This window comes from Achromobacter sp. 46006, from assembly GCF_059761975.1.
Genome location: NZ_JCBANN010000028.1, coordinates 1 through 57,326, shown reverse-complemented (window position 1 = coordinate 57,326; position 57,326 = coordinate 1). Strand labels below are relative to the sequence as shown.

48 protein-coding genes (1 of these 48 running past the window's edge) are annotated in these 57,326 nt (G+C 67.1%); 27 read left to right on the top strand and 21 right to left on the bottom strand.

Annotated elements, in window-relative coordinates:
- Both AC6LKG_RS15110 and pmbA read right to left on the bottom strand, forming a co-directional pair.
- Positions 1-812, bottom strand: partial view of a TRAP transporter substrate-binding protein gene (locus AC6LKG_RS15110; protein ID WP_498165514.1) — the 5' portion only. It extends 307 nt beyond the left edge of the window; the window shows 812 of its 1,119 coding nt (coding positions 1-812); it begins with the start codon at positions 810-812; the stop codon falls past the left edge of the window.
- Positions 813-1,050: 238 nt separating this feature from the next.
- On the bottom strand, positions 1,051-2,415 hold the full coding sequence (pmbA, locus tag AC6LKG_RS15105; protein WP_498165512.1) for a metalloprotease PmbA: 1,365 nt from the start codon (positions 2,413-2,415) through the stop codon (positions 1,051-1,053).
- Positions 2,416-2,473: 58 nt separating this feature from the next.
- On the opposite strand from pmbA, the gene yjgA reads away from it, so the two are divergent.
- From yjgA to AC6LKG_RS15075, 6 genes are all read left to right on the top strand, one after another.
- Positions 2,474-3,022, top strand: a complete 549-nt coding sequence (gene yjgA / locus AC6LKG_RS15100) for a ribosome biogenesis factor YjgA (protein ID WP_498165510.1) — start codon at positions 2,474-2,476, stop codon at positions 3,020-3,022.
- A gap of 11 nt (positions 3,023-3,033) precedes the next feature.
- On the top strand, positions 3,034-3,711 hold the full coding sequence (locus tag AC6LKG_RS15095) for an alpha/beta hydrolase (protein ID WP_498165508.1): 678 nt from the start codon (positions 3,034-3,036) through the stop codon (positions 3,709-3,711).
- Between the two features lie 302 nt (positions 3,712-4,013).
- A complete protein-coding gene (locus tag AC6LKG_RS15090) occupies positions 4,014-5,033 on the top strand; it encodes an ABC transporter substrate-binding protein (protein WP_498165506.1) in 1,020 nt (339 codons plus the stop codon).
- The gene (locus AC6LKG_RS15085) at positions 5,030-5,842 is read left to right on the top strand and encodes an ABC transporter ATP-binding protein (RefSeq protein WP_498165504.1); all 813 of its coding nucleotides are present in this window, start codon (positions 5,030-5,032) and stop codon (positions 5,840-5,842) included. The genes AC6LKG_RS15090 and AC6LKG_RS15085 overlap by 4 nt, the downstream gene beginning before the upstream one ends.
- A gap of 3 nt (positions 5,843-5,845) precedes the next feature.
- Entirely contained in the window at positions 5,846-6,682 is an 837-nt protein-coding gene (locus tag AC6LKG_RS15080) for an ABC transporter permease (RefSeq protein ID WP_498165502.1), read from the top strand.
- A gap of 9 nt (positions 6,683-6,691) precedes the next feature.
- Positions 6,692-7,384, top strand: coding sequence for an isochorismatase family protein (locus AC6LKG_RS15075; RefSeq protein ID WP_498165500.1), 693 nt, complete (start codon positions 6,692-6,694; stop codon positions 7,382-7,384).
- Positions 7,385-7,431: 47 nt separating this feature from the next.
- Here AC6LKG_RS15075 and AC6LKG_RS15070 read toward each other — a convergent pair whose 3' ends face one another.
- Entirely contained in the window at positions 7,432-9,873 is a 2,442-nt protein-coding gene (locus AC6LKG_RS15070) for a bifunctional acetate--CoA ligase family protein/GNAT family N-acetyltransferase (RefSeq protein ID WP_498165498.1), read from the bottom strand.
- Between the two features lie 120 nt (positions 9,874-9,993).
- Between AC6LKG_RS15070 and gltX the strand changes: the two genes are divergently transcribed.
- Positions 9,994-11,400, top strand: a complete 1,407-nt coding sequence (gltX, locus tag AC6LKG_RS15065; protein WP_498165496.1) for a glutamate--tRNA ligase — start codon at positions 9,994-9,996, stop codon at positions 11,398-11,400.
- A 105-nt stretch (positions 11,401-11,505) separates the two neighbouring features.
- On the opposite strand, the gene AC6LKG_RS15060 is transcribed toward gltX, so the two are convergent.
- From AC6LKG_RS15060 to AC6LKG_RS15050, 3 genes are all read right to left on the bottom strand, one after another.
- Positions 11,506-12,699, bottom strand: a complete 1,194-nt coding sequence (locus AC6LKG_RS15060) for an MFS transporter (RefSeq protein WP_498165494.1) — start codon at positions 12,697-12,699, stop codon at positions 11,506-11,508.
- Positions 12,700-12,828: 129 nt separating this feature from the next.
- Entirely contained in the window at positions 12,829-13,335 is a 507-nt protein-coding gene (locus AC6LKG_RS15055) for a hypothetical protein (RefSeq protein ID WP_498165493.1), read from the bottom strand.
- Positions 13,336-13,524: 189 nt separating this feature from the next.
- Positions 13,525-14,424 carry a LysR family transcriptional regulator gene (locus AC6LKG_RS15050; protein WP_498165491.1) on the bottom strand — a complete coding sequence of 300 codons (900 nt, stop codon included), beginning with the start codon at positions 14,422-14,424 and terminating at the stop codon, positions 13,525-13,527.
- A gap of 74 nt (positions 14,425-14,498) precedes the next feature.
- On the opposite strand from AC6LKG_RS15050, the gene AC6LKG_RS15045 reads away from it, so the two are divergent.
- Together AC6LKG_RS15045 and AC6LKG_RS15040 are read left to right on the top strand one after the other, a co-directional pair.
- Positions 14,499-15,347, top strand: coding sequence for an alpha/beta fold hydrolase (locus AC6LKG_RS15045; RefSeq protein ID WP_498165490.1), 849 nt, complete (start codon positions 14,499-14,501; stop codon positions 15,345-15,347).
- A gap of 155 nt (positions 15,348-15,502) precedes the next feature.
- Positions 15,503-16,483, top strand: a complete 981-nt coding sequence (locus AC6LKG_RS15040; protein ID WP_498165488.1) for a Bug family tripartite tricarboxylate transporter substrate binding protein — start codon at positions 15,503-15,505, stop codon at positions 16,481-16,483.
- 264 nt (positions 16,484-16,747) lie between these two features.
- On the opposite strand, the gene AC6LKG_RS15035 is transcribed toward AC6LKG_RS15040, so the two are convergent.
- Complete coding sequence (locus tag AC6LKG_RS15035; RefSeq protein ID WP_049071146.1) at positions 16,748-17,197, bottom strand: Lrp/AsnC family transcriptional regulator; 450 nt, start codon at positions 17,195-17,197, stop codon at positions 16,748-16,750.
- 138 nt (positions 17,198-17,335) lie between these two features.
- Here AC6LKG_RS15035 and AC6LKG_RS15030 point away from each other — a divergent pair, with 138 nt between their 5' ends.
- The 5 genes from AC6LKG_RS15030 to AC6LKG_RS15010 all read left to right on the top strand — a co-directional run bounded on the left by AC6LKG_RS15030 (position 17,336) and on the right by AC6LKG_RS15010 (position 27,035).
- Positions 17,336-20,842, top strand: a complete 3,507-nt coding sequence (locus AC6LKG_RS15030) for an indolepyruvate ferredoxin oxidoreductase family protein (protein ID WP_498165532.1) — start codon at positions 17,336-17,338, stop codon at positions 20,840-20,842.
- 305 nt (positions 20,843-21,147) lie between these two features.
- Positions 21,148-24,078, top strand: a complete 2,931-nt coding sequence (locus AC6LKG_RS15025; protein ID WP_498165487.1) for a ribonucleoside-diphosphate reductase subunit alpha — start codon at positions 21,148-21,150, stop codon at positions 24,076-24,078.
- A gap of 20 nt (positions 24,079-24,098) precedes the next feature.
- On the top strand, positions 24,099-25,298 hold the full coding sequence (locus tag AC6LKG_RS15020; RefSeq protein WP_498165486.1) for a ribonucleotide-diphosphate reductase subunit beta: 1,200 nt from the start codon (positions 24,099-24,101) through the stop codon (positions 25,296-25,298).
- Between the two features lie 346 nt (positions 25,299-25,644).
- The gene (locus AC6LKG_RS15015) at positions 25,645-26,307 is read left to right on the top strand and encodes a histone H1-like DNA-binding protein (RefSeq protein ID WP_498165485.1); all 663 of its coding nucleotides are present in this window, start codon (positions 25,645-25,647) and stop codon (positions 26,305-26,307) included.
- 167 nt (positions 26,308-26,474) lie between these two features.
- Positions 26,475-27,035: a YggT family protein gene (locus AC6LKG_RS15010; RefSeq protein WP_498165483.1), complete on the top strand. Its 561-nt coding sequence runs from the start codon at positions 26,475-26,477 to the stop codon at positions 27,033-27,035.
- Between the two features lie 70 nt (positions 27,036-27,105).
- Here the strand turns inward: AC6LKG_RS15010 and AC6LKG_RS15005 are convergent, their stop codons facing one another.
- The 13 genes from AC6LKG_RS15005 to AC6LKG_RS14945 form a co-directional block, all read right to left on the bottom strand.
- Positions 27,106-28,548 carry a D-alanine--poly(phosphoribitol) ligase gene (locus AC6LKG_RS15005; protein ID WP_498165482.1) on the bottom strand — a complete coding sequence of 481 codons (1,443 nt, stop codon included), beginning with the start codon at positions 28,546-28,548 and terminating at the stop codon, positions 27,106-27,108.
- Between the two features lie 16 nt (positions 28,549-28,564).
- Positions 28,565-29,692, bottom strand: a complete 1,128-nt coding sequence (locus AC6LKG_RS15000; protein WP_498165481.1) for an MBOAT family O-acyltransferase — start codon at positions 29,690-29,692, stop codon at positions 28,565-28,567.
- Positions 29,693-29,699: 7 nt separating this feature from the next.
- Complete coding sequence (locus tag AC6LKG_RS14995) at positions 29,700-29,900, bottom strand: hypothetical protein (RefSeq protein WP_498165533.1); 201 nt, start codon at positions 29,898-29,900, stop codon at positions 29,700-29,702.
- On the bottom strand, positions 29,897-31,075 hold the full coding sequence (locus AC6LKG_RS14990; RefSeq protein ID WP_498165479.1) for a D-alanyl-lipoteichoic acid biosynthesis protein DltD: 1,179 nt from the start codon (positions 31,073-31,075) through the stop codon (positions 29,897-29,899). The genes AC6LKG_RS14995 and AC6LKG_RS14990 overlap by 4 nt, the downstream gene beginning before the upstream one ends.
- Positions 31,053-31,292, bottom strand: coding sequence for an acyl carrier protein (locus AC6LKG_RS14985; protein ID WP_326339829.1), 240 nt, complete (start codon positions 31,290-31,292; stop codon positions 31,053-31,055). Before AC6LKG_RS14985 ends, AC6LKG_RS14990 begins: the two co-directional genes overlap by 23 nt.
- Positions 31,293-31,699: 407 nt before the next feature.
- Positions 31,700-32,203, bottom strand: a complete 504-nt coding sequence (locus tag AC6LKG_RS14980; RefSeq protein WP_006388608.1) for an outer membrane lipoprotein — start codon at positions 32,201-32,203, stop codon at positions 31,700-31,702.
- A gap of 205 nt (positions 32,204-32,408) precedes the next feature.
- Entirely contained in the window at positions 32,409-33,350 is a 942-nt protein-coding gene (locus AC6LKG_RS14975) for a carbohydrate kinase family protein (RefSeq protein ID WP_498165477.1), read from the bottom strand.
- A gap of 12 nt (positions 33,351-33,362) precedes the next feature.
- Positions 33,363-34,715: a DUF3426 domain-containing protein gene (locus AC6LKG_RS14970; protein WP_498165475.1), complete on the bottom strand. Its 1,353-nt coding sequence runs from the start codon at positions 34,713-34,715 to the stop codon at positions 33,363-33,365.
- A gap of 23 nt (positions 34,716-34,738) precedes the next feature.
- Positions 34,739-35,665: a 50S ribosomal protein L11 methyltransferase gene (prmA, locus tag AC6LKG_RS14965; protein WP_049071128.1), complete on the bottom strand. Its 927-nt coding sequence runs from the start codon at positions 35,663-35,665 to the stop codon at positions 34,739-34,741.
- Between the two features lie 101 nt (positions 35,666-35,766).
- Positions 35,767-37,113: an acetyl-CoA carboxylase biotin carboxylase subunit gene (gene accC, locus AC6LKG_RS14960; protein WP_006388604.1), complete on the bottom strand. Its 1,347-nt coding sequence runs from the start codon at positions 37,111-37,113 to the stop codon at positions 35,767-35,769.
- Positions 37,114-37,122: 9 nt separating this feature from the next.
- Positions 37,123-37,584, bottom strand: a complete 462-nt coding sequence (accB, locus tag AC6LKG_RS14955; protein ID WP_498165474.1) for an acetyl-CoA carboxylase biotin carboxyl carrier protein — start codon at positions 37,582-37,584, stop codon at positions 37,123-37,125.
- A gap of 88 nt (positions 37,585-37,672) precedes the next feature.
- Positions 37,673-38,107 carry a type II 3-dehydroquinate dehydratase gene (aroQ, locus tag AC6LKG_RS14950; protein ID WP_049071124.1) on the bottom strand — a complete coding sequence of 145 codons (435 nt, stop codon included), beginning with the start codon at positions 38,105-38,107 and terminating at the stop codon, positions 37,673-37,675.
- Between the two features lie 89 nt (positions 38,108-38,196).
- Positions 38,197-38,733: a TlpA family protein disulfide reductase gene (locus tag AC6LKG_RS14945; RefSeq protein WP_498165473.1), complete on the bottom strand. Its 537-nt coding sequence runs from the start codon at positions 38,731-38,733 to the stop codon at positions 38,197-38,199.
- Between the two features lie 98 nt (positions 38,734-38,831).
- Here AC6LKG_RS14945 and mpl point away from each other — a divergent pair, with 98 nt between their 5' ends.
- From mpl to AC6LKG_RS14880, 13 genes are all read left to right on the top strand, one after another.
- Entirely contained in the window at positions 38,832-40,202 is a 1,371-nt protein-coding gene (mpl, locus tag AC6LKG_RS14940) for a UDP-N-acetylmuramate:L-alanyl-gamma-D-glutamyl-meso-diaminopimelate ligase (RefSeq protein WP_498165471.1), read from the top strand.
- Positions 40,203-40,247: 45 nt separating this feature from the next.
- Positions 40,248-40,850, top strand: coding sequence for a YqiA/YcfP family alpha/beta fold hydrolase (locus AC6LKG_RS14935; protein ID WP_498165469.1), 603 nt, complete (start codon positions 40,248-40,250; stop codon positions 40,848-40,850).
- 68 nt (positions 40,851-40,918) lie between these two features.
- A complete protein-coding gene (locus AC6LKG_RS14930; protein ID WP_498165468.1) occupies positions 40,919-42,826 on the top strand; it encodes a ribonuclease catalytic domain-containing protein in 1,908 nt (635 codons plus the stop codon).
- A gap of 1,108 nt (positions 42,827-43,934) precedes the next feature.
- A complete protein-coding gene (locus AC6LKG_RS14925) occupies positions 43,935-44,606 on the top strand; it encodes a response regulator transcription factor (protein ID WP_498165466.1) in 672 nt (223 codons plus the stop codon).
- On the top strand, positions 44,593-47,079 hold the full coding sequence (locus AC6LKG_RS14920; protein ID WP_498165464.1) for a sensor histidine kinase: 2,487 nt from the start codon (positions 44,593-44,595) through the stop codon (positions 47,077-47,079). Before AC6LKG_RS14925 ends, AC6LKG_RS14920 begins: the two co-directional genes overlap by 14 nt.
- A gap of 187 nt (positions 47,080-47,266) precedes the next feature.
- Positions 47,267-48,364: an ABC transporter substrate-binding protein gene (locus tag AC6LKG_RS14915; RefSeq protein ID WP_498165462.1), complete on the top strand. Its 1,098-nt coding sequence runs from the start codon at positions 47,267-47,269 to the stop codon at positions 48,362-48,364.
- 137 nt (positions 48,365-48,501) lie between these two features.
- Positions 48,502-50,280, top strand: a complete 1,779-nt coding sequence (locus tag AC6LKG_RS14910) for an ABC transporter permease (protein WP_498165461.1) — start codon at positions 48,502-48,504, stop codon at positions 50,278-50,280.
- Positions 50,273-51,361, top strand: a complete 1,089-nt coding sequence (locus tag AC6LKG_RS14905) for an ABC transporter ATP-binding protein (protein ID WP_498165459.1) — start codon at positions 50,273-50,275, stop codon at positions 51,359-51,361. Before AC6LKG_RS14910 ends, AC6LKG_RS14905 begins: the two co-directional genes overlap by 8 nt.
- 38 nt (positions 51,362-51,399) lie before the next feature.
- Positions 51,400-52,299, top strand: coding sequence for a TonB family protein (locus AC6LKG_RS14900; protein ID WP_498165458.1), 900 nt, complete (start codon positions 51,400-51,402; stop codon positions 52,297-52,299).
- Positions 52,296-53,159, top strand: a complete 864-nt coding sequence (gene aroE, locus AC6LKG_RS14895) for a shikimate dehydrogenase (protein ID WP_498165456.1) — start codon at positions 52,296-52,298, stop codon at positions 53,157-53,159. The genes AC6LKG_RS14900 and aroE overlap by 4 nt, the downstream gene beginning before the upstream one ends.
- Positions 53,160-53,163: 4 nt before the next feature.
- Complete coding sequence (gene mtgA, locus AC6LKG_RS14890) at positions 53,164-53,898, top strand: monofunctional biosynthetic peptidoglycan transglycosylase (protein ID WP_498165455.1); 735 nt, start codon at positions 53,164-53,166, stop codon at positions 53,896-53,898.
- Positions 53,899-53,990: 92 nt separating this feature from the next.
- Entirely contained in the window at positions 53,991-55,169 is a 1,179-nt protein-coding gene (lptG, locus tag AC6LKG_RS14885) for an LPS export ABC transporter permease LptG (RefSeq protein ID WP_498165454.1), read from the top strand.
- Positions 55,166-55,999 (top strand): symmetrical bis(5'-nucleosyl)-tetraphosphatase, encoded by an 834-nt coding sequence (locus tag AC6LKG_RS14880; RefSeq protein ID WP_498165452.1) that lies wholly within the window; start codon positions 55,166-55,168, stop codon positions 55,997-55,999. Before lptG ends, AC6LKG_RS14880 begins: the two co-directional genes overlap by 4 nt.
- Before the next feature lie 215 nt (positions 56,000-56,214).
- Here AC6LKG_RS14880 and AC6LKG_RS14875 read toward each other — a convergent pair whose 3' ends face one another.
- Complete coding sequence (locus tag AC6LKG_RS14875) at positions 56,215-56,961, bottom strand: transposase (protein WP_498165530.1); 747 nt, start codon at positions 56,959-56,961, stop codon at positions 56,215-56,217.
- Positions 56,962-57,326: the final 365 nt, after the last annotated feature.

Genomic DNA, 57,326 nt, shown 5'->3' with positions numbered 1-57,326 from the left:
GCCTGATAGTGCTTGGGCAGTTGGCTCCATGCCGCTTCATTGATATAGAGCGACAGTTGTTCGCTGGCGGCCCACCAACTCGGGCCGTAATAGAACCTGGCGGCCTTGTTCAGACCCAGCTTGGCATCGTCGTAGGCGCCTGCCCCGATCACCGCATCCGGCCCCGCATTGTCCGCGCCCTCTGCGGGTTTGGCGTTCTTGGCTGCCGGCTCGTCCGTTGCGGGCGGCGGCGCCACCACGCCCAGCCGCGCCAGGACCAGGCCCGCCAGGCCATCGACGCGCATCTTCAAGTCTTTCAGATCGGTAGCGCGCTTGATTTCGCGGTTGGACCACAGCCCCATCTGCGGCCCGGTGTTGCCCAACGGGAAGTTGAGGATCTTCTGCGCCTTGAACAGTTCGCGCGTCAGGCGCAGGCCGTCGCCCTCGAGCATCCAGGCATCCATTGATCCGGCCTCGAGTCCGAACGGCACGGCGGCATCGAAGCAGAAGGCGGGATTCCTGGCGAAGTAGATGGCCGAGGAGACGTGGGCGCATTCGACCTTGGCGGCGCCGACGGCATCCATCAATTCGGCCGTGGGCGCGATTTCCCCCTCGGTCTGCGGGCGGATGCTGAACTTGCCGCCGGTGGCATCGGCGACGAATTTGCAGAACGTCTCGGCGGCGCCGGCCCGCAGATCCAGCGCGGCGGGAAAGCCGGACGCCAGGCGCCAGTTGATCGAAGGCGAGTCCTGTGCCAGGGCGGGTGCGCTGACCGCTGCCCCCGCCGCCACGGCCCCCAGGCCAGCCTGCTTCAAGAATGAACGTCGTTGCATCTCTTTGCTCCTCTACAGCGATACGAGTTTGAGCAATACCCGCCGGATATTACACGTTGCAATTGACACTGGCGGCTAGAGGAATTCCCAAGCGATAAAGGATTGCAAAGACGGGCGAGGATGCCGCGGCTGGCGCGAGCCGCCCGCGGCCCGCCCTCCCGGCGACGCCAATGAAAACGCCCGCCCCCGGGCCCCGAAGGCCCCGCCTGGGCGGGCGAGGTGGCGCGGGCGCGGACGATCAGGTCCCGGCGATCGCCATTTGCTCGATCAGGATCGAGCCGGTGGTCTTGGTGCCGCGCGAGATGGTGTCGGCGCCCACCGCGACGATCTGGCGGAACATGTCCGACAGGTTGCCGGCGATGGTGACTTCCTGCACCGCGTGCTGGATCTGGCCGTTTTCGACCCAGTAGCCGAACGCGCCGCGCGAGTAGTCGCCGGTGACGTAGTTCACGCCCTGGCCGATCAGCTCGGTGACCAGGAAGCCCGTGCCCATCTTCTTGAGCATCGCCTCGAAATCGTCGCCGCGGCGCGTCAGCGTGGAACTGAAGACCAGGTTGTGCGAACCGCCGGCGTTGCCGGTGGTCTGCATGCCGAGCTTGCGCGCGGTGTAGGAAGACAGGAAATAGCCTTCCAGCACGCCGGCCGACACCACGTTGCGCTTGCGGGTGCGCACGCCTTCGTCGTCGAACGGCGAGCTGCCCATGGCGCCGCGGATGTGCGGGTCTTCGGTCAGGTTGATGTGTTCCGGGAAGATCGGCTTGCCCAGGGCGTCGAGCAGGAAGCTGGCCTTGCGGTACAGCGCGCCGCCGTTGGCGGCCTGCGTCAGGGCGCCGACCAGGCCGAGCGCCAGCGGCGCCTCGAACAGCACCGGAAACTTGCCGGTGCGGATGCGGCGCGCCGACAGGCGCGACAGGGTGCGCTCGGCGGCGTAGCGACCGACGGCCTCGGGCGTGGCCAGCTTGGCCGGATCGCGCTCGGAGGTGTACCAGTAGTCGCGCTGCATGCCGTTGCCGCGTCCGGCGATGGGCGCCACCGACAGGCTGTGGCGCGAATATGGATAGCCGCCCAGGAAGCCACGGGTGTTGCCCATGACGAATTGGCCTTCGTAGGTGCCGACCGTGGCGCCATCGGTGTTGGTGATGCGGGCATCGACTTCGCGCGCGGCGCGCTCGGCGCGCAGGGCCAGCTCGGCGGCTTCCTCGGTGGAAACCGGCCAGGCGCGGTGCAGGTCGAGGTCGGGGAATTCGGTGGCCAACTGGTCGGCGTCGGGCAGGCCGGCGGCCGGGTCGGCGGCGGTGTGGCGGGCGATGTGCCAGGCGGCTTCGACCGTCTGGCGCAGCGCGGCCTCGGAGAAGTCGGAGGTCGAGGCGGAGCCGCGGCTCTGGCCGGCGTAGACCGTAAGGTCGAGCGAGCGGTCGCGGGTCTGTTCGACGGTCTCGATGTCGTTCTTGCGCACCGACACCGACAGGCCCAGGCTTTCGGAGACTTCGGCCGCGGCGTCCGAGGCGCCGATCTGGCGCGCGTAGGCCAGGGTTTGCTCGACGAGTTCGGAAAAACGCGCGTGATTGGCCGCCAGCGGCAAGGAGGAGGAGGATTTGACCATTGCTGTCCAATTTGCAGAGACGGTTATCATAGCCAAGTCTGTCATTGCGCAGTTTTCCATGAATTCCCAAATCGAAGAAGAATCCACCGACGGCTACGACGAGAACGGCTACGATCGTCCCAGCAAGTCCCAGGTCAAGCGCGAAATGCACGCGCTGCTGGACCTGGGCAAGCAACTGATCGAACTGTCCCCCGAACGCCTCAAGCAGTTGCCCCTGGCCGAACGCCTCTACGAGGCGATTCGCGAGGCGCAGCGCACCACCAGCCGCGAAGGGCGGCGCCGCCAGACCCACTTCGTGGGCAAGCTGATGCGCGACGCCCCCGCCGACGAGATCCGCGCCCAGCTCGATGTATGGGAAAACGGCTCGCGCGAGGAAACCGCGGCCATGCACCGCCTGGAAACCCTGCGCGACCGCCTGCTCGACGACGACGACGCGTTGACCAGGCTGCTGAACGACAACCCGCAGGCCGATGTGCAGCAACTGCGCGCGGTGATCCGCGCCGCGCGCAAGGAAAAGGCGGCCAACGCCGCCCTGCTGCAGGGCCAGGAGCCGCAAAAAAAGCACTACCGCGCCCTGTTCCAGGCGCTCAAGACCCTCACCCACTGATTCCGCCGTCCATGAACGCCCCGACCGACCTGCTCGATAGCATCGAGATCGAAACCGCCCCCAACCCCACGCACGCCGTGATCTGGCTGCACGGCCTGGGCGCCGACGGCAACGACTTCGCGCCCATCGTGCCGGAACTGGACCTGCCGGCCGGCCTGGGCGTGCGCTTCGTCTTCCCCAATGCGCCGGTGCAGCGCGTCACCATCAACAACGGCATGGCGATGCGCTCCTGGTACGACATCCTGGTGATGGACCTGGTGCGGGTGGAAGACGCCAAGGGCATCCGCGCCTCGGAAGCCGCGATCCACAAGCTGATCGCGCGCGAGAACGCGCGCGGCGTCCCGACCTCGAACATCGTGCTGGCGGGCTTCTCGCAGGGCTGCGCCATGACCCTGCACACGGGCCTGCGGCTGCAGGACAAGCTGGCCGGCATGATGGGCCTGTCGGGCTACCTGCCGCTGCTGGACAGCGCCGAGGCCGAGCGCGCCCCGGCCAACCAGCGCACCCCGATCTTCCTGGCCCACGGCCTGTATGACCCGGTGGTATCGCTGCCGCGCGCCGAGGCCTCGCGGGCCGAGCTGGAGCGCCTGGGCTACGACGTGCGCTGGCACACCTACCCCATGCCGCACTCGGTCTGCGCCGAGGAAGTGGCCGATATCTCGCGCTTCCTGAATCAGGTCCTGGCCTGAAGCCGGCGGTACCCGCCGCGCTGCCCGCCCGCCGACATCTTCTGGCGGGCTGACTCCCCCTTTTGTATACCAAGTAGTATCCCAGCCTCGGATTTTCCGCGGCGGGGATGCACTCGTTCATAGAGAAAACACCAATCCCCAAAAGTCTTGTCGCCCGTTTGTATTGAATATAGTATTCGATCCAAGCCGTATCGGCCCGGGCCACCCAAGTTCGGGCTTCCCTGTTGTTGTAGTCGCTCCATCCCCATTTGGCCGTGTCGCGCCGGGTCCCGGCGAGGCATACAGACGCAGGAGAAAGTCCCGTGAAACCCTTGTCATTGCCCCGCCGGGCAGCCATCGCGCTGCTCGCCACGTTCAGTGCCGCGCTCGCCCCTCTCGCCAGCCACGGCGAGGCCCTGAATCCCCCCGTCAAAGTGCGCTACGAAGAAGTAGTGCGTTCCATCCTCTACGTGCCCAAGTATGTCGCCCTGTCGCAGGGCTACTTCAAGGACGCCGGCCTGGACGTGTCCATGAAAACCTCGCAGGGCACGGACAAGGGCATGACCGCCCTGCTCTCTGGCAGCGCCGACATCGTGCTGATCGGCCCGGAGGCCTCGATCTATGTGCAGAACAGCGAATCGCCGGTCAAGCCGAAGATCTTCGCCGGCCTGACCGCCACCGATGGTTTTTTCCTGCTGGCGCGCAAACCGATCGACAAATTCGACTGGAACATGCTCAAGGGCAAGGCGGTGATCGGCTTCCGCCCCGGCTCGAATCCCGTCGTATTCCTGGAAACGGCATTGCGCAAGCACGGTCTGGACCCGCAAAAGGACGTCAAGCTACTCAACAACATCGGCATTCCAGCGCGCGCCGGGGCCTGGATGGCCGGCCAGGGCGATTACGGTATCTTCCTGGAGCCCGAGGCCGGTGAACTGGTGCGCAACGGCAAGGGCTACATCGTGGCTTCGGTCGGCCACGAGGTCGGCCAGGTGGACTACACGGTGTTCACCGCCACCGACAAATACATCCACGACAACCCCAAGGTGATCCAGGCCTGGACCGATGTGGTGGCGCGCGCAGAAAAGTACGTGCAGGACACGCCGGCCGCCACGCTGGCGCCGCAGATCATGGCCTATTTCCCCGGCATGGATGGCGCAGCGGTGACCGAAGCCATCGAACGCTACAAGCAATACCAGATCTGGAAGACGTCGCCGCTGGTGACCGCCGATGCCATGAACCGGCTGCAGGACATGCTGGTGGCCAGCGCGGTCATGAAGGACAGCGCCCGCGTCAAGTACGAGGACGTGGTGGTGACGGACTTCGCCAGGAAGGTGCCGCAATGAACGCCGTTGTCCACAACCTGAAACCGGAAGCGGCCACCGCCAAGATCGAGCTGCGCGATGTCTGTCTGAGCTACTTTACGCCCGAGGGCGAGACCGAGGCCCTGTCCAAGGTGTCGTTCACGCTGGCGCCGGGCGAGTTCGTCAGCCTGATCGGCCAGAGCGGCTGTGGCAAGAGCACGCTGCTGTCGCTGATCGCCGGCCTGCACGCGCCGACATCGGGCTCGGTGATGGTCGACGGCCAGGCGGTCACCGAGCCCAATCCGCGCATCGGCTACATGCTGCAGCAGGACTATCTGTTCGAGTGGCGCAGCATCCTCGACAACGTCATGCTGGGCGCCGAGATCCAGGGCCGGCGCGATGCGCGCAGCGAGGCCCGCGCGGTGCACCTGCTGGAGAAATGCGGGCTGGGCGCGTTCCTGTCGCACACGCCCCGCCAGTTGTCGGGCGGCATGCGCCAGCGCGCCGCGCTGGCACGCACGCTGGTCACCGAGCCCGACGTGATCCTGCTGGACGAACCGTTCTCGGCGCTCGATTCGCAGACCCGGCTGGCGATTTCCGACGAGGTGGTCGACATCCTGCGTCGCGAGGGCAAGACGGTGGTCCTGGTGACGCACGACATCGGCGAAGCCATTGCCATGACCGACCGCGTCATCGTGCTGTCGCGACGTCCCGGCCGCCTGAAGAGCCAATATCGCATCCATTACGGGGAAGGCCCGCGCCCGACCCCGTTCCAGGCCCGTTCCCGGCCGGAATTCAATGCTTATTTCAAACAGCTCTGGGACGAGCTGGATGTCCACGTGGAGGGTTGAGCCGTGAACGCACCCGTCGCCAACACCGTGCCGCTGCGCGCCGTGCCCGCGCCCAGCCAGAAGTACCTGGACTACCTGCGGCGCGACCGCGCCCGCCGCCGCCACATCCGCATCGCCCAGGCGCTGCTGCTGGTGGTGTTCCTGTGCGCCTGGGAAATCCTGCCGCGCATGCACATCCTCAATCCGCTGCTGACCAGCTATCCGAGCGCGCTGTGGCCGACCTTCCTGGAGTTGTGGAACCAGGGCAACCTGGCGCACCATATCGCCACCACGCTGTCGGCCACGCTGGTCGGCTTCACGCTCAGCATGGCGATCGGCATCGTCGTCGCCGCCGCGCTGTGGTGGTCGGACTTCCTGTACAAGGTGCTGGACCCCTTCCTGGTGGTGGCCAATGCCATGCCCAAGATCGCCTTCGTGCCGATCTTCTACCTGTGGCTGGGCTCGGACTACGCCGTCTACGGCATGGCCGTGGCGATCGCGGTGTTCGTGACCATCATGGTGGTGTACGCCGGCTTTCGCGCTATCGACCTGAACAAGGTCAAGCTGGCCCGCACCTTCGGCGCCAGCCGCTGGCAGGTGCTGACCAAGGTGGTGCTGCCGGGCAGCGTGCCGACGCTGATTGCCGCCGTGAAAATGAACATCGGCCTGGCGCTGGTGGGCGTCATCGTCGGTGAGTTCCAGTCGGCCGACTCGGGCCTGGGCTTTCTCATCATGAACGGCAGCCAGGTATTCAAGCTGAACATCGTCATGACCGCCATCGCCATGCTGGCGCTGATCTCCAGCGTCATGTACCTGGTGGTGTACCGCATCGAAGCCGCCGTGGCGCGGCGCTACGGATAAGGAACCGCCATGCAGATTCCGCAATGGGTCCAGGACCGCGTCATCGCCCGCCAGGGCTGCCTGCATCCCTATGACACCCTGCCCGGTGCCCGCACCGCGGTAGTGGTGATCGACATGCAGCAGTACTTCACTCTTCCGGGCTACCAGGGCGAATGCGCCGCGGCGCGCGGCATCATCGCGCCGGTCAATCGCCTGTGCGACGCGGTGCGCGCGGCCGGCGGCACGGTGGTCTGGGTGCAGACCGCCTCGGACAACGCCGACGCCTTCTGGTCGCACCACCACGGCGTGATGCTGACGCCCGAGCGCAGCGCGCGGCGCCTGGAAACCCTGCGCCGCGATGCGCCGGGCTTCGCCCTGCATCCGGACCTGCGGCCGGCCGACAGCGACCTGCGCGTGACCAAGCGCTTCTACAGCGCCATGGCCACGGGTTCGTCGGAACTGGAGCCGCTGCTGCGCGGACGCGGCGTGGACACGCTGCTGATCGCCGGCACGGTCACCAACGTCTGCTGCGAATCGACCGCGCGCGACGCCATGATGCGCGACTTCCGCACCATCATGGTGGACGACGCGCTGGCGGCGGTGACGCCGGCCGAACACGAAAACGCCCTGCATGGCTGGCTGCTGTTCTTTGGCGACGTGCTATCGGTGGATGAAGTAGCGACGCGGCTGCGGCCGGCGCAGGCCGCGCGCAAGACGGCCTGAAGCCGGCATGGCCCCGGCCGGGCGCGGGCACGCGCCGGCCGCGGCGCTCAGCGCAGGTTGAGCCAGACCCGCCGCATGGTCGGATCTTCCGGATCCGGATCGTTGGTGAAGCCCAGGCTGGTCATCAGCGACAGCATCGGCCGGTTGGTCGACAGCACCAGGCCGTCGATGTATTCCAGCCCCTGCTCGCGCGCCGCGTCGATCAGCGCGGTCATCAGCTGGCGGCCCAGGCCGCGCCGCTGCCAGTCGTCGCCGATCACCAGCGCGTATTCCGCGCCGCGCCCGTCCGGGTTGCGCAGGTAGTGCGCAAACCCCACCAGCACTTCGTGCGGATGGCCGCGGTTGGCCGGGTTGGGCACCTGGGTGGCGGCCACCAGCGCCAGCTCGCGGTGGTAGTCCACCTGGGTGTAGCGCGACACCATGCGCGGCGTCAGCTCGCGCATCATCGACACGAATCGCATGTAGCGCGAGCGTTCGGACAGGCCGCGGATGAAGTCCTGCAGCGGCTGGCCGTCCTCGGGGCGGATGGGCCGCAGCACCCACGGGATGCCGTCGGCGAAACGGCGCACCTGCACCAGGCGCGCCGGGTACGGGTGGATCGCCATGTGCGGATAGCCGGCAGTCTGTGGTGTTGCGCAGCCCGGCTTCTCGGCCAGCGTCATGCGCAGGCCGCCGGCCCGCAGATGGGTCTCGCCGGCATACAGCGGATCGATGTCGAGCGTTTCGATGTCCGGCAGCTCCGACACCATCTCCGAGACAAGCACCAGCGACTGCTGCAAGGCCTCGGCGGCCAGGTGGCCGACGCGCGGCGCCAGCACCCGACGCCACAGCCGGCTGCGCTCGATCATCTGGCGCGCCAGGAAGCCGTTGAGCGGCGGCAGGTCGATGCCGCGATCCGATTGCGACAGCACCGCGTCCGGGCCGCCGGCGCCGAAGCGGATGACCGGCCCGAACTGCGGATCGCGCCGCACCCGGATGGCCATGGGGCGGGATTCGGGCTCGGCCGCCGCCACGTCCAGCGGCATGTCGCGCAGCGGCACGTAGAACAAGGACAGCAGCGCGCGGACCTCGGACGTATTCAACTCGCGCCGGCAATCGGCCCGCACCCGCGCCAGGATCTCGCGGGCGGCGCCCAGGTCGGGCACATGGGTGGCTGGCTCGGGCGGCTGGGTCTGCAGCAGCAGTTGCTGGTTGTAATGATGCGTGGCCAGCACGCCGAAGGCGTCGGCCGCCGACTCCGGCGTACGGAAGGCCGAGGTGCCGGCATCATCCAGCATGCGCCGCAGCGGCCGCATGCCGGCATCGCCCATGAAGCAGGTGACCACGGGCTTTCTGGCCTTGGGCGCGATCTGCGCCAGCTCGCGCGCCACCGCCGGCATGTCGGCCAGCGCGTCGGGCGCCAGCAGCACCAGCACGCCGTCCACGCCAGTGTCGTCCAGCACCACGTCGAGAATGGCGCGGATGCGTTCCGGCGTCAGCGGCACGTAGGTGATGACGGGGTTGGCGCTGGCCGCGTCCGGCTCCAGCATCGCCGCCAGCGCGCGCTGCGTGGCCGGCGCCAGTTCGGCGCGCAGCACCGCCGCGTCGGGCCCGATCAGGTCCATGGCCAGTTGCGGCGGCCCGCTGCCGTTGGAGATCAGCGCCACGCGCCGGCCCTTGGGACGGCGGGTGTAGCCCAGCACCTTGACCGCCGAGAACAATTGCACGAAGTAGCGCACCCGCACCGCGCCGGCGCGGCGCAGGGCGGCGTCGAAGATGGCGTCGGCGCTGTCGGTGTCGGCGCGGCCGGCCTTGAGCACAATGACCGGCTTGACGCTGGCCGCGGCCCGCAGCGTGCTCATGAATTCCCGTGCCGAGCCCACATCTTCCAGGTACAGCACGATGCTGTCGGTGCGCGGGTCGCTGGCCAGGTAGTCCAGCACCTGGGACAGGCGCACCACCGCCTCGTCGCCCAGCGACACCGCGGTGGAAAAGCCGATATGCACGTCCTCGGCCCAGTCCATGACGGCGGCCATGATGGAGCGCGACTGCGCCAGCAGCGCCACGCGGCCGGCGCGCGCCAGCACCGGATGCTGGCTCAGGTTCAGACCGGCGTGCGGGCGCTGCGCGCCGAACGAGCGCGGCCCCAGCAATTCGCAGCGGTTTTCCTCGGCCCAGGCGCGGCACAACGCCAGCGTGCCGCGCGGGTACGGGTCGGGTAGCTCGTGCGGCAACAGGATGACCGAGCGCGGGGCCAGCGGGGACAGCCGGCGCAGGGTCTCGGGCAGCACGGCGGGCGAAACGCAAACCAGGGCCAGATCGGGCCGCTCGCCAGCGGCCAGCCCCTGAAGCGTCTCCGGCAGTTCGGGCGCGGCGCCAGGGTCGCAGGCCACCACCGTGGTTTTCGCCTTGAGCGCGGGCGACAGCGAATTCGCCGCCGGCAGCGGCCGATCGGCGACGATCACCAGCGAACCGGGTTCGAACATCGGGGCAAGAGCATGTCGCAGCATGGCGGGAACAGGCACTAATCTAAAATAGCGTTCATCGTAACAAGACAACCCCGCCGTCCGCTTGATCCAGGCCCAGTCCGGCGCCGCTTCGTGGCGCGGCAGCCGCTATCATTGCCACCTATGACCTCCAACGCCTCCTCCCCCATCCGCACCCGCTTCGCGCCTTCGCCCACCGGCTTCCTGCACCTGGGCGGCGCCCGCACCGCGCTGTTCTCCTGGGCCTTCGCGCGCCACCACAAGGGCACCTTCGTGCTGCGCATCGAAGACACGGACGTCGAACGCTCCACGCCGGAAGCGGTGCAGGCCATCCTGGACAGCATGGACTGGCTCGGCATGCAGCCGGACGAAGGCCCGTTCTACCAGATGCAGCGCACGGACCGCTACCGCGAAGTGGTCGCCCAGATGCTGGCCGCCGGCACCGCCTACCACTGCTACAGCTCGCCCGAGGAAGTCGAGGCCATGCGCGAGGCCGCCCGCGCCCGCGGCGACAAGCCGCGCTACGACGGCACCTGGCGCCCCGAGCCCGGCAAGACCCTGCCGCCGGTGCCCGAAGGCCGCAAGCCGGTGGTGCGCTTCAAGAACCCCCAGGACGGCGCCACCGCCTGGAACGACATGGTCAAGGGCCCCATCAGCTTCGACAACACCGAGCTGGACGACCTGATCATCGCGCGCCCGGACGGCACCCCCACCTACAACTTCTGCGTGGTCGTGGACGACTGGGACATGGGCATCACCCACGTGCTGCGCGGCGATGACCACGTCAACAACACGCCGCGCCAGATCAACATCCTGCGCGCGCTGGGCGCGACCCTGCCCGAATACGGCCACGTGCCCATGATCCTCGGCCCGGATGGCGAAAAGCTGTCCAAGCGGCACGGCGCGGTCAACGTCATGGAGTACGACAACGAGGGCTACCTGCCCGAGGCCATGATCAACTACCTGGCGCGCCTGGGCTGGAGCCACGGCGACGACGAACTCTTCAGCCGCGACCAGCTGGTGGAATGGTTCGACACCCGCCACCTGTCCAAGTCGGCCTCGCAGTGGGACCCGAAGAAGCTGAACTGGGTCAACGCCCACTACATCAAGCAGATGGACAACGCCGAACTGGCCGAACGCGTGGCGCCGCGCGTCGCCCATCGCGGCGGCTACCCGGAAAAGATCGACCTGCCGGGCGTGATGGGCCTGCTCAAGGACCGCGCCGAGACCCTGGAACAACTGGCCGACGGCGCCATGCTGTTCTGCGGCGAATTCAAGCCGGCCGCGCCGGAACTGGTCGAACAGCACCTGACCCCCGCCGCGCGCGAGGCGCTGGCCGATTTCGCCCAGCGCGCCGAGGGCGCCGACTGGACCCGCGAGGCCGTCTCGGCGCTGATCAAGGCCGTGCTGGCCGACCGCGGCCTGAAGATGCCGCAACTGGCGATCCCGCTGCGCGTGGCCGTCACCGGCCAGACCCAGACGCCCGCGGTGGACGCGGTGCTGGCCCTGCTGGGCAAGGACGTCGTGATCAAGCGCCTGGCCGCCATCTGATCGGACGCCCGTCCACGAAAAAGCCCCGTCCGGCCTGGCCGTTCGGGGCTTTTCTTTGGCCTCGCGGGCCGGTTACCGCACCGGCGCCAGGTGGCGGCAGGCATCCTAGGCGGCCTTGGGCCGCGCCTTCAAGGCCCGCGAGAAGAACGCGCCCAGCAGCGGCAACAGGACGGCCGAACCGCCGAACAGCACCGCCGCGCCGGCCTCGTCCACCACCGAGCCGGCCAGCGCCACGCCCGCCGCCTGGCCCATGAACAGGCAGGAGGCGAACCAGGCCACCGCCGTGCCGCGCGCCGACGGCACCATCTGGGTGGCGTTGGTCTGCAAGGTCGCGTGCAGCAGGTAGTAGCCGAAGCCCGCCAGCACGCTGGCCAGCAGGCTCCATGCCCAGACCGGCCCCAACAGGTAGGACAGGAAGGCCACGCCCAGCACCAGCCCGCCCGCCACCGCCAGGCCACGTTCGCCCAGCCGCTTGAGGATGCGGCCCGCCACCACCGTGTAGAGCAACCCGCCCACCGCGTACACCGCCACCAGCGCGCCGGCCGCGGTCAGCGAAATATCGAAGCGCTCGTGCAGGTAGGACGGCGCGAACGCCAGGGCGCCGAACACCAGCAGGCCCTCGATGAACACCGTGGCCAGCACCACGCGCGCCCACGGCGTGCCCAGCACCAGCCGCGCTTGCGCCAGGAAGCCCTGGCGTACCGCGCCGGGATCGACCACGCCCAGCCCCAGCGCGCGCTGGCGCCGCACTTCCCGCAGCAGCAACGTGCCGACCACCAGATAGCCGCATACCAGCGCCGCGAAGGCCCAGCGCCAGCCCAGGGTGTCGGCGAACAGGCCGCCGGCCAACTGGCCCGCCGCCATGCCCAGGATGGTGCCGGTCAGGAACCGCGCCAGCGTTGCCTGCCGCCGTTCGTAGGGCACGGTGTCGCCGATCCAGGCCATCGACAGCGGCACGATGCCGGCCCCGGCGGCCCCGGACAGCGCACGGCACCACACCAGCACGTCCAGCGTCTCGGCCATGAACGCGCCCGCGCTGCCCAGCGCGCAGGCGAAGGTCGCCACGCTGACGACCCGGTACTTGCCGTAGCGGTCGCCGACCGGGCCGAAGAACATCTGCAACACGCCGTAGGCCACCGCGAACGCGGTCACGGCGCGCGCGGCCTGGCCGGTGGAGGCGCCGAATTCGGCGGCCAACTGCGGCAGCATGGGATCGCAGATACGGAAAGCGCTGGCGCTGACGAAAGCGGCCAGGGCAAGCAGCGCAATGGCGCGCGCTTCGGAAGAGAGGGCGGGCATGACGGGCCGGCGGCGGGATGGAGGACGAAGTCCGCACCTTACCGCAGCCCGGACCGCTTGGCGACGCCGGACGCCGGGTTCCGTCCGCGCGGCGCAACGCGGCGCGCGGACCCAAGCCCCTCGGGTCAATCAATATGGCAGGCGGTAACCCTGCGGCATGCGGCGCGCGGTGACCACCTGACCGCCGCTCTTGAGCTCGCGCAGCGTCAATTTGGCCTGCTCGACCCTCTCGATGCGATATCGATTGATATAGATCGGATCGGCGGCGTCGACGACCTCGCCGTTCGATTGCGTGGTCTGCATCGTATAGATGCCATCCACCACGCTCCAGCAGCCCGTCTCGCGCAGCGCCGGGCGCGTCTTGCGGCCGATCTTCAACTGAGTTTCATAGGCCATGCGGCCGTCGGCATACAGCACCGTGAGCGTCTGGAAGTCACCGCTGACGCCCTTCGGCCTGGAATTCGAATACCAGGTGCCGATCATGGGATCGCCACCCTTGGCGGGCACGCAGGCGACCGGCTTGGGCGGCGCTTCCGGCTGGGCCTCGGTGATGGCGGCGGGTTTCCTGGTGGCGCAGCCGGCCACGACCAGAAGGGCGCAGGCCACGCCCGCCGAACGCAAATACACACTGCTCATGACTTCCTCAACACGTCTGTCGACGCGCCGCGCCGCTCAACCCGGCACGCCTTTCGCGCGGCAAACATCACGCACTCTAAAGAGGCGCGCATGAAGAATCAACGACGATCCGCGCCATGTGCAATTGCGCAACAATCCTTGCCGGAAAGCCCGTGTTTCAAGGCCTCGACGCGCAAAAATGCGTTGGATTCAAGCGACATCGCGCACGCCACGCGCGGCCTTGGCGCGCAGCATTTCCTCCATGCGCGCCGCGGCTGGCGACAGGCTGCGGCCGGCCAGGCGGGTGATGCCCAGCTCGCGCTCGATGCGGGGCCGGGCCAGCGGCACGAAAACCAGACCAGGCGAATCCGGCGGCACCCCCAGCCGCGCCAGCACCGTCACCCCCACCCCGCGCTCCAGCATGGCCAGCAGCGACATCATGTTGGACACGAACACCTGGCGTTCCATCATGAACGCGGCCTGCGGATAATCCGCCAGTTGGCGGTGCGCCACCGTGCCCACCAGCGGCAACCCGGCGATCTCGCGCCAGGTCACGGACTTGCGGCCCGCCAGCGGATGGCCACGATGGCACACCAGGCCGAAGGCGTCGCGCAGCAGCGGCTCGAATCCCAACCGCCGGTCGCGCAGCACCGGGCTGCATACGCCCAGCTCGACCTCGCCAGCCAGGACCATGCGTTCCACCCCCTCCGAGTTGTCATCGAACAGGCGCAGCGCCACCGCAGGAAAGCGCTCGCGGTAGGCAGCCACCAGCTCTGGCAGCCAATGCGTCGCCACGGTCGCCACTGAAGCCATGGTCAAGGTGCCGGCCTCGTTGCTGGCCAGCCCCGCCAGCGTTCCGGCCACCCGGTCATGGTGTTCCACCAGTTCGCGCGCCAGCGGCAGGCAATCCTGGCCAAAGCGCGTCAGCGCATTGCCATTGCCACGCTCGAACAGCGGCTGACCCAGGCGCTGCTCCATTTCGCGGATCGACAACGACAGGGCCGGTTGCGAGCGGAAGGCGCGCGCCGCGGCGGCGCGGAAGCTGCGCAATTCGGCCACCAGCAGGAAATGGCGATAGTGCGCAATCGAGAGTTCGGGCAAGGCGGGCATCGGCATCCTTGATTTAACAGACTTATCAAATCATAGGAAAAATAAAGTTTTCTCATCATAGGCCGGCCCTTAACATGGCCGCAATGACTACCGCCACCCTTTCCCCCGCCGCCCACGCCGTCGATCCACTGGACTTCAGCCTGGCCGACCGGCTGCCCGCCCGCCCCGCCGGCCAGGGGCGGCTGCTGACCGCCGCCGCGCCGAATGGGCGGCCCGGCCTGCTGTTCGTGCCGGGCGCTTATCACGGCGCCTGGTGCTATGCGCATTACCTGGATTACTTCGCCCGCGCCGGCCTGGCCTGCGCCGCCGTCGATCTGCGCGGTCACGGTCCTTTGCCGCAGGACGCCGGCTTTGTCGACGCCGGCATCGCCGACCTGGCCGCCGACGTGGTCAGCGCGCTCGACCTGCTGGACGCGCACACCGTGGTGGTGGGCCACAGCATGGGCGCCCTGCCCGCGCTGCTGGCTGCCAGCCAACGCGCCGTTGCCGGCGTGGTGCTGATGGCGCCGTCGCCGCCGGCCAACCTGCCCGGCGCGCTGGGCCTGCCCCCGGTGCCCGCCGGCATCGCGCGCGCCGCGCCGGCCGCCGGCGAAATCCGCGCCCGCTTCCTGGCCACTGCGCCAACCCGCGACGTCGGCAGCGTGCTGCGACGCCTCAATCCCGAAAGCCCGCGCGTACTCAACGACCGCTACCTGCTGCGCGTCCCGGTCGATCCCGCCGCCATCACCGTGCCCGGCCTGTGCCTGGAGGCCGGCCTGGACACACACGACCGCCATCCGCCTGGCCAGGACCGCGCCATTGCCCGCCTGTTCGGCTTTTCCCATGCCGTTCTCGCCGGACAACCGCATTGCATGATGTACGGCGACCCGTGGCGAGCCAGCGCCGACGCGATCCTGGATTGGTACCGCCAGCAATTCGGCTGACAGGCCGCGCCCCCTTCCGCCATTCCGCCAGCCCCACGAGCCCAGCACCCAGACCCACGCAACCAGACCGACCCGCGCAGCGCCTGCGCGGCGCCGGGAATCACGGCGCAAGCCACAGAACATGACGGCGCCCCCGCCGCCCCAAGGAGACAACCATGAACCGACCCGCCCGCGCGCCCCGCCCTATGGTGCGCCACCTGCTCGCCGCCACCAGCCTGCTGCTGGCCGGCGCGGCCCATGCCGCCGGCTGGCCTGAGAAACCCATCACGCTGATCGTCCCGTCGGCCTCCGGCGGCGCCGCCGACCTGACCGCGCGCACCTTCGCCCAATTCCTGGGCCAGCGGACCGGCCAGACCGTGATCGTCGAAGACCGGCCCGGCGCCGGCGGCATCGTGGGCACCAACGCCGCCAAGAACGCCCCCGCCGACGGCTACACGTTCCTGCTATCCACCAACTCCACCCATGCCGCCAATCAGTTCCTCTACAAGCGCCTGCCCTACGACGCGCAAAAGGACTTCGTGCAGGTCGGCATGCTCGGCACCTTCGGCACCGTCGGCATCGTTTCTCCGGACAGCCCCTATCGCACCGTGCCCGAACTGGTCGAGTATGCCAAGAAGCATCCGGGCGAAGTCTTCTTCGGGTACTACAGTTCATCCTCGCAAGTGCCGTCCGAACTCTTCAAGAAGCGCGCCGCTATCAATATCAGTGGCGCCGGCTACAAGAACATCACCCAGATCATCACCGACCTGCGCGGCAAGCAGATCAGCTTCGCCTTCGTCGATTACCTGACCGCCATGGGCCAGATCGACGGCAAGGGCCTCACCCCGCTGGCCGTCACCGCCGCCAAGCGTCACCCCGCCTGGCCCGACGTTCCCACCATGTCGACCTACTACCCTGATTTCGTCGTCGCCGGCTGGCTCGGCCTGTCCGCCCCCGCCGGCACCCCGCCCGACATCGTCGCCAAAATGAACGCCGCCACCCAGGCCGCCGTCAACGACCCTGCCACCGCCGACAAACTCCGCGCCCTCGGCCTTACCCCCGAAGCCATGGACACCGCCCGCTTCGACACCTTCGTCAAGGAAGACACCGCCCGCTGGAAGGAATGGATCAAAATCTCCGGCATCCAGCCCCAGTAAGACACTCTATATATAGAGACAATCCCAAACGCGCCCATTAAGTCTCACCGTGAGCGAGTGACGGGGCAGGCGGGGGGATGGCGGGGCGTGTAGATGCGCCCGAGGGAAACCGTAGGGAAGGCCGTAGGCCTGGACGAGGTTGACGAAGGGGAAGTCCGGAGCGAACGCTCCGGACCGCAATCGTAGCCCCGCCATCCCCCCGCCTGCCCCGTCGCTCGCGGCTAAAGAACCCAATCCGCCGCAAGAACAGCTAAAGAAGCCGCCCTACAAAGGCAACTTCAACTCATGCTTGATCTCCCGCAACGCCACAATCGTCCGCGTCTGCCGAATCCCAGGCATATTGAACAAGAACCGATGCAAGAACCGGTCATAAGCCTCCGGACTCTCCACAAGAATCTTGAGCAGAAAATCCGAATCCCCCGTCACCGCATAGCATTCGAGAATCTCCGGCGCATCCCGCACCGAGCGCTCGAAGTTCTCCACCGTATTCGCCGAATGCCGCTCCAGGCTGATCTGCGCGAACATACAGCCCAGCCCCACCTTGCTGCGATCGACCTGCGCGCTGTAGCCCTGGATCACGCCGCTGGCCTCCAGCGCCTTCACCCGCCGCCACACCGGCGCCGCCGATAGCCCCACCTTTTCTGAAAGCTGCTGCGCCGAGGCCCGGCCATCCTCCTGCAGGGCCTTGAGGATGCCGATATCGGTCTTGTCCATCGTCTTGTCTCCTTTTTGGGTCGAAATCCCGCGAAAACGAAATATTCATTGCGAATTATAGGGATTGCACGATCCGAAAACGCAATAAACCCGATGCCTCGCGAACCTATCATGGTGCCGACTACAGGAGCATTCATGATGGACGGCACCCCCGCCCCCGAGCCCGCGCTGGACCTCGACTACCAGCTCGCCGACAACCTCACCCGCGAGACCGGCCGCATCTTCCTGACCGGCACCCAGGCCCTGGTGCGCATCATGCTGACCCAGCGCCGCGTCGATCGCGAGCGCGGGCTGAACACCGCCGGCTTCGTCTCCGGCTACCGCGGCTCGCCCCTGGGCGGCGTCGACATGGCGATGTGGAAGGCGCAGAAGGCGCTCGACGCCAACCAGATCTCGTTCCTGCCCGGCATCAACGAAGACATGGCCGCCACCGCCGTCATGGGCACGCAGCAGGCCGGCGTACGCGCCGACCGCAACGTCGATGGCGTCTTCGCCATGTGGTACGGCAAGGGCCCTGGCGTGGACCGCGCCGGCGACGCCCTGCACCACGGCAACGCCGCCGGCGCCTCGCGCCACGGCGGCGTGCTGGTGGTGGTGGGCGATGACCACACCGCCGTCTCCTCCTCGATCCCGCACGCCAGCGAAGCCTCGCTGATCGGCTGGCAGATGCCCATCGTGCACCCGGCCTCGATCGACGAATACGAGACCTTCGCGCTGTGGGGCTGGGCCCTGTCGCGCCATTCCGGCGCCTGGGTCGCCTTCAAGGCCGTGTCCGAGACCATCGAAAGCGGCCACTCGTTCACCCCCGCGCCGGTGCGCGCCTACGACATGCCGGCCGATCCCGACCTGCCGCCGGAAGCGCTGGAATACTCCGCCCGCGACTTCCTCTCGCTGGCGGTCGAAACCCGCATGAACCTGCGCATGAAGGCGGTCGCCGCCTTCGCCCGCCGCCACAGCATCGACCGCCTCACCTGTCCGGCGCCCAAGGCCACCGTCGGCATCGTCACCGTCGGCAAGGCCCACCTGGACGCCATGGAAGCGCTGGCGCGCCTGGGCGTGGACACCGTCACCGCCAACGCGCCGGTGCGCATCTACAAGCCGGGCCTGACCTGGCCGCTGGACGCCGAGCGCATGCTCGACTTCGCGCGCGGCCTCTCGCACATCCTCGTGATCGAGGAAAAAGGCGCCGTGGTCGAGACCCAGCTCAAGGACCTGCTGTTCAACCTGCCCGAGCGCGCCACCGTGGTCGGCAAGAAGGGCTTCGACGGCGAGGCGCTGGTGCCGTCCGCCGGCCAGCTGCGCCCGTCCCTGCTGGCGCGGCCGCTGGCCCAATGGCTGTCGCGCAGCGCCGGCCTGCAGCCCGGCGTCGACCTGGCCACCTTCGACTGCCAGGACATGCTGTCCAACGACGCCGACGGCATGCGCCGCCGCCCCTATTTCTGTTCCGGCTGTCCGCACAGCACCTCGACCAAGGTGCCGGAAGGCAGCCAGGCGCTGTCGGGCGTGGGCTGCCACTACATGGCCGCCTGGATGGACCGCGACACCGGCGGCCTGACCCAGATGGGCGGCGAAGGGGTCGACTGGATCGGCCTGTCGCGCTACACCAGGATGCCGCATATCTTCCAGAACATGGGGGAAGGCACCTACTACCACTCCGGCTACCTGGCGATCCGCCAGGCGGTGGCCGCCAAGGCCAACATCACCTACAAGATCCTGTTCAACGACGCCGTCGCCATGACCGGTGGCCAGCCGGTGGACGGTCCTATCTCGGTGCCGCAGATCTGCCAGCAACTGCGCGGCGAAAACGTCGCCCGCATCGTCGTCACCAGCGACGAGCCCGAGAAATACCGGGGCGTGGACCTGGGCGCCGGCATCAAGGTGCACCACCGCCGCGAACTCGACGCCCTGCAGCGCGAGCTGCGCGAGATCCCCGGCGTCACCGTGCTGATCCACGACCAGACCTGCGCCGCCGAAAAGCGCCGCCGCCGCAAGAAGAACCAGTCCCCCGATCCGGCCCGCCGCATGCTCATCAACAGCGCCGTGTGCGAAGGCTGCGGCGACTGCGGCGTGAAATCGAACTGCCTGTCGGTGGTGCCGCTGGAAACACCCTACGGCCGCAAGCGCGCCATCGACCAGTCCAGTTGCAACAAGGACTACTCCTGCGCCGAAGGCTTCTGCCCCAGCTTCGTCTCCGTCATGGGCGGCAAGCCCAGAAAGAGCGCCGCGCCCAAGGCCGACCAGGAACGCCTGCAACGCCTGATCCAGCAACTGCCGCTGCCGCAACCGCCGGCACTGGAGCGTCCCTACCGCCTGCTGGTGGCGGGCATGGGCGGCACCGGCGTCATCACCATCGGCGCCATCGTCTCGATGGCCGCGCACCTGGAAGGCCTGTCGGCCGCTGTGCTGGACCTGACCGGCCTGGCGCAGAAAGGCGGCACGGTGGTCAGCCACATCCGCCTGGCGCCCGCGGGCGCGGCCGCCGGCCCGGTGCGCCTGGACTGGCAGCAAGCCGACGCCGCCATCCTGTGCGACCCCGTCGCCGCCGTCGCGCCCGATTCGCTCGGCGCGCTGCGCCGCGGCCACACCCAGGTCACCGTCAACACCTACGTCGCGCCGGTGTCCGACTTCACCCGCAATCCGGATGCCGCCATGCGGCCGGAAGCGCTGCTGGCCAAGATCCGCCACGCCGCGGGCGACGATCACACCGCCGCCATCGACGCGCACGAGGCCGCGCTGGCCCTGTTCGGCGACAGCATCCTGTCGAACATGTTCATGCTGGGCTACGCCTGGCAGCGCGGCGGCGTGCCGCTGTCGCAGGCCGCCATCAACCGCGCCATCGAACTGAACGGCGTCGCCGTGGCCGCCAACCGCGCCGCGTTCGACAGCGGCCGCCTGGCCGCGCACCAGCCCGACGCGCTGGACGGCGCGCTGCGCCCGCGCGCCCAGGTGGTGCAACTGCATGTGCCGGAAACGTTCGAGCGCGCCGTGGCGCGCCGCGTCGAGGACCTGACCGCTTACCAGGACGCCGCCTACGCCCAGGCCTATCGCGACGTGGTCGAGCGCGTCGCCGCGCGCGAACGCGAGCTGGCGCCCGACGCCAGGACGCCGCGCCTGGCCATGGCGGTGGCGCGCGGCCTGTTCAAGCTGATGGCCTACAAGGACGAATACGAAGTCGCCCGCCTCTATACCGGCGAAGCCTTCCAGGCCCAGCTCAAGGGCCAGTTCGAAGGCGACTACAGCCTGCGCTTCCACATGGCGCCGCCGATCTTCGCGCGCAAGGACCCGCGCACCGGCGTGCCGCGCAAGATCACGCTGGGCCCGCGCACCATGACCGCGCTCAAGCTGCTGACCCGATTCAAGCGCCTGCGCGGCACCTGGTTCGATCCGTTCGGCCACACCGCCGAGCGCAAGATGGAACGCGCACTGGTGGGCGAGTACCGCCAGACCATAGATCAGTTGCTGGCAGGGTTGAATCGCGACAACCTGGCGCAAGCGGCTACAATCGCGGCCCTTGCAGAAACCATCCGCGGCTTTGGCCATGTGAAGGCCGCCAACGTCGACAAGTACAGGACGGAGCTGGCCCGCTTGATGCAAAGCTATACGGCGCCTGCCCCGCGCGATGTACCCCTGCGGAAAACCGCATAAACACTCGCGCTGAGCGGCATTCTCCTGGGCGCGCCTTGCTAGGCGCGCCCAGTGCATTTAGTAACAATGTTTTGGGAACCTGATCCTATCTTCTTCTTGTAGCTGTCGTACTCGATCACTAGAATTAGTGTCCAACGAGGGGTGCTACACTACATGTTGTGGTCGCCTAACCGCTGATACTCGTCGGCCACGCCACACGGATTCGTCCGTCCAAGCGTTGCGACCCCCCTCAATAAGATCCAGATTTCGTACCTGACATGACGTCGTCATGTCGCTATCTACGCGCTTTTCGCACAGGAGCTTCCATGCAGACTACGATCGCCTCTGTGACCCGGCCCTCGGCCGTGCCGCCCTCTCAATCCGATTCCCCGGCCGACGCCAACGGCGGGCAATGGGCCAGCTACAACATCATCCGCCGCAATGGCTCGGTGGTCGGGTTCGAACCCGGCAAGATCGCCATCGCCATGACCAAGGCCTTCCTGGCCGTCAACGGCGGCCAGGGCGCGGCCTCGGCCCGCGTGCGCGAGCTGGTTGAACAACTGACCACCCAGGCCGTCAACGCGCTGGTGCGCAACCGCCCGGGTGGCGGCACCTTCCATATCGAAGACGTGCAGGACCAGGTCGAACTGGCCCTCATGCGTTCGGGCCAGCACGACGTCGCCCGCGCCTATGTGCTCTATCGCGAAAAGCGCACCCAGGAACGCGCCGCCGCCGCGGCCGCCGAAGGCCAGCAAAAGACCGACGCCGCGCCGCAGGAACATGTGCTGCACGTCACGGACGCGGGTGTCCGCCGTCCGCTGGACATCGCCGAACTGCGCGCCACCATCGTCGCCGCCGGTGAAGGCCTGGCCGAGTTCATCGACTCCGAAGCCATCCTGAAGGAAACGGTCAAGAACCTGTACGACGGCATCCCCGTCGACGAAGTGTTCAAGTCCGCCATCCTGTCGGCGCGCGCGCTGGTCGAGAAGGACCCGGCCTACAGCCAGGTCACCGCCCGCCTGCTGCTGCACACGATCCGCAAGGAAGTGCTGGGCGAGGAAGTCTCGCAGGACGGCATGGCTGCCCGCTACGCCGAATACTTCCCCACCTTCATCGCCCGCGGCATCGAAGGCGGCCTGCTGTCGCCCGACCTGGCCAGCTATGACCTGACCAAGCTGGGCAAGGCGCTGAACGCCAAGCGCGACCTGCAGTTCGGCTACCTCGGCCTGCAAACCCTGTACGACCGCTACTTCCTGCACATCCGCGGCACCCGCATCGAACTGCCGCAGGTGTTCTTCATGCGCGTGGCCATGGGCCTGGCGCTGCGCGAAGCCGACCGCGAAGCCCGCGCCATCGAGTTCTACGAAATCCTGTCGTCATTCGACTTCATGAGTTCGACGCCGACGCTGTTCAACTCGGGCACCCTGCACTCGCAACTGTCGTCGTGCTACCTGACCACCGTCTCCGACGACCTGGAAGGCATCTACGACGCCATCAAGGAAAACGCGCTGCTGGCCAAGTACGCCGGCGGCCTGGGCAACGACTGGACCCCGGTGCGCGCGCTGCGCAGCCACATCAAGGGCACCAACGGCGAAAGCCAGGGCGTGGTGCCGTTCCTGAAGGTCGTCAACGACACCGCCGTGGCGGTGAACCAGGGCGGCAAGCGCAAGGGCGCGGTCTGCACCTACCTGGAATCGTGGCACCTGGACATCGAGGAATTCCTCGAACTGCGCAAGAACACCGGCGACGAGCGTCGCCGCACCCACGACATGAACACGGCGAACTGGATTCCCGACCTGTTCATGAAGCGCGTCATGGAAGGCGGCGAATGGACGCTGTTCTCGCCGTCCGACTGCCCCGACCTGCACGACAAGTACGGCAAGGCCTTCGAAGAAGCCTACGTCGGCTATGAAGCGCGCGTCGCCAGCGGCGACCTGAAGCTGTTCAAGAAGATGCCGGCGCTGACCCTGTGGCGCAAGATGCTGTCGATGCTGTTCGAAACCGGCCACCCCTGGATCACGTTCAAGGATCCGTGCAACATCCGTTCGCCGCAGCAACACGTCGGCGTGGTCCACAGCTCGAACCTGTGCACCGAGATCACGCTGAACACCAACGAATCGGAAATCGCGGTTTGCAACCTGGGTTCGGTGAACCTGGTCGCGCACATGAAGCCGGCCGCCGGCGGCGGTTTCGAACTCGACCACGACAAGATCAAGCGCACCGTCAGCATCGCCATGCGCATGCTCGACAACGTCATCGACATCAACTACTACGCCGTCGACAAGGCCCGCAATTCCAACGCGCGCCATCGTCCGGTGGGCATGGGCATCATGGGTTTCCAGGACTGCCTGCAGATGATGCGCGTGCCTTACGCGTCGCAAGCCGCCGTCGAATTCGCCGATCGTTCGATGGAAGCGGTGTGCTATCACGCCTACTGGGCCTCGAGCCTGCTGGCCGAAGAACGCGGCCGCTATCAAACGTACGAAGGCTCGCTGTGGTCGCGTGGCATCCTGCCGCAAGACACATTGAAGATGCTGCGTGACGAACGCGGTGGTCATGTCGAGGTCGATGAGTCGAGCACGCTCGATTGGGATGCGTTGCGCGCGCGCATCAAACAACATGGCATGCGCAACTCCAATTGCATCGCAATCGCCCCAACCGCGACTATTTCCAATATCATTGGTGTATCTGCGTGCATCGAACCCACTTTCCAGAACTTGTACGTCAAATCGAATCTCTCCGGCGAGTTCACGGTCGTTAACGATTACCTCGTGCGTGACCTGAAGAAACTCGGTCTCTGGGACGAAGTCATGGTCGCCGACCTCAAGTACTTCGACGGCAGCCTGTCCCGCATCGATCGCGTACCTTCCGAACTCCGCGAACTCTACGCCACCGCGTTCGAAGTCGAACCGAGCTGGCTGGTGGAATGCGCCTCGCGTCGCCAGAAGTGGATCGATCAAGCCCAGTCGCTGAACATCTACATGGCCGGCGCCTCCGGCAAGAAGCTGGACGACACCTACAAGCTGGCCTGGAAGCGTGGCCTGAAGACGACCTATTACCTGCGTACCCTTGGCGCCACCAGCGCCGAGAAGTCGACGGGACGCGGCGGCGAACTGAACGCCGTCAGCGCCGGTGGCACGTCCGCCTCCGCTCCCGTGTCCGCTGCACCTGTTTTGCCGGAACCCGAAGTTCTCGGGGCGGTTTGCACCATGCGGCCGGGCGACCCCGGCTTCGAAGAGTGCGAAGCCTGCCAATAACCGCCTCCGGAGAATGAATCATGATTAATTGGGAAGACGACACCCTCGCCACGCAACCTGCACAAGCCCCCGCGCCCGCGGCGGGCGGGCAGGCTGCGCCCGAAGTCCGGGCGGCGACCGGCGTGTTCGGCGATGCCGCCATGCCGACCCCGGCCGCGCCGCAGCATGCGGCCGGCCTGGCGGTCAGCGGCAATGCCACCTCGCAACGCGTGAAGGTTGCCGACAAGCGCATCATCAACGGCGAGACCGACGTCAACCAGCTGGTGCCGTTCAAGTACAAGTGGGCATGGGAGAAATACCTGGCCACGTGCGCGAACCACTGGATGCCGCAGGAAATCAACATGTCGCGCGACATCGCCCTCTGGAAGAACCCGAACGGGCTCACCGAGGACGAGCGCCGCATCGTCAAGCGCAACCTGGGTTTCTTCGTCACGGCCGACTCGCTGGCCGCGAACAACATCGTGCTGGGCACCTACCGCCACATCACGGCGCCCGAATGCCGCCAGTTCCTGCTGCGCCAGGCATTCGAAGAAGCGATCCACACGCACGCCTATCAATACATCGTCGAAAGCCTGGACCTGGACGAAGCGGAGATCTTCAACGCTTACAACGAAGTGCCGTCCATCCGCGCCAAGGACGAGTTCCTGATCCCGTTCATCGACGCGATCGCGGACCCCAACTTCAAGACGGGCACGCCCGAAGCCGACCAGACGCTGCTCAAGTCGCTGATCGTCTTCGCTTGCCTGATGGAAGGCCTGTTCTTCTACGTTGGCTTCACGCAGATCCTGGCGCTTGGTCGCCAGAACAAGATGACCGGCGCCGCCGAGCAGTACATGTACATCCTGCGCGATGAATCCATGCACTGCAATTTCGGCATCGACCTGATCAACACCGTCAAGCTGGAGAATCCGCACCTTTGGACGCCGGAGTTCCGCGAAGAAATTCGCGAACTCTTCCGCAAAGCGGTCGAACTCGAATACGCTTACGCCGAAGACACGATGCCGCGTGGCGTGCTGGGCTTGAACGCTCCCATGTTCAAATCCTACCTGCGCTTCATCGCCAACCGTCGTTGCCAGCAGATCGGTATCGAACCGCTGTTCCCTCAGGAAGAAAATCCCTTCCCGTGGATGGCGGAAATGATCGACCTTAAGAAGGAACGCAACTTTTTTGAAACTCGCGTGATCGAATACCAAACCGGTGGCACGCTGAGCTGGGAGTAACGCAGTTCGCCTTCGGGCCCGGCGCGGGCACGCTCTGCCAGAGAGCGTCGCGTTCGCGCCAGGCCTTGAAGGCGATCTCCCAGGTCAGGGTGTTTTCGAACACGTAGAACAAGCGGTAGGCGGTCTGTGATCAGACTGCCCACCGGCGCCATTTGAAATGGCTCGCGCCAAAGGAGCGGGGGCCATATCAAATGGCTGTGCCGAATTCATTAGCGCAAACCGTAGTAGCTGTTGCTCGCACAGGACAGCGGCATGCGCCGATGAATAGCCCGGGCACGGTTCGCCTTGTTGGCGGATCGGGGCACGGGTTTAAGTTCTGGGACCCCTGAACCTAAGGAGCATGACCATGGCAACAGCCAAGAAAGCCGTAAAGAAAGCGGTGAAGAAGCCCGCCGCCAAGAAGGCAGTAGCGAAGAAGGCCGCCCCGGCCAAGAAAGCTGCCGTCAAGAAGGTAGCCGTCAAGAAGGTCGCCGCCAAGAAGCCGGCGGTGAAGAAGGTTGCCGCCAAGAAGCCGGCCGCCAAGAAGGTCGCCAAGAAAGCGGTAGCCAAGAAGGCCGTCGCCAAGAAAGTCGCGGCCAAGAAGCCGGTAGCCAAGAAGGCCGCGGTCAAGAAGGTCGCCGCCAAGAAGGCGGTTGCCAAGAAAGCCGTCGCCAAGAAGGCCCCCGCCAAGAAAGCGGTAGCCAAGAAGGTCGTCGCCAAGAAGGCGGTTGCCAAGAAGGCCGTCGCCAAGAAGGCCCCCGCCAAGAAAGCGGTAGCCAAGAAGGCCATCGCCAAGAAGGCTCCCGCCAAGAAAGCGGTAGCCAAGAAGGTCGTCGCCAAGAAGGCTCCGGCCGCCAAGAAGCCTGCTGCCAAGCCGGCCGCCAAGCCCGCCGCCGCCAAGAAGCCCGCCGCGAAGAAAGCCGCTCCGAAGAAGCCCGCCACGCCGCCGTCCACGGCTGCCGCCCCGGGCGCGAAGACCGCGCTGAACCCCGCCGCGTCGTGGCCGTTCCCGACGGGTGGCCGTCCTTAATCGGACCGGTCACCGCGGTAGCGGTGCCTCAAGCCGCCTGGCCCTGGCCAGGCGGTTTTTGTTTGGCCGCCGGTACGCGCAACGCTGTCGCGCCGACGCTCCGGGTAGCACCGTTACCGCATTGGCGTGAGACAATAAATGCTGTCTTCATTAGGTAGATCGCGCCCATGCTCGGTGAAATTTTCCGCTTCCTGCTCGAAATCGCGTTCACGCTATTCGGCGCCGCACTGATCGCCCGCGCCTGGATGCACGCCATACGCTTGCATCCGTTCAATCCGCTGGCTCGCGCCATCTACCAGGCCACCAACTGGCTGGTGATGCCGCTGCGCAAGATCATCCCTGCCGGCAACAAGATCGACTGGACCAGCCTGGTGGCCACCTGGCTGGCCGCGCTGGTCTACATGGTGCTGTCCTGGCTGGTCGCCATCGGCGCCCTGATCCCCGCCGTGCTGCTGCCCTCGGCCATGCTGTCGGCGCTGCTGATGGCCCTCAAGTGGGCGCTCAATCTGGTGGTGTGGCTGACGCTGATACAGGCGGTGCTGTCGTGGGTCAACCCGATGGCGCCCATGATGCCGCTGCTGCAGGCACTGACCGCCCCCATGCTGGACCCTATCCGCCGCCTGCTGCCGCGCAGCTCGATCGACTTCTCGCCGCTGCTGCTGCTGATCATCGCGCAGGTGCTGCTGATGGTGTTGGCGCGCCTGAGCTACGGCCTGATGGGTATTTGAATGCCAGAACGGCCCGGCAAACCGCCCGGGCCGTTTTCCTGGCGCGCCGCTGGCGGCGCCCGATGAGGCCCTACGCCGGGATCGCGGCGTAGATGTCCAGCAGCTTCTTGCGATCGATCTTGTGATTGTTGGACATCGGCAGCGCGGCGCACGACACCAGTTCGGACGGCACCATATACGGCGGCAGGCGCCGGGCCAGCCGCTCCTTCCAACCCGACAACGCATCCTGGTCCAGCAGGCTGGCATCGGCCTGCGCCAATCCGGCGACAAAGCCGATCAGGCGCACCGCCGTGCCATCAGGCCGGCGCAACACCGCGCAGGCCCCGCCCTGGACCCCGGGCAACCCATGCAAGGCCTCGTCGATCTCGGCCAGCTCGATGCGATAGCCATTGAGCTTGATCTGGTCGTCCATGCGGCCACGGCAGAACAGCAACCCGTCCGCATCCAACTGGCCCAGGTCGCCGGTACGGAAGCCGCGGCGGCCATCCTCGGCCACGAACAGCTTGGCCTCGTTCAGATCCTGGCGGTTCAGGTAACCGCGCATGACGTGGTCGCCAATGATGCAGATCTCGCCGTCCTGCACACGCAACTCGCAGGCAGGCTTGGCGTGGCCGACCGGCAGCGGGTCGTGTGCCGCCAGCACCGCGTCGGTGATGGCGATCCAGGTGGTGGCGACGGTGGCTTCGGTCGGGCCGTAGGTATTAAGGATCGCCGCATCCGGGAAGCGCTGGCGCAGTTTCTTAGCCAACGCCGCTGGCAGGGGTTCGCCACAGAACAGAAACGTGCGCAGGGTTGGCAGCGTGGCCGGCGAGAAGTCGCGGTTGGCCAACTGCTGGTGCGCGAACGACGGGGTCGACACCCACACGGTCACGCCGTTCTGCGCCAGCCGGCCCATCCAGGTGGCGGCCGCGCCGATCTGCTCGCGGGAGTTCAGCACGCAAGTGCCGCCGGCGGCGAGCGTGGCGAACACCTCGTACATCGACAGGTCGAAGCTGAACGGCGCCTGGTTCATGAACACCGGCGCCTCGCCCAGCCCGAAGCTGCCCAGCATCCAGTCGCCCAGCAGGCCGACGCTTTCGCGGCCTATCTGCACGCCCTTGGGATCGCCGGTGCTGCCGGAAGTGAACATGACGTAGGCCAGTCCGCGCTCGGCCAGCTCGACGCCATCGCCCGGCTCGAAGCCCTGGGTCGCGGCGTCGTAGATGGCGGCGGCGCGCACGATCTCGACGATGCGGCGCAGGCGTTGCGGCGGGTAGATGGTGTCGACCGGCACGAACGGCGCGCCAATCAGCAATGCGCCGACCATGGCAACGAAGAACGCTGCCTCTTTGTGGCCGTAAATGGCCACCGGCACGTCCGGCGCGACGCCGTATTCACGCGCCTGCGCGGCCCAGGCCTCGGCCTCGGCGCGCAGTTGCGCCCAGCTCAGGCTGCGGTCGGCGCCGATCACCGCCAGCGCGTCGGGCGCGCGCGCGGAGTCAACGAACTGGAAAGTCTTCAGGTCGAAACGCATGCCGAAACTCCTGGCTTCAGATGGGACTGCGGCCGCTGAACACGTATAGCGCCAGCGCGGCCAGGATCAGCGTGAGAACACGCCCGAGAAAACGCATGACGGGCCGGGCCAGGGCGGCCTGCAGCGCCGGCCGGGTCCTGGCGGCGTTGACCAGCAGGTTGTGGCCCACCGAGTAGGCACCGAACATCAGGCCGCTGACGATGTAGTGCACCGACAGTCCATTCCACACACCCATGGCCAGCAGCGTGGCGAAGATGCCTATGTTCTGCGCCGCCATGCGGTGGCGCGAGAAGAACGCGGTCTTGCTCAGCGCCTTGTAGATCGGCATGAACACCACATCGCGCAGCCACTCTGACAGGCTGATATGCCAGCGGCGCCAGAAGTCCTGCGGATTGAGCGTGGCCAGCGGATTGCGGAAATTGATCGGCAACGTGAAGCCGAACAGCATGCCGATCCCGATGGCCATGGTGGAATAGCCGGCGAAATCGAAGAACAGATAGGCGCTGTAGAGCGAGGCATTCAGCGCCACCCCGCTGAACGAGTAATCGTGCGCGTCCAGGGTCGCCAGGCCATAGCGCCAGATCAGCTCGGCCAGGCCGAACTTCTGGATCACGCCCAGCATGATCAATTCCAGGCCGGTCAGCCAGGTATTCAGGTTGACGCCTTCGTAACCGCGCTTGAGGTCGGCCTGGAAATTGCGCCAGCGGTACATCGGCCCGGCCAGCAGCGTCAGCGGAAAGAACAGATAGATGAAGTAGTCCAGCGGCGAAACGCGCTCATTGCGCGGCGCGAACAGCAGCACGTCAATGGCGCGGAAGGTGGCGAACGACAGGCCCAGCATCGCGCCCAGGTGCGACACGCCGGTCTTGACCAAGAGCAGCGGCGTCATGGTGATGATGACGGCCAGCCAGGTCGGGATGTAGCGGCGGCGCATGGCCCACAACGCGCCGCCCGAGATCGCCAGCAGCGCGATGGGCTGGTAGGGGCGCGCCCAGAACACCGCCATCCATACGCCCAGGCAGATCACGCCGATGATGTGGCGATAGCCGATGCGCAACGGCATGCCGAACGAACGGTATGCCAGCAACCCCAGTCCGCCGCACAGGGCGCCGCCGAAAAAACTCAAGCTTGCGAACAATTCCATGCTGCGGTCAGAACTGTTGATATTGGAATTCGACCTTGATCGGTCCGCCGCCGCCCGTGGTGGGCTGCGCCTGCAGCACGAACACCAGGATCACGCCGACATACAGGCAGAGATGCCAGAAAAAGCGCCGGCCCCAGGCCTTGGCGGCCGCTTTGCGGGCCGCGCCGGCATCATCCGGCGCCGCGTCGGCTTCTTGAGAGAGTTTCATCGGGAAAAGTACTCCGCAATGCCTTGGTCCGCCAGCGCCCAACCGAGCTCGGCCAGGTGCATGTCGTCACGCACCATGCCCGGTTCGAAGGGAATGCTGTACAGGTCCAGGCACCCCATCTGATAGCGTTGGCACATGCCGGTGATGGCGGCCACCACCGGGTCGAAACGCTCGACGTCCAGGATGAGCTTGGGATTGAACGGCTGGATCACGAAGTAGGCCTTGACCTTGCGCCGTTGCAGCAAGGCCATGACACGCGACAGGTCGCCCAGCTCGGTGCGGGTGAGCGGATCGACGTTGGCAAACTCGTTGCGGGCCGGGGAATACAGCGGCGCCAGGTATTGCTTGTAGTAGTCGTCGCGCACGTCGTAGGGGTTGTTGCCGCCGAGCTGGTGCTCGACCGTGCGCGCCTCGTGCGTCAGGCGCGACCACTGACCGGGGTTGAGCCGCGCCGAAGACGGCCAGGTCACGAAACGGTGGGCGGGCACCGACAGCTTGCTGCGCGGGCGATCGGGCGCGGGCTCCTTGCGCGCGTTCCACCACAGCGACAGCTTGTCCTTGAGCTCGGCGACCTGGCCATTGGCGATCAACCACAACAAACCCCAATTGGCGTTGTCGCTGATCCAGTTCTGCATCTGCTCGCGCGTGCTGGGCTTGTCCCACAGGCGGTCCCAGACCGGGCCGGTGACATGCTCGGCGAAGGCGCTGCGCGGCAACTGGCCGCCGGAAGCGAACCAGGCCGGCGACACCATGATCACCAGGCGGGTATTGGGGGTCAGGGAGTCCGCCACCGATTCGAGCACGCTGACGATGCCATACGACTGGAACATCGCGTGTCCGTATGCCAGCGTCGGCACCTTCAGCTCCTCGGGGAAGAAGCGATAAGGCACGAAACGCAGGTCATGGCTGGACAGCTCGGACGACCCCAGCACCACCAGCGTGCCGTCGCTGAGCGCATTGCCCAGGCGATTGAGGTTGACGTGCTGGGTGCCCCAGTCCGGCCCCAGGTTCGGCAGATAGTTGCTGCTGGACGCGGGCGCCGTCGAAACCGGACGCACAACGCGGGACAGCAGATCGTCCGCGCCGCAAAAAGCCCCATAGGCCAGCGCCACCGCGGTGGCGGCGGCCGTGACGTGGGACAGCAGGCGGGGGTTACGAAAGATTGGCAGCGACATAGCCGGCGAGCGTGCGTACCGACTGCAGGTGCTCCGCGATCTCGGGAGCCGGGATGCTGCAGCCGTACTCCGCCTCGACCGCCAGCGTGATATCCACCGCGGCGAGCGAATCGACCAGGCCGGAGGCAATCAGTTGCGTATCGGGAGTGACTTTCTTCATGACGATCGACTCGACGATCGCGCCGATCTTGGTGTGGAGTTCTTGCTCGGTGTGCATAGATGGTACGGCGTTACATTGCCTCGTCGGCAAAATCCTCCCCGCCCCGAGTTCAGGACGGCGAGTATACGGAAAACAACTGAAAATCGACTGACGGCTGCGGCATCCGGCGGCAGAGTTCCGATGCACTTGGTTACATCAAAATCCCGCGGCAGCGCCGGGCACGGGTGCAATCATGGCACTTCAAACGTCGAATCGCCATGAAACTTACCGGCCAAATCGCTATAAAAGGCTGGGAAACGTAACGCTTGCGGGTAAATCCCGGGGGCCGCGTTGCGGCCGAGCGACAGATTTCGGGCAGGTCGCGCTGCGCCGGGGCCTTGCGGCCCCGGGGCCAAGCTCCCGTCAGGGATAAAAAAAGCCCGCGCGAGCGGGCTTTGCGCTGGCCGTGGCCAGGGACGCCGGGATTACATCGGCGTGACGCGGGTCGGGCCGGCGCCGCTGATGACCTGCACGCGCTGACCGACGCTGATAGGCACGTCGGCTTCCTGCGCGACCACGCGCGTTTCACCGTTGTCCAGCCGCACCGTGATTTCATAGCCGGAATTCTTGCCCACCTGGTTTTCCACGGCGTTGCCGGCCAGCGCGCCGAGAATGGCGCCGCCCACTGTGGCGATGGTGCGGCCCGTGCCGCCGCCGATAGCGTTGCCCGCCACGCCGCCCAAGGCTCCCCCGGCCAGCATGCCGACGCCACTGGACTTGTCGTTCTGGATGACGATGGGGCGCACGCCCGTCACCGTACCCGTGCGGACGATCTGCTCGCGTTGCGCCTGATCGTAGCTGTACACACCGCTGGAGGCGCTGCGATTGGCACAACCGCCCAGGACGGCCATCGAGGTCACGACGGCCGCAACGGCCAGCCAGCGGCCGGTACGCGGCGTCAACAAGGAAAAGGTTTTGCTTTGGTTCATTTGGACTCCTCGATCGGGCAATGCCGACGCTCTGATCATACTCCGCCCCGGCAGGGCGGCAGCCTAACGTGCAACACACTGAAACGCACCGCCACGGGCGGAAAACCAGTTGGCGGCACAGCCGCGACGGAAAGATCGCGGCCGGTTTCGCGACGGCAATTCGACCATGTCGGCACGCCCGGGTTCCCGAGGAGCCGGGCGGGAATCAGGCCGGCAGATGGATGCCGTAGGCTGCGTGCAGCACCGCGTCGATCTCGGCACGCGAAGGCGCATGGTTCTGCGGACCGCGCGAGGCAATCTTGATGGCGCCCATGACATTGCCCAGGCGGCAACTGTCTTCCCAGCCCCAGCCGCTGGTCAGGCCGTAGAGCAGGCCGCCGCGCTGGGCATCGCCGCAACCGGTGGGATCGACCACCTGCGCGGCGCGCACCGGTTCGATCTGGATGGCCTTGCCTTCGGTGAGCAGCGTGGCGCCTTCGGCGCCGCGCGTGACGACCACGGCCTGCAGCCTGGTGGCGATGTCGGCCATGCTGCGGCCGGTGCGCTGCTCGACCACCCCGGCTTCGTAGTCGTTGACGGTCAGGGCCTGTGCCAGGCCCAGCATGCGTTCCAGGTCGGCGCCGTCGAACAGCGGCATGGCCTGGCCCAGGTCGAAGATGAAGGGGATGCCGCGCTGGTGCAGGCGCTCGGCGTGGGCGAACATGCCTTCCTTGGCATCCGGGGCGACGATGCCCCAGGCGGCCTTGGCATCGCTCAGGTCGTTGCTGGCCGAGAACGACATGGCGCCGGGGTGGAAGGCGGTGATCTGGTTGTCGTCCAGGTCGGTGGTGATGAAACACTGCGCGGTGAAGGTTCCGGGCACGACCTTGACGCGGCTGACGTCGATGCCCAGGTCGGTCAGGCGTTCGAGGTATTCACCGGCGTCTTCGCCCACGGTGGCCACCGGCACCGGCTTGCCGCCCAGCAGATTCATGTTGTAGGCGATGTTGCCCGAGCATCCCCCGTATTCCTTGCGCATGCTGGGCACCAGGAATGACACGCTCAGGGATTGGATGCGGTCGGCCAGGATGTGCTCTTTGAAACGGCCTTCGAACACCGCGATGGTGTCGAATGCCATCGAACCGCAGACCAGGACAGGGGTTGCCATGAATGTCATCCTTCAGGGAAAGAATTTGTCGAGTTGGTAGCCGTTGACCTGGACACCGGTCACTTCAATCGGCACGGAGATCTTCAGTTCGCCCGCCGGCGCGAACGGGCCCCGCAATTGCTCGGGAGTGAGGTAATTCTCGGGCATCAGCACCCGCCGCACCACCACCGTGTCCGACAAATCAGTCAGGTCCAGCACCAGCGCCGGCCAATGCTGCGGTTTGTCGTAGCGGTTGCGCAGCACCAGGTTCAGCACCAGCCGCGTGCGGCCATCGTCGATGGCGGCCGCGCCCGCGGGCGGCTGCAGCGATGACGCCGAGATGGCAATGCGTTCGATGCGGCGCGCGTAGCCGACCGTGCACCCCAGCGGCTGGCAGGCGGCTTCCAGCGCGGGCCGCAGGACCGGCACCGAATTGGCGAGGTCGATGCGGTACACATACAGCAGTTGCAGGCCCAGCGCGAGCAATCCGGCCAGGCAGGCATAGCCCCACAGCCTGCGCAGCAGGCCGCGGCGCTCCTGGCGGTCCTGGTCGAGGAATTCGGGTGGTGCGCGGCCGACGTCGGTGGCGCTGGAGTAGCGCGTGCGCAGGTCGCCCAGGATCGGTTCGGACCCGCCGTCATCGAGATCGGGCTGCCCGTCGTCCGCCTCGCCGCGATGGCCGTGTTCGCCGTCGGCAGCCTCGCCGCCGGCCTGCGCATGCGGAGGGGTCGCGCGCACCACGAACACCGGTTCGGCCGGACGCTGGTTGCGCGGTGCGTCCCAGCGCGCGGTCTCGCGCCGCGCCACGATGGGTTCGTCACGCGGCCCGGCCGGCGCCTGCCAGCGCGGCGCATCGTCGTAGCGGTCCAGGTCTTCGTTTTCGTCATCGTCGTCATCGCCCTCTTCGGCCAGCGCGGCGTCGGGTTCGATGCGGCGGCGGATGTCATCACGGCCACGCAGCACGGCGGGGGGTACGGCTGGCGGTGCGGCGAAGGGCACGGAGGGCGCGACGGGCGTCGGCGCGCCGGCGTCGCGATGGGTCGCGCTCTCCGGTGCGTCCGGCATCCCGGGCAGGTCATCCCACGGGGCAATGGCGCCTGGCTCGGCGGATGGCGCAAGCGCGCTCGGCGGCGGCGCCAGCACCGGGGCGGCGACCGCCTGCGGCACCGCGCTCGTCGGCGGCGCGGCGGGCGCAATCCGCGGCGCGGCGGCGGCCGGCTTGGGCGCTTCCGAGGCCGGCACGCCCGCGGCCGGCAACAGGCAGGCGCGGCCGTCGAACACGGTGGCGCAGGCGCCGCAGCGCACCAGGCCATTGCGGACCCGAAGCTGGTCGGGCACCACCTTGAATGACGTGCCGCATTGCGGGCAGCGGGTGGTCAGGGCCATGGCGCGATCCGGCGGAAACGGGTTCAGGCCTTCTGGCCGTGCAGGCAGACCCAGCCGTCACGGGCGCGCCAGACCGACATGGCGATCCAGGGCGCGTAGGCGGCCGCGACTTCCTCGGCCTGCCGTTCCAGCACGCCAGACAGCACCAGGTGACCGCCGGCAGCGACGCGGCCGGCCAGCATGGGCGCCAGCACCTTCAGCGGGTTGGACAGGATGTTGGCCACCACCACTTCGAACGTGCCGTCGGCCAGGCCGTCGGGCAACATGGCCTGCAATTCGACGTGGTTGACCTCGGCGTTGAAGACCGTGCTCTGCACCGCCTGGGCGTCGATGTCGACGGCCTGGGTCGGGCCGGCGCCCAGCTTGCGCGCGGCGATGGCCAGGATGCCCGAGCCGCAGCCGTAGTCCAGCAGGGTCGCGCCCTTGGGCAGCTCGGCTTCCAGCCAGGCCAGGCACAGGTGCGTGGTCGGATGGCTGCCGGTGCCGAAGGCCAGGCCCGGATCGAGTTCGATATGGATGGCGCCGTCCTCGGCCGCGGCCGCTTCCAGGCCAGGGACGTCCGGGCTGTCGCGGTGCCAGCTGGGCACGATCCAGAGGCGTTCGGCGATGTGGATGGGGCCGAATTGCGATTGCGTCAGGCGCACCCAGTCGGCGTCCGGCACGTCGCGCAGGCTCCAGCCGGCGAACAGCGCCGGGTCCAGCTCGCCCGCGGCGGCGGCTTCTTCCATGATCTGCGCGGGATCGGCTCCATCCGGCAGCAAAGCCACGACGCGATTGCGTTCCCAGGCCTGCACGTCGGGCTCGGTGCCCGGCTCGCCGAACAGCGGACGCTCGTCGTCGGTGCCCAGGTCGGCGTCCTCGACGGACACCGACAGCACGCCGGCTTCCAGCAGGGCGTCGGACAGGGCCTCGGCTTGCGCCTCCTGGCAGTGGAGCACGAGTTCACGCATGATGATTCTTCCATCTGGCCAACGGGCCGCGGCATGCGCCGCGGCCCGGTCAGCCGGTTAAGGCAGTAAAAAGGGGGCCAAGGCCCCCTGCTATGCGCTGGTCAGGGACGCTGGGCCAGCTTGTTTTCCAGATAGTGGATGCTGGTGCCGCCTTCGACGAAGCGGGCATCCTGCAGCAGTTCACGGTGCAGCGGGATGTTGGTGGAAATGCCTTCCACCACCATTTCCGACAGCGCGGTGCGCATGCGCGCCAGGGCCTGGTCGCGCGTGTCGCCGTAGGTGATGACCTTGGCGATCATCGAATCATAGTTCGGCGGCACGAAATAGCCGTTGAACGCGTGCGAATCGATACGCACGCCCGGACCTCCCGGCGTGTGCCAGTTGGTGATGCGGCCAGGGCTGGGCACGAAGCGGAACGGGTCCTCGGCGTTGATGCGGCACTCGATCGCGTGGCCCTTGAAGGTGATGTCGCGCTGGCGCAGCGTGAACTTCTCGCCGGCGGCGATCAGGATCTGCTGCTGCACCAGGTCGACGCCGGTGATCAGCTCGGTGACCGGGTGTTCGACCTGGATACGGGTGTTCATTTCGATGAAATAGAACTCGCCGTTTTCATACAGGAACTCGAACGTGCCGGCGCCGCGGTAGCCCATCTTGCGGCAGGCGTCGGCGCAGCGGTCGCCGATGCGCTCGATCAGGCGGCGCGCGATGCCGGGGGCCGGCGCTTCCTCGATGACCTTCTGGTGGCGGCGCTGCATGGAGCAATCGCGCTCGCCCAGCCACACGGCGTTGCGACCGCCGTCGGCCAGCACCTGGATTTCCACATGGCGCGGGTTCTCGAGGAACTTCTCCATATAGACTTCCGGGTTGTTGAACGCGGCGCCCGCTTCCGAACGCGTCATGGTGACGGCGTTCAGCAGCGCGGCCTCGGTGTACACCACGCGCATGCCGCGGCCACCGCCGCCGCCAGCGGCCTTGATGATGACCGGATAGCCGACTTCGCGCGCAACGCGGATGATTTCCTGCGGATCGTCGGGCAACGCGCCTTCGGAACCGGGCACCACCGGCACGCCGGCTTCAATCATGGCGCGCTTGGCGCTGACCTTGTCGCCCATCAGGCGAATGGTGTCGGGGCGCGGGCCGATGAAGACAAAGCCGCTCTTTTCGACGCGATCGGCGAAGTCGGCATTTTCGGACAAGAACCCGTAACCCGGGTGGATTGCCTCGGAATCCGTGACTTCGGCCGCCGAAATGATGGCCGGCATGTTGAGGTAGCTTTCACGCGACGGCGCAGGCCCGATGCACACGGATTCGTCGGCCAGGCGCACGTACTTGGCTTCGCGGTCGGCCTCGGAGTGCACCACCACGGTCTTGATGCCCAGCTCGCGGCAGGCGCGCTGAATGCGCAGGGCGATTTCGCCCCGGTTGGCGATCAGGATTTTTTCGAACATTTTCAGCTATCAGCCAATGACGAACAGGGGTTGACCGTACTCGACGGGCTCGCCGTTTTCGACCAGGATTTCTTTGATGACGCCGGACTTGTCGGCTTCGATTTCATTGAGCAGCTTCATGGCTTCAATGATGCACAGCGGATCGCCTTCCTTGACCGTGGCGCCCACGTCGATGAACGGCGCGGCGCCCGGGTTCGGCGAACGGTAGAAGGTGCCAACCATGGGGGCCTTGACCACATGGCCCTGCACCGCAGGAGCGGCCTCGGCAGCGGCGGCGGGCGCGGCGGCCGGAGCCGCGGGCGCGGCCGGCGCGACGGCGACGCCGGCTTCCGGTTGGTGATAAGCCACCGGCTGCAGGGTCTGCGAGAACTTGACGATGCGAACCTTGCCTTCGCCTTCGGTGATTTCCAGCTCGGCGATGCCCGATTCAGCCACCAGGTCGATCAGGGTTTTGAGTTTTCGAAGGTCCATAGAAGCTGCTTCCCGAGATAGTGTCGGCAACGTCCCGGTGTCCGGGTCCGCGCCATATAAGATGTAAAAGCTGAGAGTTGGTGCGAGATCAGTGCCGCACTGCGTAACGCAGAGCCGCTTCGTAGCCATCCGCGCCCAGGCCGCTGATGAGGCCTACCGCCAAGTCGGACAGATATGAGTGATGCCTGAAGGGCTCTCGCTTATACAGGTTGGACAAATGTACTTCAATAAATGGGATCGCGACCCCAGCCAGCGCATCGCGGATCGCGACGCTGGTGTGCGTATATGCCGCCGCGTTGATGATGATGAAATCGGTGCCGTCTTGCCGGGCCGCCTGAATGCGGTCAACCAGCGCGCCTTCATGATTGCCTTGCCACGCGGTCAGCGTGGCGCCCAATTCACCGGCCAGCCGCTCCAGGCCCTCGTTGATCTGGGACAGCGTGAGGCTGCCGTAGATGTGAGGCTCCCGGGTGCCGAGCAGGTTCAGATTCGGGCCATGCAATACCAGTATGTTTTGCGCCATGCGCTTGCCAATGAGTGGATTGCCAATTGTTGGCAAAACAGCCGATAAACCAGCTTTTTACGCCAATTCCTACTATTTGTCCAACAGACTTACGCCTTAAAACCAGACAGTGTCTGGCTCAAGTCATCAGGCTGGATTTCGCCCAGTATCTTCCGGTTAATGCTGCCATCTGCATTGAAAACAATGGTAAATGGCAATCCGCCGCTCGGGTTTCCTAGCTTGCGCAGGGTATCGACAGCCCCGGCTCCCATCACCCACAAAGGGTAGGAAACCTGTACTTTCTCGACAAATTTTTGCATGTTGACCGCTGAATCAACGCCAATACCGACAAAACGGACATGTGGGTATTTTTTCTGCAAGGCGTCGAGCTCGGGCATTTCCCTGACGCACGGCGCGCACCAGGTTGCCCAGAAATTGACCACGATGGGCTGGCCATTCCAGGCGGCCAGCGACTGCGTCGCGCCGTGCAGATCGGGCAAGCGCAGTTGCATCAGGGCAGCGACGGGGTCCTCGGCGGCGGGCGCCGCGGGCGCGGACGGGGGCTGGTTGCGGCCCAGCAGGGTGTAGCCCCCCGCGACCGTGGCGGCCACGGCCACGGCGGCGGACAGGAGTAGGCGTCGATTCATGGCGCGATCATAACCGCTGCGGCCGGTTTGCGCCGCAAGCGCCGGCGCGCCGGCATGACGGCTGCCTATCTATACAATGCAGGACAGGAGAGTTTTCAATGCACCTGCACATTCTTGGCATCTGCGGTACGTTCATGGGCGGCCTGGCGCTGATCGCGCGCGCCGCCGGCCACAAGGTCACCGGTTGCGATGCGGGCGTCTACCCGCCCATGAGCACCCAGTTGTCCGAACAGGGAATCGAACTGATCGAAGGCTTCGGCCCCGAACAGATGGCGCTCAAGCCGGACCTGTACGTGATCGGCAACGTCGTCAGCCGCGGCAACCCGCTGATGGAAGCCATTCTGGAAGCCGGCGCCCGCTACGTGTCCGGGCCGCAATGGCTGGGCGACAACATCCTGCCCGGCGCTCACGTGCTGGCGGTGGCCGGCACCCATGGCAAGACCACCACCAGCTCGATGCTGGCCTGGATCCTTGAAGCGGCGGGCCTGGCGCCCAATTTCCTGATCGGCGGCGTGGCCACCGACCTGCGGGTGTCGGCGCGCTACGACCCGGCGCGGCGCCCTTTCGTGATCGAGGCGGACGAATACGACACGGCGTTCTTCGACAAGCGCTCGAAGTTTGTCCACTACCGCCCCCGCACCGCCATCCTGAACAATCTTGAATACGATCACGCTGACATCTTCCCCGATCTGGCGGCCATCGAAACCCAATTCCACCATCTGGTGCGCACCATTCCAGGCTCTGGCCGTATCATCCGCCCGACGCAATCCGACGCGCTGGATCGCGTGATTGCGCGCGGATGCTGGTCTGAAACCGTCACGTTCGGCGTCGATGGCGCCTGGCAGGCCGACGCCCCCGACGCCGATGGCGCTTTCGCCGTGCGGCGCGACGGCATCGACGTCGGCACCGTGCGCTGGGCCCTGGGCGGCGAGCACAACCGCATGAATGCCCTGGCCGCGCTGGCCGCGGCCGACCATGCGGGCGTGCCGGCCGCCGAAGGCATCGAGGCCCTGAGCCGTTTCGGCGGCGTCAAGCGCCGCATGGAACTGCGCGGCACGGTCAACGGCGTCAAGGTCTATGACGATTTCGCCCATCACCCCACCGCCATTGCCACCACCCTGCAAGGCCTGCGCCGCCAAGTGGGCGCGGCGCGCATCCTGGCGGTGCTGGAGCCGCGTTCCAACACCATGAAACTGGGCGCCATGGCCGCGCGCCTGCCGGATGCGCTGCGCGATGCCGACCTGGTGTTCTGCTTCGGCGCCCGTTCCGGCAAGCACGCGCTGGGCTGGAATCCGGTCGAAGTGCTGGCTCCCCTGGGCGAGCGCGCTTCCAGTTACGATGATATCGACGCCCTCGTGGCCGCCGTGACCGGCGCCGCACGCCCCGGCGACCAGGTGCTGGTGATGAGCAACGGCGGCTTCGGCGGCATCCACGGCAAGCTGCTGGCCGCCCTGGCGGCGCGCGGCTGAGGCGCCGCGCCAGCGCCCCAGGCAGCCCCTCCGGAAAGGCACGAAATGATCCTTTACCTGCACGGCTTTCGTTCCTCGCCGACTTCATTCAAGGCCCGCATGATGGCCGAGGCCATGGCTGCCCGCGGCCTGCCAGCCGCTTGGGCCTGTCCGCAACTGCCGGCCAGCCCGCGCCAGGCCATCGAGCTGGCGCAGGGTATCGCCCGGCGGCAACTGGCCGACGCCGCCGATCCGCGCGCGCTGACCGTGATCGGCTCGTCGCTGGGTGGGTTCTACGCCACCTGGCTGGCCGAACAGCTCGGTTGCCAGGCGGTGCTGCTAAACCCCGCGGTCGAGGCCGCGCGCGACCTGGCCACCCAGGTTGGCGAGCACCGCATGTATCATTCCGACGCGCCGTTCATGTTCCTGCCGGAATACGTGGAGGAACTGGCCGCACTGCGTGTCGACCGCATCAGCCAGCCGGAACGCTATTTCCTGGTGGCCGCGACCGGCGACGAGGTGCTGGACTGGCGTGAAATGCGCGATCGCTACGCGGGCTGCCGCCAGCGCATCGTTCCCGGCAGCGATCACGGCCTGTCAGATTTCGCCGACTGGATGCCCGAGGTGCTGGAATTCGCCCTTGGCTCCGCGCCGACCGGTCCCAGATAACTCACTACACTCTTATATATATAGCTGCGCAAGGCGGCGCTTGCGCGCCGCCCAGGACGACCCTCACCATGTATGTGTTTTACGAAGACGACGGCAGCTTCAAGGCCGGCCATATCCTGTCCGAAACCGACGCCAGCCTGCAGGTGGAGTCCGAATCGGGCAAGCGCAGCAAGATCAAGCGCGCCAACACCCTGTTCAATTTCGCCGCGCCCGAACCGGCCGCGCTGATGGCCCAGGCCGCCGCGCTGGCCGATACCCTGGATCTTCAATTCCTGTGGGAATGCGCGCCCCAGGAAGAATTCGATTCGCCCGCGCTGGCGGCCGATTATTTCGGCCATGCGCCCACCCCCGTCGAACAGGCCGCGCTGCTGATGCGCCTGCATGGGGCACCCGCCTACTTCCATCGCCGCGGCAAGGGCCACTACCGCCCCGCCCCGCCCGACATTCTGGCCGCCGCCCTGGCCGCGCTGGAAAAGAAGCAGCGCCAGGCGGAACAGCAGCAGGAATGGGTCGACGAGATGGCCGCCGGCCGCCTGCCCGAACCCATCGCCCAGGCCGCCGAATCGCTGCTGATCCGCCCGGACAAGAATTCGCAGCAATGGAAGGCGCTGGACGCCGCCTGCGCCAAGCTCGGCAAGAGCCCCGACCGCCTACTGCTGGAACTGGGCGCCTGGCCCCATGCGCTGGCCTTGCACAAGCGCCGCTTCCTGGCGGTGAACTTCCCGCGCGGCCTGGCCTTCCCCGAGCTGGAACTGCCGCCGATCGACCGCGAACTGCCGCTATCGGACGCCGAGATCTACTCGGTCGACGACGTCACCACCACCGAGATCGACGACGCCCTGTCGGTCTCGACGCTGCCCGACGGCAACCTGCGCGTCGGCATCCACGTGGCCGCGCCCGGCCTCACCGTGACGCGCGACAGCGAGTTCGACAAGCTGGCGCGCGCGCGCCTGTCGACCGTCTACATGCCGGGCGACAAGATCCCGATGCAGCCCGACAACGTCATCAAGGCGTTCTCGCTGGACGCCGGCCGCGAGGTGCCGGTGCTGTCGCTGTACGTGACGGCCAACCCGGAAACCGGCGAGATCATCGAATCGGACACGCGCCTGGAGCGCGTGGTGGTGCGCGAGAACCTGCGCCACAACATGCTCGACGCCCAGGTCACCGAAGAGAGCCTGAACGACACATCCACCGAGCTGCCCTACGGCCACTGGCTGCGCCCGCTGTGGAAACTGGCGCAGGCCCTGTCGGCGCAGCGCGAGAACGTGCGCGGCAAGCCCGAGAACAATTCACGGGTGGAGTACAGCTTCTACCTGGACGGCGACCCCGACGATCCCGACACCCCGGTGCGCCTGGTGCCGCGCCAGCGCAACGCGCCGCTGGACCGGATGGTGGCCGAGTACATGATCCTGGCCAACAATCTGTGGGGCGGCCTGCTGAACCAGCACGGCGTGCCCGGCATCTACCGCTCGCAGCAGGCCGGCCGCGTGCGCATGAGCACGCAGGCGCTGCCGCACGAGGCCATCGGCGTGCCGCAGTACGCCTGGAGTACGTCGCCGCTGCGCCGCTACGTGGACCTGGTGAACCAGTGGCAACTGATCGCCGCGGTCGAGCACGGCGTCTCGGCGCGACTGGTGGCCCCCTTCAAGCCGCGCGACGCGGACCTGTTCGCGATCATCGGCGCGTTCGACGCGCAGTACGCGGCCTGGGCCGAGTTCCAGAGCGCGATGGAGCGCTACTGGTGCCTGCGCTGGCTCAAGCAGCACAACATCAGCCGCACCGTGGCCCACGTGCTGCGCGAAGACCTGGTGCGCTTCGCCAACTGCCCGCTCGTCACCCGCATCGGCGGGATGCCCGAGCTGGAGCGCGGGACGGCGGTGGAGGTGGAGATTCTGGGGATGGATGAGTTGTCGCTGGAGTTGGACTGCCGGTATGTGGGGCAGGTGGGGCCGGCGGCTGAAGAGGCTGCTGCTTAGGGTGGCGGTTGCTTGTCGATAGGCTTGTCTGCTGGCGTCGTGGCGGTCTTTCCTAGGCCGCCCGTCTGGCAGGCGGCCCGGGCGGCGGGCGCCCACGATTGCGGTCCGGAGCGTTCGCTCCGGACTTCCCCTTCCTCATCCTCGTGGCCGCCTGCCGGCGGCTGCCTTCGGATTCCGTCGGGCGCATCGAGGTTGCCCGCCGCCCGGGCCGCCTGCCAGACGAGCTACGTTTTTCTTGGCCGGTGGCGCTGCAAGAGCGAGGAAACTTCACGAGATTGCTGATGCCCGTTGCGGGTGGCCGCGCGGGCGGCCGCCCGCAACTTACGCGGTGTCTTGGCTTGGCGTGTTGGCGCTGCGCGCGGGTGGCGGGTTGCTTGCTTGAGGTGCCGTCCAGTCGAGGGGAAGAGAGTGGCGGCGCGCGATGGAGGGTGGCTTGCGCGTGACGGGCTTGGCGCGCGCCTGATACAGGGGAAGAACGGCTGATGGGGAAGAGGTCTGGCGATGCATCGCGGATCCTTCCACGGGAGAAGAACGCCCGATGCATCGCGGATTCCTCCAAGGGAAACGCCTCTGGCATTGCCTCACCGATTCCTCAGCGTCTCACCCGACCTCCCCCCAAATGCCAAAGAAGGCCGCCCACTGAACTGACCCCCAGAAGTTGGACGGTCAGCTAAAGCCCGAAGGCCTGAGCACGGTACTGCACCGGGCTCAGGCCTTTTAGCTTGAGCTTGATGCGGCCGGTTTTGGCGGCTCCGGAAAATCTTCCGTCCCGACTCGGTCTTCCACCAAAACGCCAAGCACACGATTCGCCCCCGCGCCGGTGCAGTGATCACGCTGTAGCCCGTGGCAGCGGCGGCCGGTGGGGCGCGGGGCGTGTAGATGCGCCCGAGGGAAACCGTAGGGAGCCGAAGGCGGACGAGGTTGAGGACGGGGGGGCCGCCTAGGCAAGTCCGGAGCGAACGCTCCGGACCGCAATCGTAGCCCCGCGCCCCGCCGGCCGCCGACGCCACGGGCGGCCAAAAGAACACCACCGCCCCCACGACAGCGACAGCATCAAAGCCTCCCGTTAAACTCCCGAAAAAATCACAATCGATATCGGAGGACGGACATGCGCATTCTGCTGGTTGAGGACAACCTCGACCTGGGCGATGCCGTGGAAAGCAAGCTGCGCTCGGCGGGCCATAGCGTGCAATGGGTGCGTGATGGCGTGGCCGCGCTGCGCTGGGGGCTGGACGAAACCTGGGATGCGCTGGTGCTGGACATCAACCTGCCCGGCAAGGACGGCTTCAGCGTCATCCGCGAACTGCGCGCCGCCGGGCTGGAAGCGCCTGTGCTCGTCATGACCGCGCGTTCCGAGATCGAAGACAAGATCGACATGCTCGACCTGGGCGCCGACGACTACCTCGTCAAGCCTTTCGACCTGCGCGAACTGGAGGCGCGGCTGCGCGCCCTGCTGCGGCGACCCGCCGGACAGACCAGCAGTGTCACCGCCTATGGCAACCTGAGCCTGGACCTGGCCAACCGCCACGTCATGCTCGCCGGCGCGCCGCTGGAACTGGGCCGGCGCGAGTTCCGCTTGCTGGAGATCCTGCTGGGAAAACTGGGCCAGACCGTCGCCAAGGAGCGGCTCATGAACCAGCTTTTCGACCTGGACGATGGCTCGCTCAACGCGCTGGAACTGCTGATCTCGCGGCTGCGCAAGAAGCTGGCCGGCGCGTCCATCGATATTGTCACCGTGCGCGGCGTCGGCTACCAGGCCCGCAGTCATGAGCCTGCCTGAAAGCTTCTCCATCCGCCGCCGCGTCTTCACGCTGGGCGCGGTGCTGCTGGCCTGCGCACTGATCGGCCTGGTGTTCTTCCTGCGCGGCTATGCCCAGCGCGCCGCCGAGCAGGCCTTCGACCGGTTGCTGGCGGCGTCGGCGCTGACCATTGCCGGCTCGGTGCAGATCGAGGACAACGGCGTCACCGTCGAACCGCCCGTGTCGTCCCTGGCCATGCTGTCGGGCAGCGAACGGGTGTTCTACGAAGCCCGCGCCTCCAACGGTCGGCTCATCACTGGCTATGCGGACCTGGCGCCCGGCCTGCCGCTGGCCCAGTCGGCCACGCCGGTGTTCGCCTATCTACGCTATCACGATGAACCCGTGCGCGTCGCCACCGTCGGCCGTCTGGTATCGGCCAGCCGACATGCCGGCTGGGTCACCGTGCGGGTGGCGGAAACGCTGGGATCGCGCGAGGCGCTCGCCGATGAGATCCTGGGCCGCAGCGTGCTGCCGCTGGTCGTCGTGTCGCTGGTGGCGCTGGGCCTGCTGTGGTTCGGCGTGCAGCGCGCGTTCGCGCCCCTGGCCGTGGTCGAGCGCGAATTGCGGCGGCGGGCGCCGGACGACCTGGCGCCGCTGGTCACACCCGTGCCGACCGAGGTGCGGCGGCTGGTCGAGGCCCTGAACGCCTTCATGCAACGTCTGTCGGGCCTCATGGATACCCTGAACACCCTGGTCGCCGATGCCGCGCACCAGGTGCGCACCCCGCTGGCCTCGCTGCGGGCGCAGGCCGAAGTGGCGCTGGACGAAGCCGATCCCAAGCGGCTGCACGAGCGCCTTGGCCGCATCCACCAGAACGCCACCCACGCCAGCCAGCTCATCAACCAGCTGCTGATGGATGCCACCATCACCCATCGCCTGGGCAAGGGCGCGCGCGCGCCGGTGGGCGTAGCCGAGACCATCAACGAAACCCGCCGCCGCATCGGTCCGCTGGAAGCAAGGCGCCTGCGCATCGAGATCGCGCCGGCCGTGCGGCGTGCCCGCATCGCCGGCGACCGCGTGGCGCTGCGGGAGATGCTGCGCAACCTGGTCGACAACGCCCTGCGCTATGCACCCGACGGCACCGTCGATATCCAGGCCACACCCGTGGCGGGCTACCGCGTAGCCTTGACGGTGTCCGACCGCGGGCCCGGCATCGCCGACGACGAAAAGGATGCCGTGCAGCAGCGCTTCACCCGCGGCCGCACCGGCGAATCGCTGCCCGGTTCCGGCCTGGGCCTGGCCATCGTGCGCTCGGTGGCCGTGGCGCATGGCGGTTCGCTATGGCTGCAAGACCGGCCCGGCGGCGGACTGTCGGCGCGCGTCATCCTGCCGCTGGCGCGCCAGCGAGCCGGCCGCGCGATGGCCGCATGGCTCGCCGCCGCCGGCGCGATGCTGGTGTTGCTGGGCACGGCCCCCGGCGCGGTGCGCGCGGCGGATAGCGCGGAGATCGTGACCCGCTACCCGGCGCCGCAACCATCGTCGCGCGTGCTCACCATCGCCGGCCCCACCGACACCCCGGTGGTGGCGCCGCTGATCCTCGGCTTCCAGGCCCAGCGCCCCGACGTGACCGTGGTGTACCGGGAAATGGGCAGCCGCGAACTGTACGAGGCCGCCATCGAGGACCGGCTCAAGGACGTGGACGTGCTGATGAGCTCGGCTTCGGACTTGCAGATCCGCCTGGCCAACGACGGCTACGCCCAGCGCTACGCCTCGCCCTATGCGGCCAGGCTGCCGTCCTGGGCGGTATGGCGCAATGAAGTCTATGGTTTCACTTTCGAGCCGGCCGTGATCGTCTACAACCCCAAGCGCTACACCGAGGCCACCGTGCCGCGCTCGCGCCAGGACCTGCTGCGCACGCTCGAACACGACCGCGCCCGGCTGCACGGCCGGGTCGGCACCTATGACATCTCGCGCAGCAGCGTGGGCTACCTGATGGCGGAACAGGATGAACTGGTGTCGTCGAACTTCTGGGGCCTGGCCAACGCCTTCGGCCAGGTCGGCGTGCGGCTGTCGGCCACCAGCGCCGAATTGCTCGATGCCATCGAGAACGACGAGATGGACCTGGGCTACAACGTCCTCGGTTCGTACGCACTGTCGCGCCAGGCCGCGGGCGCGAAAATCGGCGTGGTGTTTCCGCAGGACTATGTGCTGGTGCTGGCGCGCTCGGTGCTGATCGCGCGGCGCGCCCCGAACCCGGACCTGGGCCGCGCGCTGGTCGACTGGCTGCTGTCGCCGGCCGGCCAGCAAGTGGCTTCGAGCCACGCGGCGCTGGGGTCGATCATGGAAGACACGCCCGGCCGCTGGACCTCGGAGGCGGTGCTGGCGCGCTCGCAGGGCATCGTCCAGCCGGTGGTGCTGTCGCCGGCGCTGCTGGTGGGGCTGGACCAGCGGCGCCATTCGCGCTTCGTGCAGAACTGGATCCGGCTGGTCACCGACACGCCTGAACGGCCGTAGGGCGCGGCGGCCGCTTCCCGCCCCGTTTCGCCGGCGGGCCATCTGCCCCGCGCCCCGCTGCAGACACCGGGATTACCCCTATCGCCACTATCGTCCCATGACAGGACGACGACAGACGCCGAATCCTAAGATGGGCGCCAAGCAGGCCCCTGCGCCTGCCAATACCAATTCCAAACGGAGACAAGACATGCTTGCCAAGTCCAGACTGGCGGCCGCCTGCGCCGCTGCATTCGCCATCGCCGCCGGCAGCGCCCACGCCCAAACGGTTCCCGCGGGCTACCCGGCCGATTATCAGAAGATCCTCGACGGCGCCAAGAAGGAAGGCAAGGTCGTGATCTACTCGACCACCGACACCAAGGCCGCCGGCCCCATCATCAAGGGCTTCGAGGCGCTGTACCCGGGCATCAAGGTCGAATATAACGACATGAACAGCACGGAGCTGTACAACCGCTACATCAGCGAACAGGCGGCGGGCGGCAGCAGCGGCGACATCGTCTGGAGCTCGTCGATGGACTCGGCCCTCAAGCTGGCCACCGACTACGCGCTGAAATACAAATCGCCCGAGGTGGCCAAGTTGCCGGCCTGGGCGGTGTGGAAGGATTCGGCCTACGGCACCACCTACGAACCTGCGGTGTTCATCTACAACAAGCGCCTGGTGCCCGCCAGCGAAGTGCCGACCACGCACGGCGCCCTGGCCAAGCTGATCGCCAGCCAGCCCGACAAGTTCAAGAACAAAGTCACCACCTACGATATCGAGAAATCGGCGGTGGGGTTCATGCTGGCGGTGCAGGACAGCAAGAACGATCCCAAGTACTTCGACACGCTCAAGGACATCGCCAAGGGCGGCCTGGTGGTGCAATCGTCCACCGGCACCATGATGGAACGCGTGTCGTCGGGCGAGAACCTGATCGGCTACAACATCCTGGGCTCGTACGCCGAGACCCGCGCCAAGACCGATCCATCGCTGGGCGTGGCCTATCCGACTGATTATGCGCTGGTGCTGTCGCGCGTGGCCTTCATTAGCAAGAAGGCCAAGAACCGCAACGCCGCCAAGCTGTGGATGGACTACCTGCTGTCGCAGAAGGGCCAGGAAATCATGGCCAACCAGGCCGACCTGGCCTCGGTGCGTGACGACATCGAGGGCGACAACGACGTCGATGGCATGACCAAGAAGCTGGGCGCCTCGCTCAAACCGATCCCGGTCAACGAAACGCTGCTCGACTACCTGGAGCAGAACAAGCGCCTGCAGTTCATCAAGGACTGGCGCGCCGCCGCAGGCAAGTAAGGCTGTCGCCGGTACAGCCGGGGGCCTCGCGCCCCCGGCCGCAAGCACGCGGGAGGGCATCGCGCCGCCGCCCGCCAGGCCGCCCGTGGCCGATGGGTATGCACGACCCGCGTCTATCGAGATAACAGGATTTCCCCATGCAGTCATTGCGCAGAAAATGGCAGTCCCTGCCACGCGGCGTGGTGGTGCTGATCACAGCCTTGGCCATCTATGTGCCGCTGTCGTTCATCATCGTCCAGAGCTTTCTCTCCGCGCCCTTCTTTTCGCCGTCCAAGGTCTTCAGCCTGGACGCGTTCCGCTTCATCTTCGCGGACCCCGATTTCTACAAGGCCCTGAGAAGCGGCTTCATCCTGGCGTTCGGACTGGCCGTCATCGCCATTCCGCTGGGCGGCATGCTGGCGTTTCTGATGATCCGCACCGACCTGCCGGGACGGCGCTGGATCGAACCGCTCATCCTGGTGCCGATCTTCGTCTCGCCGATGGTGCTGGGCTTCGGCTACGTGGTGGCGGCGGGGCCGGTGGGCTTTTTCTCGACCTGGGTGCAGAACATCCTCGGCTTCGTGCCCTGGAACGTGTATTCGTTGACCAGCATCGTCATCATCGCCGGCCTGACGCACGTGCCGCATGCCTACCTGTACATTTCGTCGGCGCTGCGCAGCATGGGCTCGGACGTCGAAGAGGCGGCGCGCGTCAGCGGCGCCTCGCCGTTGCGCGTGATGATGTCGGTGAGCCTGCCCATGGTGCGGCCGGCCATGCTGTATGCCACCGTGCTGCTGTTCTTCCTGGGCCTGGAGGTGTTCGGCCTGGTGCTGGTTCTGGGTGACCCGGAAGGCAACCTGGTGCTGGCGACGTATCTCTACAAGTTGACCAACAAGCTCGGCATTCCCTCGTACCACCTGATGGCCGCGGTGGCCGTGGTGCTGATCTGCATGACGATCCCCCTGGTCATGCTGCAACGCCGCCTGATGCGCACCGCCAACCGCTTCGTCACCGTCAAGGGCAAGGCCTCGCGCGCGCGCCCGCTGCCGCTGGGCAAGTGGCGCTGGGTGGCCGGCGCGGTGGTCGCGTTCTGGCTGCTGGTCACCATCGTGGTGCCGCTGCTGGGCGTGCTGCTGCGCGCCTTCGTGTCCAACTGGGGCCTGGGCGTGTCGCTGTTCGACGTACTTTCGCTGGACGCGTTCCGCACGGTGTTCTCGCAACCCAACCTGATGCGCGCGATCGTCAATTCGGTGGCCATCGGCGTCTTCGGCGGCGCGCTGGCGGTGATCTGCTACACCTTCGTCGGCCTGGCCATGCACCGCAAGCCGGACAACGTCACGCGCTTCATGGACTACAGCGTGCTGGTGCCGCGCGCCGTGCCCGGCCTGCTGGCGGGCCTGGCGTTCCTGTGGGTGTTCCTGTTCGTGCCGATGTGGCTGGACAACGCGCTCGACGCCGACCTGGGCGGCTGGCTGTCGGGCCTGCCGTTCGCCGACTGGGCGCGCGAGAACTTCGTCGAATGGCTGCGGTCGATGCGCAGCACCATCTTCAGCGTGTGGCTGGCCTACACGGTGGTGTGGATGGCCTACGGCCTGCGGCTGATCTCGTCGACGCTGCTGCAGGTGGGCCCCGAACTGGAAGAAGCCGCCCGCAGCGCCGGCGCGCGCCGCGGCCAGGTCACGCGCCACGTCACGGTGCCGCTGGCCAAGTACGGGCTGATCGGTTCGTGGCTGCTGATGTTCCTGATTTTCGAGCGCGAATACTCCACCGGCGTCTACCTGCTGTCGCCCGGCACCGAAACCATCGGCTCGATGCTGGTGTCACTGTGGGCCTCGGGCGCCATCGACATCGTGGCCGCGCTTTCCTTCATCAATATCGTTCTGGTCGTGATCGGCCTGGGCATCGCCCTGCGATTCGGAGTCAAACTTCATGATTGAGCTTTCTGTAGAAGACCTGCACCTGGACTACGGCGACAACCCGGTGCTCAAGGGCGTGTCGATGCAACTGCGCCAGGGCGAAGTGGTGTCGCTGCTGGGGCCCTCGGGCAGCGGCAAGACCACCCTGCTGCGCGCCGTGGCCGGCCTGGAAGGCCCCAAGCGCGGCCGCATCACCATCGGCGATCGCACCGTCTACGACGGCGCCGCGCGCCAGGAGATCCCGGCCGAAGAGCGCAATCTCGGCCTGGTGTTCCAGTCTTATGCGCTGTGGCCGCACAAGACGGTGTTCGACAACGTCGCCTACCCGCTCAAGCTGCGCAAGGTGCCCTCCGGCGAAGTGCGCGAACGCGTGCAGGCGGTGCTGGACCAACTCGGCCTGGGCAAGCTCGGCCAGCGCCATCCGCACGCGCTGTCCGGCGGCCAGCAGCAGCGCGTGGCCATCGGCCGCGCCCTGGTGTACAGCCCGCCCGTGATCCTGCTGGACGAGCCGCTGTCCAACCTGGACGCCAAGCTGCGCGAGGAGGCCCGCGCCTTCCTGCGCGAGCTGATCATCCGCCTGGGCCTGTCGGCGTTGATGGTGACGCATGACCAGAGCGAAGCCATGGCCATTTCCGACCGCATCCTGCTGCTGAACAATGGCAAGATCGAGCAACAGGGCACGCCGCAGGAGATGTATGGCGCGCCGACGACGCTGTTCACCGCCGAATTCATGGGCAGCAACAACCGCCTGGACGGCAAGGTCACTGAAGTGCGTGACGGCCGCGCCCGCATCGAGGGCCGTGGCTGGGCGCTGTGGGGCAAAGCCGGCCAAGGCGTGGCCGCGGGCCAGGACGCCACCGCCGTGATCCGGGTCGAACAGGTCCGCCTGGCGGACGATCCCGACGGCAACCACATCGACATGCCGCTGCTGACCAGCATGTACCTGGGCGACCGCTGGGAATACCTGTTCCGCACCCCCGACGCGGACCCGGCCGACACCCTGGCGCTGCGCGCCTACGGCCCCGAGGGCCGCGAACCCGCGCTCTGCCGCCTGGCACTGCCGGCCGACAAGGTCTGGGTGTTCCCGCGCCCATCGAAGTAAGGTGACGGCGGCGGGCGGAGTGGCTCTACAATGCGTGCGTGCAACGCCTCGCTGACTCCCCCTCCCCGCTGAGCCGGCCGCTGCGGTGGCTGGCCGCGCCCGCCCAGCACTACCTGCGCATCGGCATCGCAATTTCGCTGTTGGTGCACGCTGGCGCGCTGGCATGGCGCTTCGGCGCGCCGGCCCTGTCGCGCCCGCCCGCCACCAGCCTGGAAATCGTGCTGCTCAACGCGCGCAGCGAGACTGCGCCCGACACACCGCGCGCCCAGGCGCAGAACCAGATGAGCGGCGGCGGCAATGCCGAACGCGGCCTGGCCACCACCCCGCTGCCCCGCACCGGCGCCTCGGCCGAAACCATCGTGCTGGAGGCCATGCGCCAGCGCCAGGTCCAGCTCGAGGCGGAACAGGCCCGCCTGATGACCCAGTTGCGGGCAGCCGACAAGGCCGGCGCCGAGCGCCAGGCCGTCAATCCCTGGCCCGACGGCAACGAACGCGGCCAGGACACCGAAGACCAGGCCAGCGTCATCCAGAATGCCCAGGTCGCGGCCCTGGCGGCCAAAGTCCAGCAGTACAGCGCCGAACCGCGCAAGCAATTCGTGGCGCCCTCGGCCGAGGCCTCGCGCTATGCCGCCTATCTGGACGCCTGGCGTACCCGCATCGAAACCGTCGGCACCCAGCACTATCCGGACGAAGCGCGCGGCCGCATCTATGGTTCGCTGCGCATCACCGTCTCGGTGCGCGCCGACGGCAGCATCGCCAATGTCGAAATCGACCAGCCCTCGCCCCACGCGGTGCTGAACCAGGCCGCGCGCCGCATCGTGCAACTGGCCGCGCCGTTCCCGCCGTTCCCGCCCGAGATCGCGCGCGACGCCGACGTGCTGGTCATCACCCGCACCTGGCATTTCGTCAACGACACCCTGGAAACCGAAGCCCCATGACCGAGGCGCCCCCTCTTGCCCGCTATGCCGTGATCGGCAACCCCATCGCGCACAGCCGCTCGCCGCAGATCCACGCGCTGTTTTCCCGCCAGACCGGCAAGCCGCTCAGCTACGAGCGCCTGCTGGCGCCGCTGGACGGCTTCAGTGAGGCCGTGGCCGCCTTTGCCGCCGAGGGCGGCCTGGGCCTGAATGTGACGGTGCCGTTCAAGCAGGACGCCTATGCGCTGGCCTCGGAACACCTGTCCAGCCGCGCCCGGCTGGCTGGCGCGGTCAACACCCTGTCGTGGCGCGACGGCGCCTGGCACGGCTGCAACACCGATGGCGTCGGCCTGGTCTCCGACCTGCTGCGCCTGGGCGTGCGCCTGAACGGCGCCTCGGTGCTGCTGGTGGGCGCGGGCGGCGCCGCCCGGGGCGTGCTGCAACCCCTGGCGCAAGCCGGCTGCGCCGGCATCCATATCGTCAACCGCACCGCCGCCCGGGCGCTGGAGCTGGCCGACGGCTGGCGCGAGACCGGCGCCGAACCGCAGACCCGGGTCACCGCCGGCGGCCTGGCCGACGCCGCCCGGTCCGGCGGCTGGAACCTGGTCATCAACGCCACCGCCAGCGGACTGCAGGATGCCGCCCCCGACCTGCCCGCCGGCCTGTACGCCGAAGGCGCCGTCGCCTACGACATGATGTACGGCGCGCAGCCGACGGCGTTCATGCGCCAGGCCCGGCAGGATGGCGCCGCCCTGGCCGCCGACGGCCTGGGCATGCTGGTGGGCCAGGCGGCCGAGAGCTTCTTCATCTGGCACGGCGTGCGGCCCGACCCCGCCCCGGTGCTGGCCGCGCTGCGCGAGGCGCTCATGGCCGGGAACTAAGGCCATGGCCGCCCGCGGCAAGAGCGGCAAGCGCCGCTCCTGGTTCCGGATCATCACGGGCACGCTGATGGCACTGGCGTGCGCGGTCCTGCTGTACCAGTTCTGGCTGTTCGGACTGGTGGTCTGGTACAACTACCAGAACCCTGGCAGCAGCGCGATCATGCGCGAGGAACTGTCGCGCCTGCGCGATGGCAACCCGGATTTCCAGTTGAAATACGAATGGGTGCCCTATGACAGGATCAGCCGCAACCTGAAGCTGGCCGTGGTGGCGTCCGAGGATTCGAACTTCACCGAACATGACGGCGTCGAATGGGACGCCATCCGCAAGGCCTGGGAATACAACCAGAAACAGGAGGCGGCCGGGCGCAGCAAGATGCGCGGCGGCTCGACCATCACCCAGCAGTTGGCCAAGAACCTGTTCCTGTCCAGCTCCCGCAGCTACCTGCGCAAGGGCCAGGAACTGGTGCTGACCTACATGATCGAACACGTCATGACCAAGGAGCGCATCCTCGAGCTGTACCTGAATGTGGCGGAATGGGGCACCGGCGTGTTCGGCGCCCAGGCGGCGGCCAAGCATTATTTCAACGTGCCGGCGGCCAATCTGGGCACCAGCCAGTCGGCGCGGCTGGCGGCCATGCTGCCCAATCCCCGCTTCTATGACAGCCACCGCAACTCCAATTACCTGAATTCCCGCGTCTACACCCTGACCCGGCGGATGCGGCTGGTCGACATCCCCTGATACACCGGCCGGCCGCCCCGGGCGCATGCCGGCCCACCCCGGCCGGCCGGATTTGTTAAGCTTTCACGTTTAGCGCTTCTTCGCCCTTTTTCATGCGTACCGCACGTCGCTACCTGGCCCGCGAGATCTATCGCTCTTGCGCAGTGGTCCTCCTGGCCCTGCTGGGCCTTTTCACGTTCTTCGCGCTGGTCGACGACCTGGACAACGTGGGCGACAAGTTCTCCATGATGGCGCTGCTGTACATGCAGGCGCTGGCCATCCCGACCCGCCTCTACGACCTGTTGCCCATCGGCCTGCTGATCGGCGCCATCCTGGCGCTGGCCGGCCTGGCCCAACGCAACGAGCTGGTGATCCTGCGGGTATCGGGTGTGAGCGGCATGCGCCTGCTGCGCATGCTCTGGATCGTCACCATCCCGCTGATGATCGGCGCCGCCCTGTTGTCGGAATACGTCACCCCCTGGGCCGAGATGAAGTCCGGCGAGGCCAATCTGATGTTCCGCGGCAAGGCCGGCGGCGACCGCCTGAACAGCGGCTACTGGTTCAAGGAACCGACCGCCAACGGCGGCACCCGCATCATCAACATCGCCGAGCTCAAGGGCGATGGCCAGGTCACCGGCATCACCCTGTACGAATTCAAGAAAGACCTGACCCTGTCGGTGCTGTCGACCGCCCCCACCGGCCTGTTCGCCCACGGCGACCTGGTGCTCAAGGACGTGTCCGAGACCCGGCTGGACGACAAGGCCGCCGAGGCGCTTGCCGACGCCCGCCCGCCGAAGAATCCCCCGGCGGTGGTGGTCAAGGTGCCCGAGCGCACGGTCGACACCACCCTGAACGCCGAACGGCTGCTGGCCCGTGTGCTGACGCCCGAGCGCATGTCGATCGTGACGCTGCTGGACTACGTGGATTATTTGCGCAACAACCAATTGCAATACGGTCGACAGGTCGTCGCTTTATGGCGCAAACTGGCGTATCCGTTCACGTTGCTGGTGATGATCACCATCGCCGCCCCCATCGGCCTGATGCAGACTCGCCGCGGTGGCGTGGGCGCCAAGGTGTTCATCGGCATCCTGCTGGGCGTGGGCTTCTTCATGCTCAACCAGTTGGCGCTGAACGTCGGCATGCTGGGCAAGTGGCCACCCTGGCTCACTGCCCTGGGGCCGAACATCGGCGCCATGGCGCTGGCGCTGGGCGCCATGAGCTACATGGAATACCGCCACACCATCACCCGCATCGTCCAACAACGTTGGCCCTGGAGCAAGAGTCCCGCATGAACGGCAGTATCTGGATGATCGGCGACGTGCAAGGTTGCTGCTCGCCGCTGGATCGCTTGCTGTCCCATCCCGATCTGGTCGGCGACCCGCAATCGCGCTTCTGGTTCGCCGGGGATCTGGTCAATCGCGGACCGCAGTCGCTGGCGACCCTGCGCCGCATCATCGACCTGGGCGAGCGCGCCACGGTGGTGCTGGGCAACCACGACCTGCATTTGCTGGCCGCCGCCGCCGGCGTGCGCAAGCCATCCAAGTCCGACACGCTCGACGAGATCCTGCGGGCGCCGGATTCGGCCGACCTGATCGACTGGCTGCGCTCGCGCCCGCTGGCGCATTTCGAGCAGAACCACCTGATGGTGCACGCGGGCACGCTGGCCAAATGGGACGTGGCCAAGACGCTGTCGCTGGCCGCCGAGGTGCAGGACGCGCTGCGCGGCCCGAACTGGCAGAAGGCGCTACAGAAGATGTACGGCAACGAGCCGGCCACGTGGAAGGAAGACCACAAGGGCGGCAAGCGGATGCGGGTGATCATCAATGCGCTGACGCGCATCCGCCTGTGCACGCCGAATGGCCACATGGAGTTCGCCACCAAGGTGGCGCCGGGCGCCTGGCCGCCGGGCCTGGTGCCGTGGTTCGACGTGCCGAACCGCGCGACACGCAACGTGACGACGGTGTTCGGCCATTGGTCGACGCTGGGCCTGATGCTGCGGCCCGATGTCATCTGCCTGGACACGGGATGCGTGTGGGGCGGGGCGCTGACGGCGTTGCGGTTGCAGGATCGGAAGCTGGTGCAGGTCAAGTGTTCGCAGTTTCAGGATCCGTTGTCTGAGTGAAGGCGCTTGCGGGGCGCTGGTTGCTGGGGCCTTGGTTTTTTTGCTTCTTTGGGCTGCTTCGTAGGTCGCCCCTCGGGCGGGCGGACGGCCACGATGGGCGTCTGTGCATTTGAGCGCGTTGCGGGTGCGCTGCACGCGGGTGGCGGGCGGTTTTCCAATGGTTCCGCACAAACGAGCCTGTCCGTATTTTTGTGGGCGAGGCGTTTTAAAAGTTGTTATCCCCGGGCCGCAGTAAACCGTTCGCCGAACAGGATAGCAAACTGGTTCATGGCGACTTTCCAGTCGAAGGTCGCTCTGACGGACTTGGCCAGCACGTTGCGTAGCGCCAGCCATAGGAGCTTGATGGCGGCCTCATCCGTTGGGAAGTGGCCTCGCGTCTTGATGATCTTGCGCAATTGCATGTTCAAGCTCTCGATGGCGTCCGGGTACATCGCCTCCAGCGGCCGGTTCTGCCAGGCAATCGTCTCGGCCATGACCTCGTCGGTGACCGAGCTGATGAAGTCCGGCGAGACCTCGGTGCCGTAGCTCTCGGCCAGGAACGCCTGGATCTCGCGCACGCTCATGCCCCGGGCGTACATGGCGATGATCCGGTCATCGAACCCGGTGAAGCGTCGTTCGTGCTTGGGGATCAGGATCGGGGCGAAGGAGCCGTCCCGGTCGCGGGGAAGCTCCACGCGCACCGGGCCATGCTCGGTCAGCACCGTCTTGCCGCTGGCGCCGTTGCGCTCGTTGGCCTGGCCCTCGGGCTTGTCCTCGCCTGGCCGATAGCCCAGATGCAGGTTCATCTCGGCGGCCATCGTGCGCTCGATCACCGCCTTCTGGAACGACAGGAACAGGTCTTGAACCTCGCTGGGCGTCATCGGTCCCTTGACCAGATGATCCAGCAGTTCGGCTGGGACTTCAGGCAGCGGCCCACGGGCCGCCGCCTGAGCGGCTGCTGTGCGTCTCTTCTTCATCGGCATATCCATGATCTTTAGTCCTCATGATATGCCCCGCACACAAAATTGCGGATAGGCCCCAATCGCGTCGGATGGGCCTTTTCCACACGCGAGAGCGTCATCATCCCGACGCAAGACACCACGTAAGCCGCAAAAGGCCGCCCGCGCGGCCGGCTTGCGGCGGGCCCCGCAAGACCTTCCCCTACCCCCCGCTGTGCGCCAAAACGCCAAGCACACCGCCCGCCCCTGAGACCGTCATTACGTCTCATCGCGAGCGCGTGGCGGGGTCGGTGGGGGATGGCGGGGCGTGTAGATGCGCCCGGCGGAAACCGAAGGCAGCCGCCGCCAGGCGGCAACGAGGTTGAGCCCGGGGAAGTCCGGAGCGAACG

What these genes read in the sequence shown, in the direction of transcription:
- AC6LKG_RS14945 (WP_498165473.1), bottom strand. Translation starts at nt 38,733, where the DNA reads ATGAATCGACGCCTACTCCTGTCCGCCGCCGTGGCCGTGGCCGCCACG.
- AC6LKG_RS15070 (WP_498165498.1), bottom strand. Translation starts at nt 9,873, where the DNA reads ATGCTGCGACATGCTCTTGCCCCGATGTTCGAACCCGGTTCGCTGGTG.
- AC6LKG_RS15085 (WP_498165504.1), top strand. Translation starts at nt 5,030, where the DNA reads ATGAACGCCGTTGTCCACAACCTGAAACCGGAAGCGGCCACCGCCAAG.
- AC6LKG_RS15095 (WP_498165508.1), top strand. Translation starts at nt 3,034, where the DNA reads ATGAACGCCCCGACCGACCTGCTCGATAGCATCGAGATCGAAACCGCC.
- AC6LKG_RS15055 (WP_498165493.1), bottom strand. Translation starts at nt 13,335, where the DNA reads ATGAGCAGTGTGTATTTGCGTTCGGCGGGCGTGGCCTGCGCCCTTCTG.
- lptG (WP_498165454.1), top strand. Translation starts at nt 53,991, where the DNA reads ATGCGTACCGCACGTCGCTACCTGGCCCGCGAGATCTATCGCTCTTGC.
- AC6LKG_RS15035 (WP_049071146.1), bottom strand. Translation starts at nt 17,197, where the DNA reads ATGGACAAGACCGATATCGGCATCCTCAAGGCCCTGCAGGAGGATGGC.
- mpl (WP_498165471.1), top strand. Translation starts at nt 38,832, where the DNA reads ATGCACCTGCACATTCTTGGCATCTGCGGTACGTTCATGGGCGGCCTG.
- AC6LKG_RS14980 (WP_006388608.1), bottom strand. Translation starts at nt 32,203, where the DNA reads ATGAACCAAAGCAAAACCTTTTCCTTGTTGACGCCGCGTACCGGCCGC.
- AC6LKG_RS15005 (WP_498165482.1), bottom strand. Translation starts at nt 28,548, where the DNA reads ATGCGTTTCGACCTGAAGACTTTCCAGTTCGTTGACTCCGCGCGCGCG.
- AC6LKG_RS15030 (WP_498165532.1), top strand. Translation starts at nt 17,336, where the DNA reads ATGGACGGCACCCCCGCCCCCGAGCCCGCGCTGGACCTCGACTACCAG.
- AC6LKG_RS14995 (WP_498165533.1), bottom strand. Translation starts at nt 29,900, where the DNA reads ATGAAACTCTCTCAAGAAGCCGACGCGGCGCCGGATGATGCCGGCGCG.
- AC6LKG_RS15050 (WP_498165491.1), bottom strand. Translation starts at nt 14,424, where the DNA reads ATGCCCGCCTTGCCCGAACTCTCGATTGCGCACTATCGCCATTTCCTG.
- AC6LKG_RS14915 (WP_498165462.1), top strand. Translation starts at nt 47,267, where the DNA reads ATGCTTGCCAAGTCCAGACTGGCGGCCGCCTGCGCCGCTGCATTCGCC.
- AC6LKG_RS14975 (WP_498165477.1), bottom strand. Translation starts at nt 33,350, where the DNA reads ATGGCAACCCCTGTCCTGGTCTGCGGTTCGATGGCATTCGACACCATC.
- accB (WP_498165474.1), bottom strand. Translation starts at nt 37,584, where the DNA reads ATGGACCTTCGAAAACTCAAAACCCTGATCGACCTGGTGGCTGAATCG.
- prmA (WP_049071128.1), bottom strand. Translation starts at nt 35,665, where the DNA reads ATGCGTGAACTCGTGCTCCACTGCCAGGAGGCGCAAGCCGAGGCCCTG.
- AC6LKG_RS14905 (WP_498165459.1), top strand. Translation starts at nt 50,273, where the DNA reads ATGATTGAGCTTTCTGTAGAAGACCTGCACCTGGACTACGGCGACAAC.
- aroE (WP_498165456.1), top strand. Translation starts at nt 52,296, where the DNA reads ATGACCGAGGCGCCCCCTCTTGCCCGCTATGCCGTGATCGGCAACCCC.
- AC6LKG_RS15075 (WP_498165500.1), top strand. Translation starts at nt 6,692, where the DNA reads ATGCAGATTCCGCAATGGGTCCAGGACCGCGTCATCGCCCGCCAGGGC.
- AC6LKG_RS15025 (WP_498165487.1), top strand. Translation starts at nt 21,148, where the DNA reads ATGCAGACTACGATCGCCTCTGTGACCCGGCCCTCGGCCGTGCCGCCC.
- AC6LKG_RS15020 (WP_498165486.1), top strand. Translation starts at nt 24,099, where the DNA reads ATGATTAATTGGGAAGACGACACCCTCGCCACGCAACCTGCACAAGCC.
- AC6LKG_RS15040 (WP_498165488.1), top strand. Translation starts at nt 15,503, where the DNA reads ATGAACCGACCCGCCCGCGCGCCCCGCCCTATGGTGCGCCACCTGCTC.
- AC6LKG_RS14985 (WP_326339829.1), bottom strand. Translation starts at nt 31,292, where the DNA reads ATGCACACCGAGCAAGAACTCCACACCAAGATCGGCGCGATCGTCGAG.
- AC6LKG_RS15045 (WP_498165490.1), top strand. Translation starts at nt 14,499, where the DNA reads ATGGCCGCAATGACTACCGCCACCCTTTCCCCCGCCGCCCACGCCGTC.
- AC6LKG_RS15060 (WP_498165494.1), bottom strand. Translation starts at nt 12,699, where the DNA reads ATGCCCGCCCTCTCTTCCGAAGCGCGCGCCATTGCGCTGCTTGCCCTG.
- yjgA (WP_498165510.1), top strand. Translation starts at nt 2,474, where the DNA reads ATGAATTCCCAAATCGAAGAAGAATCCACCGACGGCTACGACGAGAAC.
- AC6LKG_RS14910 (WP_498165461.1), top strand. Translation starts at nt 48,502, where the DNA reads ATGCAGTCATTGCGCAGAAAATGGCAGTCCCTGCCACGCGGCGTGGTG.
- mtgA (WP_498165455.1), top strand. Translation starts at nt 53,164, where the DNA reads ATGGCCGCCCGCGGCAAGAGCGGCAAGCGCCGCTCCTGGTTCCGGATC.
- AC6LKG_RS14880 (WP_498165452.1), top strand. Translation starts at nt 55,166, where the DNA reads ATGAACGGCAGTATCTGGATGATCGGCGACGTGCAAGGTTGCTGCTCG.
- AC6LKG_RS14970 (WP_498165475.1), bottom strand. Translation starts at nt 34,715, where the DNA reads ATGGCCCTGACCACCCGCTGCCCGCAATGCGGCACGTCATTCAAGGTG.
- aroQ (WP_049071124.1), bottom strand. Translation starts at nt 38,107, where the DNA reads ATGGCGCAAAACATACTGGTATTGCATGGCCCGAATCTGAACCTGCTC.
- accC (WP_006388604.1), bottom strand. Translation starts at nt 37,113, where the DNA reads ATGTTCGAAAAAATCCTGATCGCCAACCGGGGCGAAATCGCCCTGCGC.
- AC6LKG_RS15000 (WP_498165481.1), bottom strand. Translation starts at nt 29,692, where the DNA reads ATGGAATTGTTCGCAAGCTTGAGTTTTTTCGGCGGCGCCCTGTGCGGC.
- AC6LKG_RS15015 (WP_498165485.1), top strand. Translation starts at nt 25,645, where the DNA reads ATGGCAACAGCCAAGAAAGCCGTAAAGAAAGCGGTGAAGAAGCCCGCC.
- AC6LKG_RS14935 (WP_498165469.1), top strand. Translation starts at nt 40,248, where the DNA reads ATGATCCTTTACCTGCACGGCTTTCGTTCCTCGCCGACTTCATTCAAG.
- AC6LKG_RS14925 (WP_498165466.1), top strand. Translation starts at nt 43,935, where the DNA reads ATGCGCATTCTGCTGGTTGAGGACAACCTCGACCTGGGCGATGCCGTG.
- AC6LKG_RS14990 (WP_498165479.1), bottom strand. Translation starts at nt 31,075, where the DNA reads ATGTCGCTGCCAATCTTTCGTAACCCCCGCCTGCTGTCCCACGTCACG.
- AC6LKG_RS14930 (WP_498165468.1), top strand. Translation starts at nt 40,919, where the DNA reads ATGTATGTGTTTTACGAAGACGACGGCAGCTTCAAGGCCGGCCATATC.
- AC6LKG_RS14920 (WP_498165464.1), top strand. Translation starts at nt 44,593, where the DNA reads ATGAGCCTGCCTGAAAGCTTCTCCATCCGCCGCCGCGTCTTCACGCTG.
- gltX (WP_498165496.1), top strand. Translation starts at nt 9,994, where the DNA reads ATGACCTCCAACGCCTCCTCCCCCATCCGCACCCGCTTCGCGCCTTCG.
- AC6LKG_RS14875 (WP_498165530.1), bottom strand. Translation starts at nt 56,961, where the DNA reads ATGCCGATGAAGAAGAGACGCACAGCAGCCGCTCAGGCGGCGGCCCGT.
- pmbA (WP_498165512.1), bottom strand. Translation starts at nt 2,415, where the DNA reads ATGGTCAAATCCTCCTCCTCCTTGCCGCTGGCGGCCAATCACGCGCGT.
- AC6LKG_RS15010 (WP_498165483.1), top strand. Translation starts at nt 26,475, where the DNA reads ATGCTCGGTGAAATTTTCCGCTTCCTGCTCGAAATCGCGTTCACGCTA.